The sequence below is a fragment of the Cupriavidus sp. OV096 genome (genome assembly GCF_900115455.1).
Classification (GTDB): domain Bacteria; phylum Pseudomonadota; class Gammaproteobacteria; order Burkholderiales; family Burkholderiaceae; genus Cupriavidus.
In genome coordinates this window covers 114554-170508 of the sequence record NZ_FOWM01000007.1, presented here as the reverse complement: position 1 = coordinate 170508, position 55955 = coordinate 114554, and the positions used below count along the sequence as shown (strand labels likewise).

The 55955-nt window shown below is 68.9% G+C and carries 53 protein-coding genes (2 of these 53 running past the window's edge); 22 read left to right on the top strand and 31 right to left on the bottom strand.

Annotated elements, in window-relative coordinates; all coding sequences use genetic code 11:
- On the top strand, positions 1-732 hold the 3' portion of the coding sequence (locus BM115_RS17535; RefSeq protein WP_177219955.1) for a GIY-YIG nuclease family protein. The gene continues 81 nt to the left of window position 1, outside the view; the window shows 732 of its 813 coding nt (coding positions 82-813); its start codon lies off the left edge, out of view; it ends in the stop codon at positions 730-732.
- Positions 729-1547, top strand: coding sequence for an amidohydrolase family protein (locus BM115_RS17530; protein WP_092296861.1), 819 nt, complete (start codon positions 729-731; stop codon positions 1545-1547). Before BM115_RS17535 ends, BM115_RS17530 begins: the two co-directional genes overlap by 4 nt.
- On the opposite strand, the gene BM115_RS17525 is transcribed toward BM115_RS17530, so the two are convergent.
- The 4 genes from BM115_RS17525 to BM115_RS17510 form a co-directional block, all read right to left on the bottom strand.
- The gene (locus BM115_RS17525) at positions 1479-2828 is read right to left on the bottom strand and encodes a sigma-54-dependent transcriptional regulator (protein WP_092296618.1); all 1350 of its coding nucleotides are present in this window, start codon (positions 2826-2828) and stop codon (positions 1479-1481) included. The genes BM115_RS17530 and BM115_RS17525 overlap by 69 nt on opposite strands.
- Positions 2829-3110: 282 nt before the next feature.
- A complete protein-coding gene (locus BM115_RS17520) occupies positions 3111-3476 on the bottom strand; it encodes a 5-carboxymethyl-2-hydroxymuconate Delta-isomerase (protein WP_092296615.1) in 366 nt (121 codons plus the stop codon).
- 75 nt (positions 3477-3551) lie between these two features.
- Positions 3552-4382: an IclR family transcriptional regulator gene (locus tag BM115_RS17515; RefSeq protein ID WP_092296612.1), complete on the bottom strand. Its 831-nt coding sequence runs from the start codon at positions 4380-4382 to the stop codon at positions 3552-3554.
- 9 nt (positions 4383-4391) lie between these two features.
- Positions 4392-5978 (bottom strand): class I adenylate-forming enzyme family protein, encoded by a 1587-nt coding sequence (locus BM115_RS17510; RefSeq protein WP_092296609.1) that lies wholly within the window; start codon positions 5976-5978, stop codon positions 4392-4394.
- Positions 5979-6264: 286 nt separating this feature from the next.
- Between BM115_RS17510 and BM115_RS17505 the strand changes: the two genes are divergently transcribed.
- The 4 genes from BM115_RS17505 to BM115_RS17490 all read left to right on the top strand — a co-directional run bounded on the left by BM115_RS17505 (position 6265) and on the right by BM115_RS17490 (position 10847).
- Positions 6265-6534, top strand: coding sequence for a DUF3649 domain-containing protein (locus BM115_RS17505; protein WP_369823484.1), 270 nt, complete (start codon positions 6265-6267; stop codon positions 6532-6534).
- Complete coding sequence (locus BM115_RS17500; protein WP_092296603.1) at positions 6534-8174, top strand: PepSY-associated TM helix domain-containing protein; 1641 nt, start codon at positions 6534-6536, stop codon at positions 8172-8174. Before BM115_RS17505 ends, BM115_RS17500 begins: the two co-directional genes overlap by 1 nt.
- Entirely contained in the window at positions 8171-8545 is a 375-nt protein-coding gene (locus BM115_RS17495; protein WP_092296600.1) for a DUF3325 domain-containing protein, read from the top strand. Before BM115_RS17500 ends, BM115_RS17495 begins: the two co-directional genes overlap by 4 nt.
- A gap of 121 nt (positions 8546-8666) precedes the next feature.
- Positions 8667-10847, top strand: a complete 2181-nt coding sequence (locus BM115_RS17490) for a TonB-dependent receptor (RefSeq protein WP_255370882.1) — start codon at positions 8667-8669, stop codon at positions 10845-10847.
- Here BM115_RS17490 and BM115_RS17485 read toward each other — a convergent pair.
- The gene (locus tag BM115_RS17485) at positions 10841-11698 is read right to left on the bottom strand and encodes an AraC family transcriptional regulator (protein ID WP_092296597.1); all 858 of its coding nucleotides are present in this window, start codon (positions 11696-11698) and stop codon (positions 10841-10843) included. The two genes, BM115_RS17490 and BM115_RS17485, sit on opposite strands and share 7 nt — an antisense overlap.
- 157 nt (positions 11699-11855) lie before the next feature.
- Between BM115_RS17485 and BM115_RS17480 the strand changes: the two genes are divergently transcribed.
- Entirely contained in the window at positions 11856-12401 is a 546-nt protein-coding gene (locus BM115_RS17480) for a carboxymuconolactone decarboxylase family protein (protein ID WP_092296595.1), read from the top strand.
- Positions 12402-12417: 16 nt separating this feature from the next.
- Here the strand turns inward: BM115_RS17480 and poxB are convergent, their stop codons facing one another.
- The 5 genes from poxB to BM115_RS17455 form a co-directional block, all read right to left on the bottom strand.
- Complete coding sequence (poxB, locus tag BM115_RS17475; RefSeq protein WP_092296592.1) at positions 12418-14145, bottom strand: ubiquinone-dependent pyruvate dehydrogenase; 1728 nt, start codon at positions 14143-14145, stop codon at positions 12418-12420.
- Between the two features lie 194 nt (positions 14146-14339).
- The gene (locus tag BM115_RS17470; RefSeq protein ID WP_092296589.1) at positions 14340-14990 is read right to left on the bottom strand and encodes an HAD domain-containing protein; all 651 of its coding nucleotides are present in this window, start codon (positions 14988-14990) and stop codon (positions 14340-14342) included.
- 346 nt (positions 14991-15336) lie between these two features.
- Positions 15337-15540: a hypothetical protein gene (locus BM115_RS17465; protein ID WP_092296587.1), complete on the bottom strand. Its 204-nt coding sequence runs from the start codon at positions 15538-15540 to the stop codon at positions 15337-15339.
- 151 nt (positions 15541-15691) lie between these two features.
- Positions 15692-17299 carry a methyl-accepting chemotaxis protein gene (locus BM115_RS17460; RefSeq protein ID WP_092296584.1) on the bottom strand — a complete coding sequence of 536 codons (1608 nt, stop codon included), beginning with the start codon at positions 17297-17299 and terminating at the stop codon, positions 15692-15694.
- 195 nt (positions 17300-17494) lie between these two features.
- Positions 17495-18253: a response regulator transcription factor gene (locus tag BM115_RS17455; protein WP_092296581.1), complete on the bottom strand. Its 759-nt coding sequence runs from the start codon at positions 18251-18253 to the stop codon at positions 17495-17497.
- A gap of 314 nt (positions 18254-18567) precedes the next feature.
- Here BM115_RS17455 and cls point away from each other — a divergent pair, with 314 nt between their 5' ends.
- The 3 genes from cls to BM115_RS17440 all read left to right on the top strand — a co-directional run bounded on the left by cls (position 18568) and on the right by BM115_RS17440 (position 21446).
- Entirely contained in the window at positions 18568-20004 is a 1437-nt protein-coding gene (gene cls, locus BM115_RS17450; RefSeq protein ID WP_092296578.1) for a cardiolipin synthase, read from the top strand.
- Positions 20005-20110: 106 nt separating this feature from the next.
- The gene (locus tag BM115_RS17445; protein ID WP_092296575.1) at positions 20111-20764 is read left to right on the top strand and encodes a TetR/AcrR family transcriptional regulator; all 654 of its coding nucleotides are present in this window, start codon (positions 20111-20113) and stop codon (positions 20762-20764) included.
- Between the two features lie 247 nt (positions 20765-21011).
- A complete protein-coding gene (locus BM115_RS17440; RefSeq protein ID WP_092296572.1) occupies positions 21012-21446 on the top strand; it encodes a hypothetical protein in 435 nt (144 codons plus the stop codon).
- A gap of 38 nt (positions 21447-21484) precedes the next feature.
- Here BM115_RS17440 and BM115_RS17435 read toward each other — a convergent pair whose 3' ends face one another.
- The 5 genes from BM115_RS17435 to BM115_RS17415 form a co-directional block, all read right to left on the bottom strand.
- Entirely contained in the window at positions 21485-21904 is a 420-nt protein-coding gene (locus BM115_RS17435) for a hypothetical protein (RefSeq protein WP_092296569.1), read from the bottom strand.
- Positions 21905-22179: 275 nt separating this feature from the next.
- Entirely contained in the window at positions 22180-23010 is an 831-nt protein-coding gene (locus BM115_RS17430) for an endonuclease/exonuclease/phosphatase family protein (RefSeq protein ID WP_092296855.1), read from the bottom strand.
- Positions 23010-25241: a VTT domain-containing protein gene (locus BM115_RS17425; RefSeq protein ID WP_092296566.1), complete on the bottom strand. Its 2232-nt coding sequence runs from the start codon at positions 25239-25241 to the stop codon at positions 23010-23012. The genes BM115_RS17430 and BM115_RS17425 overlap by 1 nt, the downstream gene beginning before the upstream one ends.
- A gap of 143 nt (positions 25242-25384) precedes the next feature.
- Entirely contained in the window at positions 25385-26158 is a 774-nt protein-coding gene (locus BM115_RS17420) for a helix-turn-helix transcriptional regulator (protein ID WP_092296563.1), read from the bottom strand.
- Positions 26142-27050, bottom strand: coding sequence for a DMT family transporter (locus BM115_RS17415; RefSeq protein ID WP_092296560.1), 909 nt, complete (start codon positions 27048-27050; stop codon positions 26142-26144). Before BM115_RS17415 ends, BM115_RS17420 begins: the two co-directional genes overlap by 17 nt.
- Positions 27051-27244: 194 nt before the next feature.
- On the opposite strand from BM115_RS17415, the gene BM115_RS17410 reads away from it, so the two are divergent.
- Together BM115_RS17410 and BM115_RS17405 are read left to right on the top strand one after the other, a co-directional pair.
- Positions 27245-27772 (top strand): cupin domain-containing protein, encoded by a 528-nt coding sequence (locus tag BM115_RS17410; RefSeq protein ID WP_092296852.1) that lies wholly within the window; start codon positions 27245-27247, stop codon positions 27770-27772.
- A gap of 183 nt (positions 27773-27955) precedes the next feature.
- On the top strand, positions 27956-28420 hold the full coding sequence (locus BM115_RS17405) for a hemerythrin domain-containing protein (protein WP_092296557.1): 465 nt from the start codon (positions 27956-27958) through the stop codon (positions 28418-28420).
- Between the two features lie 90 nt (positions 28421-28510).
- Here the strand turns inward: BM115_RS17405 and BM115_RS17400 are convergent, their stop codons facing one another.
- Both BM115_RS17400 and BM115_RS17395 read right to left on the bottom strand, forming a co-directional pair.
- Complete coding sequence (locus tag BM115_RS17400) at positions 28511-29047, bottom strand: ferritin-like domain-containing protein (protein ID WP_177219954.1); 537 nt, start codon at positions 29045-29047, stop codon at positions 28511-28513.
- Between the two features lie 158 nt (positions 29048-29205).
- Positions 29206-30105 carry a LysR family transcriptional regulator gene (locus BM115_RS17395; protein ID WP_092296552.1) on the bottom strand — a complete coding sequence of 300 codons (900 nt, stop codon included), beginning with the start codon at positions 30103-30105 and terminating at the stop codon, positions 29206-29208.
- Between the two features lie 146 nt (positions 30106-30251).
- Between BM115_RS17395 and BM115_RS17390 the strand changes: the two genes are divergently transcribed.
- On the top strand, positions 30252-31709 hold the full coding sequence (locus tag BM115_RS17390) for an amidase (protein ID WP_092296549.1): 1458 nt from the start codon (positions 30252-30254) through the stop codon (positions 31707-31709).
- A gap of 7 nt (positions 31710-31716) precedes the next feature.
- Here the strand turns inward: BM115_RS17390 and BM115_RS17385 are convergent, their stop codons facing one another.
- Both BM115_RS17385 and BM115_RS17380 read right to left on the bottom strand, forming a co-directional pair.
- Positions 31717-32115, bottom strand: coding sequence for a mechanosensitive ion channel protein MscS (locus tag BM115_RS17385; RefSeq protein ID WP_092296849.1), 399 nt, complete (start codon positions 32113-32115; stop codon positions 31717-31719).
- A 138-nt stretch (positions 32116-32253) separates the two neighbouring features.
- Entirely contained in the window at positions 32254-32754 is a 501-nt protein-coding gene (locus BM115_RS17380; RefSeq protein WP_092296546.1) for a Dps family protein, read from the bottom strand.
- A gap of 193 nt (positions 32755-32947) precedes the next feature.
- Here BM115_RS17380 and BM115_RS17375 point away from each other — a divergent pair, with 193 nt between their 5' ends.
- The 3 genes from BM115_RS17375 (at position 32948) to BM115_RS17365 (ending at position 35782) form a co-directional block, all read left to right on the top strand.
- Complete coding sequence (locus BM115_RS17375; protein WP_369823483.1) at positions 32948-33397, top strand: response regulator transcription factor; 450 nt, start codon at positions 32948-32950, stop codon at positions 33395-33397.
- Between the two features lie 188 nt (positions 33398-33585).
- Positions 33586-35139, top strand: a complete 1554-nt coding sequence (locus tag BM115_RS17370; protein WP_092296540.1) for a sensor histidine kinase — start codon at positions 33586-33588, stop codon at positions 35137-35139.
- Positions 35129-35782 carry a response regulator transcription factor gene (locus tag BM115_RS17365; RefSeq protein WP_092296537.1) on the top strand — a complete coding sequence of 218 codons (654 nt, stop codon included), beginning with the start codon at positions 35129-35131 and terminating at the stop codon, positions 35780-35782. The genes BM115_RS17370 and BM115_RS17365 overlap by 11 nt, the downstream gene beginning before the upstream one ends.
- Before the next feature lie 16 nt (positions 35783-35798).
- On the opposite strand, the gene BM115_RS27320 is transcribed toward BM115_RS17365, so the two are convergent.
- From BM115_RS27320 to BM115_RS17305, 12 genes are all read right to left on the bottom strand, one after another.
- Entirely contained in the window at positions 35799-35951 is a 153-nt protein-coding gene (locus BM115_RS27320; protein ID WP_177219953.1) for a hypothetical protein, read from the bottom strand.
- A 108-nt stretch (positions 35952-36059) separates the two neighbouring features.
- Positions 36060-36359, bottom strand: a complete 300-nt coding sequence (locus tag BM115_RS17355) for a hypothetical protein (RefSeq protein WP_092296531.1) — start codon at positions 36357-36359, stop codon at positions 36060-36062.
- A gap of 159 nt (positions 36360-36518) precedes the next feature.
- A complete protein-coding gene (locus BM115_RS17350) occupies positions 36519-36944 on the bottom strand; it encodes a DUF3331 domain-containing protein (protein WP_092296528.1) in 426 nt (141 codons plus the stop codon).
- A 31-nt stretch (positions 36945-36975) separates the two neighbouring features.
- Positions 36976-37923 carry a helix-turn-helix transcriptional regulator gene (locus tag BM115_RS17345; protein WP_092296846.1) on the bottom strand — a complete coding sequence of 316 codons (948 nt, stop codon included), beginning with the start codon at positions 37921-37923 and terminating at the stop codon, positions 36976-36978.
- A gap of 257 nt (positions 37924-38180) precedes the next feature.
- Positions 38181-39503, bottom strand: coding sequence for an oxalate/formate MFS antiporter (gene oxlT, locus BM115_RS17340; protein ID WP_092296525.1), 1323 nt, complete (start codon positions 39501-39503; stop codon positions 38181-38183).
- A 565-nt stretch (positions 39504-40068) separates the two neighbouring features.
- Positions 40069-40638, bottom strand: a complete 570-nt coding sequence (locus BM115_RS17335; RefSeq protein ID WP_092296522.1) for a YcbK family protein — start codon at positions 40636-40638, stop codon at positions 40069-40071.
- Positions 40639-40678: 40 nt separating this feature from the next.
- Complete coding sequence (locus tag BM115_RS17330; RefSeq protein ID WP_255370881.1) at positions 40679-42301, bottom strand: L,D-transpeptidase family protein; 1623 nt, start codon at positions 42299-42301, stop codon at positions 40679-40681.
- A 2-nt stretch (positions 42302-42303) separates the two neighbouring features.
- On the bottom strand, positions 42304-43749 hold the full coding sequence (locus BM115_RS17325) for an ABC transporter ATP-binding protein (protein WP_092296519.1): 1446 nt from the start codon (positions 43747-43749) through the stop codon (positions 42304-42306).
- Positions 43746-44543, bottom strand: a complete 798-nt coding sequence (locus tag BM115_RS17320) for an ABC transporter permease (RefSeq protein WP_092296516.1) — start codon at positions 44541-44543, stop codon at positions 43746-43748. The genes BM115_RS17325 and BM115_RS17320 overlap by 4 nt, the downstream gene beginning before the upstream one ends.
- Positions 44540-45571, bottom strand: a complete 1032-nt coding sequence (locus BM115_RS17315) for an ABC transporter permease (protein WP_255370880.1) — start codon at positions 45569-45571, stop codon at positions 44540-44542. The genes BM115_RS17320 and BM115_RS17315 overlap by 4 nt, the downstream gene beginning before the upstream one ends.
- The gene (locus BM115_RS17310) at positions 45559-47025 is read right to left on the bottom strand and encodes an ABC transporter substrate-binding protein (protein ID WP_255370879.1); all 1467 of its coding nucleotides are present in this window, start codon (positions 47023-47025) and stop codon (positions 45559-45561) included. The genes BM115_RS17315 and BM115_RS17310 overlap by 13 nt, the downstream gene beginning before the upstream one ends.
- Before the next feature lie 88 nt (positions 47026-47113).
- Positions 47114-49231, bottom strand: coding sequence for a TonB-dependent siderophore receptor (locus tag BM115_RS17305; RefSeq protein WP_092296510.1), 2118 nt, complete (start codon positions 49229-49231; stop codon positions 47114-47116).
- 214 nt (positions 49232-49445) lie between these two features.
- Between BM115_RS17305 and BM115_RS17300 the strand changes: the two genes are divergently transcribed.
- The 6 genes from BM115_RS17300 to BM115_RS17275 all read left to right on the top strand — a co-directional run.
- Positions 49446-49976: a DUF4381 domain-containing protein gene (locus BM115_RS17300; RefSeq protein ID WP_092296507.1), complete on the top strand. Its 531-nt coding sequence runs from the start codon at positions 49446-49448 to the stop codon at positions 49974-49976.
- Positions 49973-50986, top strand: coding sequence for a vWA domain-containing protein (locus tag BM115_RS17295; RefSeq protein WP_092296504.1), 1014 nt, complete (start codon positions 49973-49975; stop codon positions 50984-50986). The genes BM115_RS17300 and BM115_RS17295 overlap by 4 nt, the downstream gene beginning before the upstream one ends.
- Entirely contained in the window at positions 50983-52575 is a 1593-nt protein-coding gene (locus tag BM115_RS17290; RefSeq protein ID WP_092296502.1) for a vWA domain-containing protein, read from the top strand. The genes BM115_RS17295 and BM115_RS17290 overlap by 4 nt, the downstream gene beginning before the upstream one ends.
- Positions 52572-53663, top strand: a complete 1092-nt coding sequence (locus BM115_RS17285) for a BatD family protein (protein WP_255370878.1) — start codon at positions 52572-52574, stop codon at positions 53661-53663. The genes BM115_RS17290 and BM115_RS17285 overlap by 4 nt, the downstream gene beginning before the upstream one ends.
- A 208-nt stretch (positions 53664-53871) precedes the next feature.
- Positions 53872-55050, top strand: a complete 1179-nt coding sequence (locus BM115_RS17280) for a formylglycine-generating enzyme family protein (RefSeq protein WP_255370886.1) — start codon at positions 53872-53874, stop codon at positions 55048-55050.
- Positions 55047-55955 carry the beginning of an arylsulfatase gene (locus BM115_RS17275; protein WP_092296493.1) on the top strand. The gene runs 927 nt beyond the window's last position, so 909 of the gene's 1836 nt are visible here — the first part of the coding sequence; it begins with the start codon at positions 55047-55049; the stop codon falls past the right edge of the window. The genes BM115_RS17280 and BM115_RS17275 overlap by 4 nt, the downstream gene beginning before the upstream one ends.

Sequence of the window (55955 nt, the reverse complement as noted above, 5' to 3'; positions counted from 1 at the left end):
CGCCGCTATCCGCCCGGCACGCCCCCGCAGGCGCTGGTCAACGACCTGCGGCTGATCATCGCCCGCGCGCGGCGCGTGAGTACCCAGCCACGGCTGGGCACTGCCCGCTTCGAGAGCACCGACGCGTGCTGCCGGGCCTGCCTGCTGGCGCGGCAGCAGCCGCGCGGGGGGATGGAACTGGTGGGGTTGCAGCTGGCGGCGCCACGGCCGGGCGGGCACCTGTACGAGGGCTTCGCGCCGGAGCTGGAGGAGGAAGTCACGCGAGAGGTCAACGTGACGCTGGCGTGGCGGAGGTTCGAATCGCTCAAGCTGGCGGTTGATGACCGGACCGTATCGGGGCCGGGCGTCTACATCCTCGTCCGTGGCACGACGCCGATCTATGTCGGCCTGTCGAAGACGCTGGGTAGCCGCATGAAGCAGCACCGGTGGTGCGCGGGTGTGCACGGCGCGCTGCGCGGGCTCGGCGTCTGGGTAGCCAGCGTCAGGAAGGAGAAGGACCTGTCTGCCGTCGAGCACGCCGTCATCCGCGCCTTGCGTGGCAGCATTCACAACAGCGCGCTGGTCGGCGATGTTCTGCTCGCAGGGCCTTCCGGCATCACGATTGTGAACATCCTGCCGCCGAGCCTGCTGCGACGGGCGACCCACATCAACGCCTTCCGCACGGGCGACGACAAGCGCACGCTGGCGATGAAGTCCGGCGAGAAGCTCGAACTCGAATGGCGGCTGCCATGATCGTCGACTTCCACGTCCACGCCGGCCAGGGCGACGGCATGACCGGCCCGTGGGACACCACCGCGCCGCTGGCCGCCTACGCGCGCCGCGCCAGCGAGGCCGGCATCGTGCGTTCGGTGCTGCTCCCCGTGTTCCAGTCGGACTACGCGCAAGGCAACCGTGACGTCGCTGCGCTGGTGCGGTCCGACCCGCGCCGCTGGATCGGCTTCGCCATGGTCCACGCCGAGCGCGACCGCGACCGGCTGCACGCGATGATCGAGGAAGCCGTGCTGCGGCTGGGGCTGCGCGGCATCAAGGTACATCGTCACGATGCGCGGATTCACCGGCAGGTCTGCGACGCTGCGCGCCGCTGGCGGCTGCCGGTGCTGTACGACGCCGGCGGCGACACCGGCGCGCTCTCGCTGCTGGCGCAGACCCATCCTGACGTGGCGTTCGTGTTCGCCCACCTCGGCAGCTTCGCGGACGACTGGGCCGCCCAGCGGCAGGTCATCGACCTGATCGTGCGGCATCCGAACCTGTTTGCAGATACGGCCGGCGTGCGCCGCTTCGACCTGCTCGAGGAAGCCTTCGCCCGCGCCGGCCCGGACAAGCTGCTGTTCGGCTCGGACGGCCCGTGGCTGCATCCGGGGCTGGAGCTGGCCAAGATCCGCGCGCTGCGCCCATCGCCGGAAGCCTTCGCGCGCATGGCCGGCGGCAACGCGCTGCGGATGATTGGCGGCGCCCGCGTGGCAACCTCAGGGCCGACCTCACGGGCAGCCCTCCGTGGGCCGCCCCTGCCGGCGCAATTGCAGCGCACGCGGCGTGACGCGCAATAGCTCGGCGGCGCGGCTGGTGGACCCGGCGCGCCGTTCCGCCACCTTCACGGCGATGGCTTCCGCGATCTGGCCGATGTTCTTCAGCCCCAGCCCGGCATCGAGCGCCCCCTCGACGGCGCGGGCCAGCACGCCCTCCCAGCCATCCATCAGGCCGGTGGCGGCCATCACATCGGCCAGCGGCAGGTCCAGGCAGCCCGTGCTGAGCACGTGGAAGCCTTGCTGGCGGTCCGCCATGCGCAGCACCACGTGGCGCAGTTCGCGCACATTGCCGGGATAGTCGCGTGCCATCAGCTGCTGCATGACCTCGGGCATCACGCGCGGCGGCGTGCCGGCGTGCTCGGCCAGGAAGTGTTCGACCAGCAGCGGGATGTCGTCGCGCCGCGCCGCCAGCGGCGGGGCGTGGATGGTCCATTGGGTGATGCGGAAGTACAGGTCGCTGCGGAAGCGGCCTGCTGTCACCTCCGCGTCGAGGCTGCGGTTGGTCGCGCAGGTCAGCCGGAAGTCCGAGCGCCGCCAGTTGTCGTCGCCCACGCGCTTGTAGGCGCGCTCCTGCACCACGCGCAGCAGGCGGGCTTGCAGCAGCAGGTCCAGTTCGCCGATTTCGTCGAGGAACAGTGTGCCGCCATCGGCCAGCGCCACGGCGCCGTCACGCGCGGCCACGGCGTGGGTGAAGGCGCCGCGCGCATGGCCGAACAGCTCGCTGCCGGATAGCTCGGGGCTCAGCGTGGTGCAGTCCACCACGATGAAGGGGCCGCTGCGCCGCACCGGATCGAGATCATGGATCAGCCGCGCCAGCAGCTCCTTGCCGCAGCCACTGTCGCCGGTCAGCAGGCAGGCGCCGCTGCCGAAGCGGCCGACCTGCGCCACTGCGCGCAGCGTTTCACGCCAGGGCGCCGAGTGGCCCACCGCGCGCTTGCGCAGCCAGTCGGAGGTGAGGATCGATTCCAGCTCGTGCAGGCGCTTCAGGCGGAGCGCCAGTTCGGTCAGCATGCCCGGCTCGTCGTCAGCCGCTACCACGTCGCAGATGCCGCCGGGCCACCATGGCTCCTGCCGGCATTGCGCGCGCGTGGCGGCGGTGCAGGCGGCGATGAAGGCGTCCGGGCGGGGCACGCTGCGCAGCCAGTGCTCGGCGGCGGCGGCCACGCGTGTGTCCCGGGCCAGGACGACGACCACCAGCATGCCGTCGCCCGCGCCGGACAGGTCGATTTCCTCGGGAAGGCCGTGCTCGCACAGGCGTTGACGGAGCCGCAGCGCCTCTTCCTGATAGAGCACGACACGCATAGACACCTCGCAGGGGAGCGAAGACGATGGGAGATCAAAAACGGGGAGGGTGGGCGCCGGGTCCGGGGGGCAGGCCGGCAGGCATCCCAGAACATACTAGGCGACGGTCACGGCCGCCCCATGTCAAAAATGCTCAGCACAGGGTTGCCGGATGTTAAAGGCACAACGGGGGTGTATCGCGGGTGAAACGAGTCTTGCCGCCGGATGGCGGCCGGGGGCGAACGCGGCGGCGTCAGATATTGCGATGCATATGGCTGACAGTGCAGACGCCGCCGCGCTGGCTTACTCGCCGATGATCTGCTTGGTGAACACGGCGCGCTCCATCTCCTGCACGTTCACGCTGACCTGCACGCTCTGGCCGGCGCCGGGGCGCACCGCGTCGGTGAGGACATCGCACACGGCCTGCGCCACCTGCTTGCGCACGGCCTGCTCGCGCCCGTCCAGAATCCAGACGGTGGCGTGCACGAAGGCGCGGTCACGGTTTTCCGTGCCCTGGCGGTAGGTGGTCAGCGTCACGCAGCGGGACTTGATGTCCGGCTCGCGGAACTGACCGGTGGCCAGCAGCGCGGCGTTGGCTTCGTCCAGCAGCTCGTCCTGCGAGCAGGTCAGGCGGGTGTTTTCGGTGAGTTCGATGATCAGTTGCGGCATGGCGGGAGCGTCGAAGGATCGGAGGGAAAGCCAGCATCGTACGGCAAACCGGCGCCCTCCGGGAAACCCCCCGGCTCAGGCCGCCACGCCGAACGCGGCCTCGATGCGGCGGATGTGGTCGCGCAGCAGCGGGCGCACCTTTTCCAGCAGATGCGCCGGCGGCACGATGGCGTTCGGGCCGCTGCAGCTGAGGGTCATCGGCGGCAGGGACTGGCCGGGCCGGAAAGCGACGGCGATCGAGTTGATGTCGGGCAGCCATTCGCCGAACGAGGTGGTGCAGCCCAGCCGGCGGGCTTCGTCGCGGCTGGCGGAGAGCACGCCCTCGGCATGGGCCGCGCTGACGCGGTCATCGGCGCGGAAGGCGGTCAGCGCCTGGCGCTGCTCGGCCGGCGGCAGGGCCACAAGGTAGGCCCGCCCGGCCGCCGTATTGAGCCCGGAAACGCGGCTGCCCACGGCCACGCGCAGCGTGAGGTAGCTCTCCGACTGGCAGTTCTCGTAGATCAGCATGCGGCCCCGGTCGCGCACGATCAACGAGGCCACGCCCTGCGAGAGATCCGCCAGTTCCTGCATGTACGGCCGCGCAACCGCCAGCACGTCCGCGCCGGGCTGGCCGGACGGCACCAGCGCCAGCGCGGAACTGCCCAGCCGGTAGCGCATCGGCTCGGTCAGCGCCTGGAGGTAGCCGAGTTCGGTCAGCGTGTGCGTGAGCCGGGAAATGGTCGACTTCGGCAGCCCGCAGCGCTGGGCCAGTTCGGCATTGCCGAGTTCGCTGTCGAAGGCGCGGAAGCACGCCAGCACGTCGAGCCCGCGCGCCAGCGCGGTCACGAAATGGCGGTCTTCCTTGCGGTTGTCCACCTTGGGCGTGGCGGGCGGGAGGTCGGGGAGGGAATCGGCCTGGCTATCCATGTGCGTGGCTCAAAGGTTGCCGGAGGCAAGCTGCTCGCGCAGCTTCGCCTTGAGGATCTTGCCGGACGGCGCCGCGGGTAGCTGCGCCACCACGCGGATTTCGGCCGGCATCTTGTAGGGCGACAGGCGGTCGCGCAGGAAGGTGCGCAGCGCGGGCTCGTCCAGCGTCATGCCGCCGCGCACCTCGACGAAGGCGATCACTTCCTCGTTGCCCTCGGTGGCCCGGCCCACTACGGCCGATTGCAGCACGGCGGGGAACGCATTGAGCGACTGCTCGACTTCCTCCGGATACACGTTGAAGCCCGAGTGGATGATGATCTCCTTCGAGCGGCCGACGATGGACACCGCGCCGTCCGGATCGATGCGCGCGAGGTCGCCCGTATGGAGCCAGCCGTCGGCATCGATGGTCTGCGCCGTGAGGTCCGGGCGCCGGTAGTAGCCCTTCATCACGTTGGGGCCGCGCACCAGCAACTCGCCGCTGCCGTCCGGCAGGGGGGAGCCGAGGCGGATTTCCACGTCCGGCACCACCGGGCCGACCGAGCAGTCGGCGCGCGGGGCATCCACGCGGGTCTGGCACACGGTGGGCGAGGTCTCCGTCATGCCGTAGCCGTTGTTCAGCACGATGCCGAAGGCGTCTTCGAACGATGCCTTGAGCGACGCCGTGAGCGGCGCGCCGCCCGACTGCGCCATGCGCAGCGACGGCGTGCGCAGCGACTGGCCCTGCGCGCGGCTCCATTCGATCACCTTGGCGTACATCGCCGGCACGCCGTGCAGCACGGTGAGCTGTTCCTCGACCAGCGTGCGCGCCAGCTTCTCCGGGCGGAAACGCGGTTCGTAGTAGACCGTGGCGCCGTTGGACACCGGGCCCACCAGCAGCACGGACAGCCCATAGACGTGCGAGATCGGCAGCACGCCGTAGACGCGGTCGCCGGCCTGTACGCGGGCCTGCAGGCGGTTGGAATGGCCGATGAACATCAGGTTGGCGTGCGTCAGCATCACCGCCTTCGAGGCGCCCGTGGTGCCGGTTGTATAGATCAGCGCGGCCACCTGCTCGCGGGCCTCGGCGGCTACCGGCTCCGCCACGGCCGTCTCGTCGATGGCGCTGACAAGCAGCTTGCCGACGTGCGGCCACACGGCAGCATCGGCCCACTGCGCGCCGCGCGCCAGCCCGTGCTCGCGGGCTTCGGGGAAATCGTTGTCCAGATAGAAGGTCACGCGCGCGCCGGCGTGCTCGACGATATTGGCAATCTCGCGCGCCGACAGCCGGGCATTGACCGGCACCGACCAGGCGTCGATGGCGCTCAGCGCCAGCAGCAGCACGGCGCAGCCGACGCTGTTCTCGGTCACCAGCACCACGCGGTCGCCGCCGCGCACGCCGAGCGCGGTCAGCGTCTGGGCGGTCTCGCGCACGGCCAGGTCCAGTTCGCCATAGCGCAGCGCGCGGTGGGCATCCATCACGGCCACGCGGTCAGGATGGCTGGCCACCCACGGGCCCATGGTCTGGTGCAGGCGCTGGAAGGCGGGGCGGAAGGAGTCGGATTGGGCGGGGGTGGACGCGTGACCAGAACGGTCCGCGGGGAAAGCGGTACTGCGCATGCATGTCTCCGGGCAAGGCTTCCGGCGTGAAGTCGCCGGTATTGATGCGTGGCATCGTCCCATCGATCCCCGGAAGCTGTCAACCGCAGCGTGGAATGATGGTTCTGCAATGCAGAATTACTGAGATTTCCGTCTATGGGCTTTTCGCGACATGTCTTCAATGTCTACCCCGCCATAACCCGCCGAAATGCGAGGTCTGAAAGACAATGCATATGAGAACGCTTATCATTGCGGCTTTCACGGAATTCGCAGCAACATGAAGCAGGGCATTTCGACCGGTTATCGCGTGGCGGTCGCGTCGCGGGCGATCGCCGGCATCCTGGGCGGCTACGGGCTCGCAGCACTCGCCACGGGCTGCGTCTCGCTCGCGCTGGCACGCTGGACCGATATGGCGCGCGCCGAAGCGGTAGTCACCGCCTCCCTGCTGTCGTTCCTCTGGTACGCGCTGGCCGTGATCTGGGTGTTCGCCGTCGAGTCGGCATGGCGCGCGTGGATCGGACTGGCCGTGCCCTGCGCGGTCCTGGGACTGGGCTGGCTGGCCCTGCGGAGCGCGTAATGGCCGAATTGCGAAAGGGTCAGGGGCTGCGCCAGTCGATGGCGTGGCTGCATACGTGGGCGGGCCTGCTGGTGTGCTGGGTGCTGTTCCTCGTCTTCTGTAGCGGCACCGCCAGCTATGTGAAGGACGAGATCACGCTCTGGATGAAGCCCGAACTGCACGCGCGGCTGGGTGGCGACACAGACGCCGACGCGACCCGCCGGGCTGCCGACGGCGCCATCGCCTTCCTCCGCGAACAGGCACCCAATGCCGAGCGCTGGTTCATCAATCTCCCCGACGACCGCCGTCCCACCACCTCGGTGTTCTGGCTGCGCCAGCCGCGCCCCGAGGATGCCGGCAAGGGCAACCGCGCCCGGCTGGAGACGCGCACGCTCGACGCCGTGACCGGCACGCCCGTGCCCGGCGCCCGCGAGACGCGCGGCGGCGAGTTCCTTTACCGCCTGCATTTCGATCTCCACTACATGTCGGCGATCTGGGCGCGCTGGGTCATCGGCTTCTGCACGATGTTCATGCTGGTGGCCATCCTGAGCGGCGTGATCACCCATCGGCGCATCTTCGCGGACTTCTTCACGTTCCGCGCCCGCAAGGGCCAGCGCTCGTGGCTCGATGCGCACAACGCCACCGCCGTGCTGGCGCTGCCGTTTCACCTGATGATTACCTACACGGGCCTCGTGACGCTGCTGTTCCTGTACATGCCGTGGGGCGTGCAGGCGGTCTATAAGGGCGATACGAAGCGGTTCGACACCGAGCTGGGCCTCCGCGCCCCGCGCGTGCAGGCGTCTGGCGTGCAGGTGCCGCTGGCCCCGGTGGGCCCGATGCTGGCGCAGGCGACCGCCCGGTGGGACGGCGTGGCCCCGGCCCGGATCACGGTGGAGCGCCCCAACGACGCCAACGCCCTCGTCACGATGACGCGCGATGCCGGGCGCAGCCTGTCGTCGGTGCAGCCGACCGTCCTGTTCGCCGGCACCACCGGCGCGCTCAAGGAAACCTTCGGCGACGATCCGGCCAATGCCAGCGCCACGCGTGGCGTGATGGTGGGGCTGCACATCGCGCACTTCGCGCCGCCGCTGCTGCGCGGGCTTTTCTTTGCCTCCGGGCTGGCCGGCTGCCTGATGGTGGCGACCGGCGCGCTGCTCTGGGCCGTGAGGACGCGCAAGAGCCACGCCCACACGATTGCTGCCACGGGCCGCACGCCGTTTGGGCTGCGGCTGGTGGAAGCGCTCAACCTTGGCGTGATTGCCGGCCTGCCGATCGCATTCGCCAGCTACTTCTGGGCCAACCGGCTCGTGCCGGTGGGTATCGCGCAGCGGCCCGACATGGAAATCCGCATGTTCTTCGCGGCCTGGGCCATCGCGGCGCTGGTCGCCCAGATCCGCCCGACGCGCGGCATGTGGCGCGTGCTGCTGGGCATCGGCGCCGTGCTGTTCGCGGGCCTGCCGCTGCTGAACGCGCTGACCGGCACCGCCCATCTGGGCGTGACGCTGCTGCATGGGCCGGCGGTGCTGGCGGGCTTCGACCTGACGGTGCTGGCGATTGGCCTCGGGCTGGGCGCGGCGGCGTGGTGGCTCGGGCGGACTCGTCCGGCGGCACGCGGCGCAGACGCGTCGGCGCGCACCGGTGCCATGGGGGAGGCGTCATGAGCGCACCCGCCATGTGGCCGGCCTGCGTGGCCGGCATCGGATTCGCCGTGGGCGGCTTCACCTGGCTGGCCCAGACCATCGACCGGCATCACGCCGACATCTTCGGCCGGGGCGCCGCGCCCCCGCCGGCCCGCGTGCGCCGCCTGCGCTGGCAGGGCTGGATCGCGCTGGCACTGGCCCTGGCGGCGTGCGTGGCCGCCCAGGGCTGGGCCTTCGGCGTGATCTATTGGGCCGGCCTGCTCACCGTCAGCGCCCTGACAGTGGTGGGCGCCTTCTCTTATGCACCGCAGGTCACGCCGCGCATCGCGCGCGGGGCGATCGGCATCGGTGTGGCGGCTGCGCTGAGCGCGATCCTGATCGTGCAGGCGTAGCGGCACAAACGAGCGTCGCCGTCAGAGCGACGCCACCATCCAGACGGATACGGGAAAAAACCCGCCCGCCGCGATCAGCGGCGCGGACGGGCATGAAATCGTTTTACTTGGGAGTGTCACCTTGTCTTATTCCGTACCGCGTGCCGGACGTGCATCCCGCACGCCGCTGCGCCATCTCGTGGCCGCGCTGGCCGCTGCCGGCGTGCTGCCGACCATCGCCTTCGCCCAGGAAGCGGCCCAGCCCGCCGCCAGCGCGGAGAGCGCCACGCTGCCCGCCGTCACCGTCCATGCCGACGCCTCGGCAGACCAGCTGCCCGCGCCCTATGCCGGCGGGCAGGTCGCACGCGGCGGCCGCCTTGGCGTGCTGGGCAACCAGGACTTCATGGATGTGCCGTTCAGCGTGACGTCGTACACGTCCCAGCAGATCCAGAACCAGCAGGCGCGCAGCATTGCCGGTGTGCTGGCCGATGATCCGGCGATCCGCACCGCCTACGGCTTCGGCAACTTCGCCGATACCTTCGTGGTGCGCGGCTTCCCGCTGACCACCGACGACATCCAGTACAACGGCCTGTTCGGCATCGCCCCGCGCCAGCTGGTGGCCATCGAAGGGCTGGAGCGCGTGGAAGTGTTCCGCGGCGCCAGCGCCTTCCTGAACGGCGTGTCGCCGAGTGGCTCCGGCACGGGCGGCATGATCAACCTCGTGCCCAAGTACGCCACGGCGGCGGACATCACCCAGGCGACCATCGACTATACGAGCGACTCGCAGGTGGGCGGCCATGTGGATGTGGGCCGCCGTTTCGGCAAGAACAAGGAATTCGGCGTGCGCGTCAACGCCATGGCGCGTGGCGGCGATACCCCGGTGGACAACGAGAGCCGGCAGCAGCGCCTGTTCACGCTGGGCCTGGACTACCAGGGCGACGCGTTCCGCGTGAATGCGGACTTCGGCTACCAGAAGCAGCGGATCAACCAGGGCCGCAGCACGGTCCAGCTGTCGGGTACGGCTTTGCCGGCGGTGCCGTCCGCCTCGACGAACTTCGCCCAGCCATGGACGTATTCCGAGCTGGAAGACACCTACGGCACGATCCGCGCCGAGTACGACGTCACCAGGAACTGGACCACCTACGCCGCCTTCGGCGCGCACCACAGCAACGAGTTCGGCAACTACAGCGGCGCGAACGTCGGGAATAACGGCTTTGGCACGGCCACGCGGCTGACCGTTCCGTTCAAGCAGGATACCTACACCGGTGAAGTGGGCGTGCGTGGCCGCTTCGAAACCGGCCCGGTCAAGCACACGGTGAACCTGAGCTGGTCCGGCCTGGAGCAGGAGAAGAGCAGCGCGTTCCAGTCCTCGCCCGCGTTCCCAACCAATCTCTACAACGCGCCGACCGTGCCGTACCCGGCCGCCCCGACCACCGGCAATATGGCCGATCCGAACGTGACGGGCCGGGTCAACATCAACGGGGTGTCGTTCTCGGACACGCTGTCGTTCCTGAACGACCGCGTGCTGCTGACCGGCGGCGTGCGCCAGCAGGTGATGAACATCCGTGGCTACGCAACGGCCACGGGCGTGCAGACGGCGAACTACAGCGAGTCCGCCACGTCGCCGATGTTCGGCCTGGTGGTCAAGCCGCTCCAGAACGTCTCGCTGTACTACAACTACATCGAGGGTCTGGCGCAGGGCGGCACCGCGCCGTCCAACACCATCAACGCCGGGCAGGTGTTCGCGCCGGCCAAGTCGAAGCAGCATGAAGTGGGCGCGAAGTACGACGCGGGCAGCTTCGGCACCACGCTGGCGTTCTTCCAGATCGAGCAGCCGACGGGCGTCACGCAGGGCAATGTGTTCGCCGTGCGGGACCAGCGCAATCGCGGCGTGGAGTTCAGCGTGTTCGGCGAGCCGCTGCGCGGCGTGCGCCTGCTGGGCGGCGTGTCCTATATCGACTCGAAGGTGTCGAACACGGGCAACGCCAACACCGAGGGCAAGCCGGGTGTGGGCGTGCCGATCTACACGCTGACGATGAGCGGCGAGTACGACCTGCCGTTCCTCCCGGGCGCGACGGTGTCCGGCCGCTATATCCAGACCGGCCGCCAGTCCGCCAACACGACCAACACCATCAGCCTGCCGTCGTGGAACCGATTCGATCTCGGGGCGCGCTACGCGTTCAAGGCGTCGCAGCTGCGCTATACGGTGCGGGCGGGCGTCGAGAACATCGCGGACAAGGACTACTGGGCGTCGTCGAGCGGCGGCATCCTCGTGATCGGCCAGCCGCGTACCTTCAAGCTGTCGATGACCGTGGACTACTGAGTCCGCAACCAGTCGCGCGGGGACTGGCCGACCTTGGCCAGGAACGCACGCGACAAGGCCGACGGGTTGGCGTAGCCCAGCTCGTCGGCCATCAGTTTCAGCGGCACGCCGTCACGCAGGCGCGCCTGCGCAAGGCTGATGCGCCAGTCGGCCAGATAGTCGGCTGGCGTCTGCCCCACGACCTCCCGAAACGTCGCCGCGAACGCGCTGCGCGACATCCCGGCGCAACCCGCCATCGACTCCACGCTCCATGCCTCGCCCGGTGCCTCGTGCACGGCGACCAGCGCCCGCGCCAGGCGCGCATCGGACAGGCCAGTGATCAGGCCCGGCTGGATGCCGGCTTGCTCGGGATGGTCGAGCAGCCAGCGCAGCAGCTGGATCAGCACCACTTCGAACAGCCGGTCGGCCAACAGGCGCTGGCCACAGCGCACGCGCTCCGTCTCGGCGAACAGCAGCGCGAGCGCGGGATCGAGCCCATCTACCTGTGCCAACGGCAGCACGATCAGGGGCGGCAGGGCGCGTGCCAGCGGATTCATGGCCCCGCCATCGAAATCGAGCGTGGCGCAGGTGAACTGGGAACCCTCCACCGGCGGATTGTGGAAGGTGTGGACGGCGTAGCGCGGATAGAACAGCAGCGACGGTTCCTCGATCACCAGCCGGGTGGGCAGGGCGCTCGCGCCATGCGTGACCTCGGTGCGCCCTTCGCGCAGCACGTGCAGGAAGCCCCGGCCGGCTTCATCGAAGCGCGTGACGCCGCAGAGCGGCCCGGTGTGGAACAGGTGCGCGCGGACGCGGAAGCGTTCGAGCAGCGCGGACAGGCGATCAGGCGGGGATTCCGGCAGCGAGGACATGGGTCTGGACGATCTGGACGAATAGGATGATTTCGTGGACGAATTGTATCCCTTCGTACGATGCCTGCGGCCATAGTAGAGACACCCCGGACGCCAGGCGATTCAGCCGGCACCCCGGGAGCCTCTCTCACTGTCGCTCTATATATAGGAGTTCATCATGACCGCACGTGTTTCCCTGCCCAACGCCAGCAACGCCCCCGCCGGCAGCGCCGCCGCCCTGGCCCAGATCCAGGCCGCCTTCGGCACGACCCCGCAGATGTTCCGCGCCGTGGCCAATTCGCCGGCCGCGCTGCAATCGATGTGGGGCGCGTTTGGCGCGCTCGGTGGCGGTGTGATTCCGGCGCAACTCGGCGAGAAGATCGCCGTGGCCGTTGCCGACCGTAACCGCTGCGAATACTGCCTGGCCGCCCATACGGCGCTGGGCCGCAAGGCCGGCGCCACCGCTGAGGAGATGGCTGCCGCCCAGGCTGGGCGTGCCGAGGATGCCCGGACGGCCGCCGCGCTGGCCTTCGCGCTGAAGCTGGTGAACGACCGTGGCCAGGTGTCGGACGCCGACGTGGCCCAACTGCGCGAAGTCGGCTTCGGCGACGAAGAAATCGTGGAAATCGTCGCCCACGTGGCCCTGAACCTGTTCACCAACTACATCAACGTGGCGCTGAACGTGCCGGTGGATTTCCCCGGCGTGAAGCTCAACCCACGTTGAGCCGGTTAGCCGCCGTCTAGCGCAGCAGGTTCGACCGCGCCAGCTCGATGACCTCGTCGGCGCGGCCGTTCATCACGGCCTTCATCGCCCACAGGCTGAAGCCCTTGACCTGCTCCGCCTTCAGGGACGGCGGCATCGCCAGTTCCTGCGTGTTGGTCACCACGTCGAGCAGGGCGGGCCCGTCATGCGCCAGCATGGTGGCGATGGCCTCCGGCAGCAGCAGCGGGTCTTCCACGCGCTGGGCATGCACGCCGATGGCGCGCGCCATGGCCGCGAAATCGGGATTCTGCAGCGACGTGCCCGACTCCAGGTAGCCAGACGCCTTCATCTCCAGCGCGACAAAACCGAGCACGCTGTTGTTGAAGATCACCACTTTGACGGGCAGGCCCTGCTGGGAAAGCGTCAGGAAATCGCCCATCAGCATTGCAAAACCGCCGTCGCCGGACAGGCTGATGACCTGCCGCCCCGGATAGGCGGACTGGGCGCCAATCGCCTGCGGCAGCGCGTTCGCCATCGACCCATGCGCGAGCGAGCCGATCAGCCGGCGCTGGCCGTTCATGCGCAGGTAGCGCGCGGCCCAGATCGTCGGCGTGCCGACGTCGAAGGTGAAGACGGCGTCCTCGGCGGCCTGCTCGCTCAGCAGGCGGGCCAGGTACTGCGGATGGATGGGCTTGCGGCCACTGTCGCCCGTGGCGAGGTCGTCCAGTTGACGGCGTGCGTCGCGATAGTGGCGCAGGCTCGCCGCCAGATGGGCTTCGTCGGCCTTGGGGGCCAGGCGGGGCAGCAGGGCGTCCAGCGTGGCGCCGACATCGCCGACCAGCCCCATGTCCAGCCGCGTGCGGCGCCCGAGGTTTTCCGGACGGATATCGATCTGCACGACCTGCGCGCCCTCGGGGTAGAACTGGCGATAGGGGAAATCGGTGCCGAGCATCAGCAGCGTGTCGCATTCCTGCATGGCGTGGTAGCCGGAGCTGAAGCCGATCAGCCCGGTCATGCCCACGTCGTACGGATTCTCGTATTCGATGTACTCCTTGCCGCCCAGGGCGTGCACCACGGGTGCCTTCAGCGTGGCCGCCAGTTGCACCACCTGGTCGTGCGCGCCGGCGCAGCCGCGCCCGCACAGCAGCGTTGTGCGCTGGCTGCCGCGCAGCAGGCTGGCCAGGGCGTCGAGCGAGTCGGCGTCCGGCGTGACCACCGGGGGCCGCAAGGCAATGGCGGCGGGCGCGGACTCGGCGAACGTGCCCTCGCGCAGCGCCACATCGCCCGGAATCACGATCACGGCCACGCCCCGGCGGCCCACTGCCGCGCGGATCGCGGATTCGAGTACGCCGGGCAACTGCTCGATGCTGGTGACGAGTTCGCAGTAGTGGCTGCACTCCCGGAACAACTGCTCGGGGTGCGTCTCCTGGAAGTAGCCACGGCCAATTTCGGCGCTCGGGATATGGGCGGCGATGGCCAGCACCGGCACGCCGGAGCGGTGGCAATCGAACAAGCCATTGATCAGGTGCAGGTTGCCGGGGCCGCAGCTCCCGGCGCAGACGGCCAGCTTGCCGGTCAGGTGCGCCTCGGCGCCCGCTGCGAATGCGGCGGTCTCCTCGTGGCGGGTATGAATCCAGTCGATGTCGCCGCGCTGGCGCAGCGATTCAGTGATGCCGTTGAGGCTGTCGCCGACGACGCCGTAGATGCGTTCGACGCCCACTGCGTGCAGGACGCGGGTGATGAGGTCGGCTGCGTGGTTGGCCATGGTGCTCTCCTTGTACGATCGGTGCCTGCGAGCGAGGCGGAATCCCAAGGTACAAGGGTAGGCGGTGATGGCCGGGGAGGATAGCGCGCGGGGCCGGTCCTGTCCGATCCGCACGGCGCGTCGGCATGTCGAATGCGCGCGGACCATGAAAAAGGCCGCCATGGCGGCGGCCTTGCGGGGGCGCGGCGCGTCGCTTAGGCGTGCAGCGCGGCCGGTTGCAGCGATTTGCCGGTCAGGCTGGCTACGGCGACGGCCATGGCCTGCTCGCGGGCCTCGGCGGCGGCCGGCGCGGGCATGAAGCGCTCGGGGGCTTCGCGCGCCAGTTGCTGGAGGTGGCGCAGCTTGGCCTGGAGGCCGGGTTCCACGCGCGAATCGGGCGTCACCGTCGACGGGCAGGCCACGCCGAGGATGTCCAGTGCCTGGCGGAAGTTCTCTACCGTCAGGCCCTCGACCGGATTCACCTGCACGAGGTGGCGGCGCTGCGCATCCGTCATCGAGGCCGGTGCGGCCGTCGACAGGATCACCCAGCTACCCGGCGCGGCACGCTGTGCGAACCACGCGTCGATCTCGGCGCCATGGCCGCCCGCCACGCGCGGGGTCATGCCTTCCACCTGGAGGTCGAGTTGTTGCAGGATCGCGGCCGGTGTGCCACGGCGCCAGGCGTCGGACACCACCACGCGGGCGCCGGCAATGCCGAACAGCCGGCGCAGGAAGCCCAGTGCGATCGGATCGAAGAAACGGACATCCCTCAGGGTGCCGCTCATTGGCGTACCGCCCAGGCGGGCAGCGGAGCGGTCCGAGTAGAGGACGCCGGGTACGTCCAGCATGATGAGGCGTTCAGACATGATTTCCCTGTGGTAGTCGGTACTGTTTGGTCGAGACAAGCGTACTCGGCAATTCGGCTTCTGCGGCGACACAAAACGTGCGTAAGTGCAACAGTTCTGTAACTTCTACACCGGAGGCGTAAATGCCCGTTACCCCTTGTTCTCAAATGTTTCCGGCCGACACACCTGCCTGAATCCGGGGTCGATTCCGGCGCGGATGTGGGGCCAATGGAGAAGAAAACGAATGCACCAGCGCATCGGTTGACACGTCGCGATTAGGGGAATTACTAGGATTTACCCGAGGCGGGATTGGAGGCCGAGAAGGGGCGGGCAGGGACGGTGGGGCGATGGGGGGCGGTGAGGCGGCTTACCGCTTGCGCAGTAAACGCATTTCGAAATGCTCGAATGATTGCTGGCACGCCGCGCTGCAAAACAGCACAGTCGGGCCCACGGGTTGCTCGCAGCCATGACAGGCGCCGCACGGCTTGAGCCGTGGCGCCCAGTCGCGGCCCGCCGCGTCGAGATCATCATGAAAGGACGAATCGTCCTGCACTGCCTTGCGTAGCGCCATGCCTGGTCCTTGCTGTGCGTCTCGATTGAGAGGCAAGCGATCATGCTAGCCGGGCCGTGACCCGGGGAGAATCAGCATTCGCTTATTTACGACAGCAAAGACCGGAAACTTTAACAATGGCGTGACATTGCTGCGGTGCAGCGTGGCAGGGCTACTGGAACTGGAAGCGCGACACGTCAGATTCCAGCGCGGCGGCTTCCTCGTCGAGCCGGTTGGCGTGCTGTGCCACGGTGTCCACCAGCGCGCCGTTCTGCGCCCCGGTCTGCCCGAGTTCCGCGAGGGCATCGCCCACGGTGCGGATGCCGGCGGCCTGTTCCTCGGCCAGCGCGCGCAGATGGCCCGCGAGGCTGTGGCTGCGATCGACCGCCGACTCGATCCCTTCCATCGCCGCCACCACGGTGCCGCTGAGGCTGGCGCCGCGTTCGATCTCGCGCGTGGCGTCGCCGACGATGCCGCCGATCTCGCGGGCGGCGTTGGCGCTGCGCTGGGCCAGCGCGCGCACTTCCTGCGCGACCACCGCGAAGCTGCGCCCCGCCGCGCCGGCGCGCGCGGCTTCCACGGCGGCGTTGAGCGCGAGGATATTGGTCTGGAACGCAATGCCCTCGATCACCGTGACCACCTCGGCGATATTGCGCGAATGGCCCAGCACGTTGGCCATGGTCCCGTTCATGTCGCGTACCACCGCCATGCCGGCGCCCGATGCAGTGCGCGCCTGGTTGGCCATCGTGCTCGATTCATTGGCCTGCTCATGCACCTGTTCGACGAGCGCGGTCAGGCGAGTCATGCTGGCCGCCGCGTGGCGCAGTGCCTCGGCCTGCTGCGCAGTGCGTGCCGCGAGTTGCTGGTTGCCGTCGGCAATATCGCCGCTGGTGTCCGTGATCTCGTGCGCTGACTCCTGAATGCGGGCCAGCACGCCGGCCAGTTCGTCGCGCATGCCAGCCAGGAAATAGAGCAGGCTGGTCTGATCGTCCCTGCGCAGGTTGATATGCGCGGTCAGGTCGCCGCTGGCGATGCGGTTGGCCGCCGCCGCGGCGTCGCGCGGTTCGCCGCCGAGTTCGCGCGTCAGGCTGCGCGCTGCAAACCACGCCAGCGCGCCGGCCGCCACGAAGCTGGCCACGAGCAGCGCGGCCATCAGCGTTTGTGCGCCGATCTGGCTCGCGGCAACGCCCGCCACGGTGTCGGCGGCCTGCCGCTCCAGGCCGGCGCGCGTGGCTTCCATCAGCGCGCCGAGCTTTTGCAGTTGCTCGCCCAGGAAATGGCCGTCGACGGAAACGGCGCTGTCGAACTGCAGCGCGTCCAGCGGCTGCTTGTTGATCAGCGCCACGTAGCCTTGCATCAGTTCGCCCGCCGCTGCGCGCTCCTTCTGCAGCGCCTGTGCCTGGCGCGGCGCGGCCTGGCGCACGCCGTCCACGGCGGCGTCGAGCTGGCGCATGGCCTGCCGGATGTCCGCGCCGGCAGCGTCGCGCTCGGTGGTGCTCGTGGCCAGCGTCAGCGCCAGTTGCGCGCGGCCCAGCATAGCCAGTGCGGCCTGCGCGCGTTCCGCCGAAATGGCGCCGCGCATGTCGCGTTGATACAGGATGTCGGTGTCCTGCTTGAGGGTAACCAGATTGAGGATGCCGATCAGGCCGACCACGGCGCCGAAGACATAGACCAGAATGAATGCGGCGGACAGCCGCGCCGCCAGCGGCAGTCGCACCAGCCGTTGCCACACGGCTTCGCCGCGTGCGCGCGGCAGACTCAGTTGGATGGCTTGCAACACGAAACAGACTCCTGCCGGGATTGCCCCGGCCATGCCATGACCCGATGCCCGCCGCGTGGCTGCCTGCCGTGCCGCCCGGTGTGGACGACCGGGGCATATTCCCGTTGCGGTGCGCCGCCATGCTCGGCGAACGGTGTGACGCAGGCGTGACACCGTCGCACAACGGGGAGATCGGCGCAGGCCGCAGAGGGCGGGTTACGGCTGGAGCAACGGCTGGCCGGGTGGGCCCGTCAGGTCGGCGCGGACGGTCTGGTCGAGGATGTCGAGCCGGTAGCCCTGCGCGTACACGACATTGACGGTGACGCCGTTGGCCGGGCAGAGATCGAGCGTGCGGCGCATGCGCGAGACCAGCCCCGCCAGCGCGCGCGAGAGCGGCGGCAGGTCATGACCCCAGATCATATGTTCGATCCGCTTGCTGGCCAGGATGCGGCCCGCGTTGGCGAACAGCAGCGTGGCGAGGTCGAACTCCTTCGGCGTCATGGCGATGCGGCGCCCATTCAGCATGGCGAAGCGGCCGGGGCTGTTCAGCTCGTAGGGGCCGGCGCGCATCGGCAGGTTGTTGCGGAAGCGCGCGCCGCACATGCGTCGGCGCAGAGCGGAGATGCGCGCCAGCAGCACGCGGTTGCTCAGGGCCTCGAGCACGTAGTCGTCGGCGCCGGCGTCGAGCGCCTCCACGAGGTCGTTGTCGTTGTTATGCTGCCCGCCGATCATGATGATCGGCATGTCGCGGGCGCGGACGGCGCGCACGGCACGGATCACGTCGATGGCGGAAATGTCTTGCAGGTCGCGGTCGACCAGCAGCATGTCGTAGCTGTCATGGCTGAGGCCGTGGATCAGGTCCCGGCCGGCAAGGAAGAGGGTGCACTGGAAACCCGCGAGGGAGAGCAGGTCCTGGATGGGGTGGAGGCGGGCCGCGCGGCTGGCCAGTAAGGCAATGTTGGTCGAAACACTCATGCTACAACTACCAGAAAACTGAAACGGATTGACGGAGAGGAACCGTCAGAGCGTAGCGGCGGCATGCCCGGCCGGACAATCGCCATTCCCTTAAATGTGGGATCGCCGCGAACCGGGTCAGGCTTATCCACAGAACGTGTGGATAACTGGCGGGTGGGCGGAGGCGCACCGGCGCCGGCACGCCATTGCATCGGCGCGCCTAAAAATGAGGCAGCCCGACCGGCATATGGCGATCGGGGGGATGCCCTCATGTGACGGGTATGCCAGAATACGGCTCATCCATGTACGGGCCCGCAGCGCCGAACCATCCGCCTATGTTGATGAGTCCTAGCGTGATCGCCGCAGTGATGGTCGCCTTCCATATCGTTGGCGTGATGGCCGCACTGCATGCCGTGATGACGGTCCGCACCGCGCCCGGCGCCATTGCGTGGGCGGGGTCGCTGGTGATGATGCCGTACTTCGCGCTGATTCCGTACCTGATCTTCGGCCGCAGCACCTTCGCCGGCTACGTCAATGCCCGCCGTTTCAATAATGACCGCCTGCGCGAGATCCGCCGTGGCATGACCGCGTCCGAGCGCGAGGCCATGTCAGCCTGCGTGGTGACGGCGCCGGCGCAGGCCTGCATGCGCGCGCTGCCCGGTCTGACCGGCATGCCGTGCCTGGCCAACAACGACGTGCGCCTGCTGATCAACGGCCAGCAGACCTTCGAAGCCATCTTCGCTGCCATCGACGCCGCCACGCAGGTCGTGCTGGTGCAGTTCTTCATCGTCCATGACGACGAACTGGGCCGCGAACTCCAGCGCCGCCTGTGCGAGCGCGCCCGCGCCGGCGTGAAGGTCTATTTCCTGTTCGACAGCATCGGCTGTCATGGACTCGGACGCGGCTATGTGCGCACGCTCCAGCAGGCAGGGGTGGAGGCGCGGCCCTTCGCCACGCATCCCGGCTTCGTCAATCGTTTCCAGCTGAATTTTCGCAATCACCGCAAGCTGGTGGTCGTGGACGGCGCGCGCGCCTTCCTGGGCGGGCACAACGTCGGCAACGAATACCTGGGCGCGCGGGCGCCGCTCTCGCCGTGGCGCGATACGCATATCGAAATTCGCGGCGCGGCGGTGCTGGAGCTGCAGATGGCGTTCGCCGAGGACTGGTACTGGGCCGCGAAGGAGGTGCCGTACCTGATGCTGCCGCCGCATGGCGATGTGGGCGAGATGATCTGCCAGGTCGTGCCGTCCGGCCCGGCTGACGCGCAGGAGACCTGCTCGCTGTTCTTCGTCGAGGCGATCCAGTCGGCGCAGAAGCGGGTCTGGATCACCTCGCCGTACTTCGTGCCGGACGAGGCGGTGTTCGCCATGCTGCGCCTTGCCGTGCTGCGCGGGGTGGACGTGCGCATCCTGATTCCGTCGCGCCCGGACCACCTCGTGGTGTACGCGGCGTCCACCATCTACGCCTACCAGGCGGTGTGCGCAGGCGTGAAGGTCTACCGCTACCAGCCCGGCTTCCTGCATCAGAAGGTGATCCTGATCGACGATGAGGCCGCCGCCGTGGGCACCGCCAATCTCGACAATCGCTCGTTCCGGCTCAATTTCGAGATGATGGTGATGACCGCGCATCCGGCCTTCGCGCGGGACGTCACGCGCATGCTCGAGGCCGACTTCGCCGAGGCGCGCGAGATCAGTCGCGACGAATTTTTGGCCTCGCCCGCGCTGCTCCGGGTGGCGATGCACGTGGCCAAGCTGTTCGCCCCCATCCTCTGAGCAAATCCGCTGCCGCCGTTGTCCACATTGGCGGCTGGCGCTCCTTGTGTACACTGTCTACTATACAAAGCAGAATGAGTGGACGATGTCCACATGGGAGTTTGATATGAGCCGAGTCGCCGCCACGCCGCCCACGCGGAGCACTTATCGACATGGCGATCTACGGCGCGCCTTGCTCGAAGCCGGGATCGATCTCGCACGCACTGGCGGCCCGGAGGCCGTGGTGCTGCGTGAAGCCACGCGCCGCGCGGGCGTGGTGCCGAATGCCGCGTACCGTCACTTCGCGAGCCGGCAGGACCTGTTGGAGGCGGTGCGCGCCGCGGCCTTGTCCGGCCTGGCCATGGCCATGGAGACCGAACTGGCAGCGCTGCCCGCCAATGCCTCCGCCACCGAGCGCGCGCGCGGGAGCCTGCGCGCGGTGGGTGCGGGCTACCTCCGTTATGCGCTGGCCGAGACAGGCCTGTTCCGCACCGCCTTCTCGGTGCCGGACGATGTAGAGGACGACCCGGACCCCGCCAAGGCCGGCAACAGCGGCCTCAACCCGTTCCAGTTGCTGGGCGCCGCGCTCGATCATTGGGTCGATGCGGGCCTGCTGCCAGCGGCGCGCCGCCCCGGCGCAGAGTATGTCGCCTGGTCCGCCGTCCACGGGTTAGCCATTTTGTTGATCGACGGCCCCCTGCGCAGCCGCGCGCAGGAACAGGCCGGCATCATCGGTGCGCGGCTGTTGGACATGGTGGAGAACGGCCTGACGGTGGCCTGAGACCAAAAAAATGCCACGTGGCGGGGACCACGTGGCATCCAAGTAAAAGAATGCCAGCGAGGGGTCAACTCTGGCACTCCATCGGGTGCCTGCATTGCACAGGCGGGGCCAAGTGTAAGAAGACGATTCTGATTCGTGAATAGGAATAGTCCGAAAATGGATTTCCGCCCCGCAAATACTGTCTAACGGCCATGGGGCGACGGTCGAAGCCGCCCTCGGCTTTGATGCAGGTCAATGGGAGTGCACGATGAATGGGGCGCGCGGTTGGATGATGGCGGGCATTGCGGGCGCCACATGGATGCTGGGCGGCTGCGTGGCATATCCCGGCTATGACACGTACTACGGCAGCTATCCGTCCGGCTATGCCTCGTCAGGCTATGACTCGTCGGGGTATTACGGCGGCTACTACAGCGGCTATCCCGCCTATGCCTACGGCTATCCGTATGCCGGGTATCCCTATTACTACCGACCCTGGTATGGCGGCTTCTACGGCAGTGTCTGGTATGGCAGCGGCTATCGCGGCTACTACGGGCGTGGATATCGTGGCTATTACGGGGGCTACCACGGCTACCACGGGGGACACGGCGGGTACCACGGCGCCTATGGCGGCTACCGTGGCGGCGGTTATGGCTATGGCGGTGGGGGCGGGGGAAGAGGCGGCGGCGGGCGCGGTCGACGCTGAGTGCCAGCGCGCCCGCGCGATGCCGGCAGGAGCAATGCCTACGGCAACTGCCGAAGCTGTCCGATCACGGACATCAACCGCCCGTGTGCCACGATGACCGACGACTCGTCCTGCAGCGCCTCCTGATAGCGCTTGCGAAACGCCTCGTCCCCGCGCTCGCTGAACAGCTTCTGCGCGGCGGCGGCCACGGCCCGGCAGGTATCGTCATGATGTTCGTCGCCCTCGAGTTCTTCGTCGATCTCGATGATGAGGCGCGACAGCGGGTCCAGCCAGCGAAAGAAAGATTCTTCGGTGACCAGCTGCACGAACTGCCCGGCTGGAATCGGACCGTGCAGACGCTCGTATTGACCACGGTCGTAGCCGATGACTTCCTTGTGTACCTGGAGCAATGCCGCGCGCAGGGCGCGCAGGCCTAAGCGGCGGGTTTCCTGGGTGGCAAGGAACTGTTCGCTGGGCATGCCTTTTCTCCACTTTCCTGTTCCAGGGCAGGGCGTGTCGACATGACCCGTCGGCGGGGTCCTCCCGGGAACCGCCATCGCCTGCCCGATCGTTTTCGGTATGCATCGCCATGCGGCATGACATGGAGTATGCGTGAGTCAGTATAGGAAGCGCACGTGGCGCAGACCAGCGCGCAAGCCTAGCGAGATACCCGTATTGCGGCCCTGCGGCAAACCGTGGCGGCCATGTGGGTGAGTCTGAAACAAGATGTCGATGGTGCGATGCAAGGCACCGCTCAGGCACCCGGACCTTGCAACGATGCCCCCGCCGTGGCGATGATTTCCTCTGGGGAAGGATGTGCGCGCGCAGTCAACCGCATGCGTGCGAGCAGCGGAAGATGATCGGACGCCAGCCGCGTCAGCGCGCTGCGATGGCCCGCCACCGACACCAGGTGCGCGCGTGGCGAAGTCCAGATCCGGTCCAGCGCGAGGAAGGGCCAGCGCGACGGAAATGTCGAGACATGGGGTGTGCGTTCGAAGTACGCATGCAGCCAGCGCAGCGGGCGCCCCCACAGGAACCACTCGTTCACATCGCCGAGCAGGATGGTGGGCTGCTCGGGCGCCTCCGCCAGCGCGGTGAGCAGCCGGCGCACCTGCCAGCGCCGCTCGCCGGGCATCAGTCCGAGGTGCGTGGCAATCACGCGCAGCGCGAAGGTGTCGTGCTCCACGGCGTTGCATTCGAGCATGGCGTCGATGGCGCCGCGCGGCTCATGCCCCTTCACGCTGAGGTCGATATGGCGGATGCGCAGCGGCCGGTAACGCGTGAGCAGGCCGTTGCCGTAGTCGCCGTCCTCGCGGACCAGCGTGGGGCCGGGAATGGCGTGCAAGCCGCTGTGCGCGGCGAGGAAGCGCAGCATGTCGAAGCCGGTATGGCGCGACTCCACTTCCTGCAGGGCGATCAGGTCCGCGCGCAGTTCCGTCACCACATCCGCGATGCGCTTCGGCACGAAATGCCCATCGGTGCCCACCCCGCCGTGGATGTTGTAGCTGGCCACGGCGATGTCCGCGTGCAGGGACCCGGAGGCGTCCGACGCGGGATTCGATGCGGGAGGCAACGGCGCGTTCATCAGGCCCCCTCGCGCGAAGGCGCGCTGGTGCACGGTGGCGGGTGCCGCGCCGCCGCTGTCGCGGCCGTCGCTGCCGCATGGAGTTCGGCGTTCGCCGCACGCTCCCGGCGCTTGCGCCGCCGGCGCAGCAACACTGCCACGGTGATCGGAATCAGCAGCACCAGCGCCAGCAGGGCGAAGGTGCCCGCGCCGGGGTCTTTCGCCACGGCGGCAATCCGGTCCACCAGCGAGGCCGTGACAACAATGCCCGGCGTCATGCCGATGGCAGTGCCCAGCAGGCAGTCCCGCAGCCGGATGCGCGACGCGCCCACCACCAGGTTGACCAGCGTGAACGGCGCCACGGGCACGAGGCGCAGCACCACCATCGCCAGCACGCCATGCTGGCGCACCTTCTGGCTCACGCGGTTCAGCCGGCGTCCGCCAAGGCGCCGCACCGCGTGGCGGCCCAGCAGCCGGCCCGCCGTATAGCCGCCGGCCGCGCTCAGCACCGAGCCGCACAGCGCCAGCAGCGCGCCGTACCACGGCCCGAACACGACCAGCGTGACCACGATCAACAGCGTCACCGGAAACATCACCAGCCCGCCCGCCACGAAGGCGGCCATCATCGCGCCCGGCGCAAACGGCATGTCGCGCACGCGCTCGATCATCGTCAGCAGGTAGCGGAAATCGGCCCACTCGCGCAGCGGCGTATAGCGCCACGCGAAGGCCATGCCGCCCAGCACGAGTACCAGCAGCACGAACACCGCCACCCGGTTGGCCGCGTGGGGGCGGGCCTCCTGGCTGACGAACTCGGCCATGATCTGCTCGCTGTCGATGGGCTCGATGGGGTCCAGCAGCCGTGCATCGGGCAGCGCGGCATCCACTTCTTCCGGCACGGTCGGCGAGAACCGCTCCAGCGTGCGCCCGTCGCTGCGGTGCAGGGTTTCGATGGCGGCGTGCAGGCCGCCGGCATCCGCCAGCGCGGTGTCGAGTTCCTCCGGCGTGACGGCGAGGTGCTCGCTCAGCAGCCGCCCGCGCATGGCCCGGATGCCGGCGGCGATCTTTGGATGGCCGTTGGCCTCCACCACGAGGTTGCATTCGGTATCGAGCCCGAACGAGCGATTGCTGAGATTGGCCGACCCGATGGTCAGCAATTGGTCGTCTACCACCATGACCTTGCTGTGGACGTTGACGCAGGCGTCGCCAAGGTCCGGCACATGCGGGCAGTACAGGTGGAACCGTGCGTGCTGGTCGGCGCCGCGCAGCCGCCGGCAGAGCCGCGCGCGCAGCACCCCCATGCTCGCTTCTTCCAGCCAGCCGCTCTCGGTGCGCCGCGAGACCAGCGCAATCTCCGGCCCCTCGGGCTCGCGCAGGCGCTTGGTGAACGCGTCGGCGATCAGGCCGGAGCTGAAATACTGGTTCTCAAGGTAGATGCCCTCGCGCGCCGCGCCGATGGCATCCAGATACAACTCGCGGATCTCGGACACGCCGGGATCGTCCTCGCACGCCGGCGCGGTCCGGCTGATGCCGACGTCCACATTGGTGAGGTCCGGCTCGACGCTCTCCGGCCACGCATCCCCCAGCGGCTGGTCCGGCACGCGCGGCTGGCGGCCCGTGGCGCGCAGCCAGCGCGCCGCCGCGAGGTCGCCCAGCGCGGCGGCGGCGTCGCCATCGACCACGCACTGCACGTCATGGAAGGGCGGATAGGGCTTGCCATCCAGATCCACGCGGCGCGGGTCGTCGGCCAGATGATGATGGGTGTCCCAACGCCGGATGGTCAGGTCCAGGCCGCCCACAAAGGCCACCTGATGATCGACCACCACGACCTTCTGATGATGCGAGGCCCCGGGCGGATGGTTGCCATCGAGCCGGAAAGACAGCCGCCGATGGGTCTGCCAGTGCATCTTGGCGTCGGGCAGCCACTCGCGCTCCAGCGCGAACACCATCGCGAAATCCCAACTTAGCACGTAGATCCGCAGCCCACGCCGGCGTTTGCACAGCGTGTTCAGGAACTCGCGCAGCGTGGGCGGCAGGCCATCGGGCGGGTCATCGCCGCCCGGGTTCATCACCATCCGGCTGTCGATGTCCCAGCCGAGGATGAACACGCTGTGCGTGGCCTTGGCCAGCGCCTCACGGAGTGCGGAGAAATACGCATCGGCGTCGACCAGCATCGAAAACCGCTGGCACGGCTCCACCCGCCAGCAGTTGTGGCCGGGACGCAGGAGCGGGGAATTAGGAAGGGCGTCGGACATTACCCCGCCACAGGCGCAAGTTTTGTACCGGATGGGGATCTGGGGCTGAGGCTAGGGTCTGGCGATAGCGGAGCACCGCCGCCGGTGTGCGCTTTACTCGGCTTTGTAATTTTGACAATCGACGGAGAGGGATGGCGAGCGCGTCAGCCGCGCCGCGCCGCCTCACGCCAAGCCCCCGGCGGCAGGCCGAAGCGGCGGGCGAACGCGCGGGTAAAAGTCGTCTGGTCGGGATAGCCGACGCCGAAGGCGATGTCGGTCAGCGGCATCGTGCCGGCCATCAGCCATTGCACGGCCTGATCGAGGCGCAGGCGGGTCTGGTAGCCGTGCGGCGTGTCGCCGAAGGCTTCGCAGAAGAGGGTATGGAAGTGGCGGGCGCCCCAGCCGAAGCGGCTGGCGAGTTCGTCGGCGCGGGGTGGTTCGGCGAGGCTGGCGCGCAGGCAGGCGTCGATCGCCATGACCGGGAAGCGGGCGGCGTCGTGCCGGGTGAGGTCCTGCCCGAGCGAGGTGGCCAGATTGCCGGCGAGGATGGCCGCGCGCTGCCAGTCGTGCTGCGGCGGGGCGCCGGGGTGGGTTTTCGGGATGGTGACGAGCGTGCGCACTTGCGCGGCGAGCGTGCCCTCCAGCGCGAAGGTGCGCGGGCGGGCCATCAGCCGGGCCGGCAGGGCCACGGAACTGGCCGGGAAGTCGGCCACAAGCTGCAGGTTCTCGGTCAGGCCCACGCAGACATGGTGTTCGCCACCGGGCACGACCAGGCCGTGTTCGGCATCCACACGATAGGCGTGACCGTCGATTTCCAGTTCGATGGCGCCGTCCACGCCGAACAGCAACTGGTGGTAGTCGTGCGCATGGCCGAGCGGCTGCGGCTGGAATCGCCGCGGCTCGACCAGCGGGGCGGCGTGGTCAGCGCGCTTCGGCACGTTGCGTCCGTCCCTGGGTCTGGCACAGCCACACGCCGGCGCCGGCCACGGCCATGCCGAGCCACTGGAGCGGCACCAGATGGTCGCCAAACAGCAGCGCGGCCTGCACGGCGGCCAGCGGCGGGGCGAGGAACATCAGCGCGGCGGCGTTGGCGGCGCGCCCGCGGCGCACCAGCCCCAGCAGCAGCCACGTACCGAGCCCCGACAGCACCAGCGCGGCATAGGCCAGCGACGCCCACAGCGTGACGCCCGGCTCCCAGTGCAGCGCGCCCGGGCCGCCGTTGACCGTGACCAGCGCGCCGGCCACCAAGATCGCGCCGGCATTCTGCCAGGCCGAGCTGGCGCGAATGTCGGCCTTGGCGATGGAGGTCTTCTGCAAGAGCGTACCCATGGTGATGGAAACAATGGCCAGCAGGCCGATCAGCACAATCCACGGCGACACCGCGTGCGGCGCGCCGGCCCGCATCGCCGGCAGGACGACCAGCCCCACGCCGGCCGCGCCGAGCGCGAGCCCGCGCCAGGTGCGCATCGAAGGTAGCTCTTTTAATAGTGGGATGGCAAGCAGCGCGGTCAGCAGCGGCTGCAGGGCGCCGAGCAGCGCCATCACGGACGGCGACAGCCCGTGCGCCACGGCGCCGTAGCCGGCACACAGGTAGATGCCCTGCATCAGCGCGCCAGCCAGCAGGTGGCGGGGCACCTCGCGCGCCGCCGGCCACGCCGCCCCGGCCAGCACCGCCGCCAGCGTGAACATCAGCCCGGCCAGCGCAAAGCGGGCGAGCAGGAACAGGCTGGTGTCGGCCACGGGCACGACCGCCTTGCCGACGATAAAGCCGGTGGACCAGATCAGGACGAAGGCCAGGCCAGGCAGCCAGGCGGGCAGGGGGCGCGACATGGAAGCGGTACTCGATCAGATTCCGGGCGGCCGGTCAGTGGCCGCATTGGGGGAGATTGTCCGGCAGGGTAGCGGGGCGGGAGGGGGCTGTCTTGGCGATTCCTGCAATCGATCTTCAGACAAATCCGATGGACCTCATGGACAATATGCGCCTTGTCCACGTCTTCCGGCCCCGATCGGGCCGCGTTCCCGCCATGCCAACGACCGCGCCGCATCACCGCCTGATCCAGGATCTCGGCCTCGTGCCCCATCCGGAGGGGGGATTCTACCGGGAGACCTACCGCGACGCCACGCGGGTCCGCCGGGCCGACGGCGTGGAGCGCGCCGCCTCCACGGCCATCTATTACCTGCTGTGCGATGACGCGTATTCGGCGTGGCACCGCATCTGCGCGGACGAAGGCTGGCATTTCTACGCCGGCGGGCCGCTCGACGTGCATGTGATCGATGCCGCAGGCCGGTTGCACACCCACCACCTCGGCAACCCGCTGCACGACGCGGGCACCGCGTTCCAGGCGGTGGTGCCGGCCGGCTGCTGGTTCGCGGCCGAGCGGGTGGCGGGTTACGCCGGCGGCTATTCGCTGGTGGGCTGCACGGTGGCGCCCGGCTTCGAGTTCAGCGAGTTCGAACTGGCCGATGCGGCCGCCCTGGCCACGCTGGCCGCCGCCCATCCGCATCACGCCGAGGTGATCGCCCGGCTGGCGCCCCGGCTTCCGCAGGGCTGACCGGCCGCGCTCCCTACGTTCGCCGGCAAGTTTTACGCGTAGCGGGCGGGCCTGGCCGCTGCCGCACGCCGATTTGGCGGCGTCGGGCGGCCGGGAACGGCTTTTGCAGAACCGGTCCACGGACCCGTTTTCGCAATGTCCGCATCCCCACCCCGCAAAAACCCCACAGAACGAGGAGTCATCATGGATAAGTCCAAGATCCCGGTCGGCCAGCGTCCGGCCCTGAGCCTGTTGCTGGACGACCATCGCGCCGTCAAGAAGCTGTTCAAGCAGTTCGAGGAAGCCAAACAGGACAGCGCCAAGCAGTCGATTGCGGCGGAAACCTGCCACGCGCTGAGCATCCACGCCCAGATCGAGGAGGAGATCTTCTATCCCGCCCTGCGCGGCGTTTCGGACAAGATCGACGACATGCTGGACGAAGCCAAGGTCGAGCACATGGTGGCCAAGCAGTTGATCGCGAAGATCGAATCGGGCGATAAGGCCATGCTCGACGCCAACTACAAGGTGTTGACCGAGTACGTCGGGCACCACGTGGAGGAAGAGGAAAGCGAGCTGTTCAAGGCGGTGATCCAGGCCAAGGTCGACCTCAAGGCGGTGGCGGCGCAGCTCGAGGAGCGCAAGCACGAACTGGAAGGCGTGACGGCCTGACCGTTGGCGCGGACGAAAAAAGGCCCATCCGAGGTGGATGGGCCTTTCTTTATCGCTGCGATGCGTGGCGTTTAGATCGCTTTATCGCCCTTAACCTTGATTGGCGAGCAGATCGGCCAGTTCATCGGCGTGTTCTTCCTCGACGGCCAGGATCTCTTCCATCATGCGACGCGTGGTCGGATCCTTGTCGCCCAGGTACTGGACGATCTCGCGATAGCTGTCGATCGCAATCCGCTCGGCCACGAGGTTCTCGCGGATCATGCTGGCGAGGTCGTCGCCCTCGGAGTACTCCGAATGGCTGCGCGTCAGCAGGCCGTCCGGCGACAGGTTGGGTTCGCCGCCCAGTTGGACGATGCGCTCGGAAATCTGGTCCGCGTGGCCTTGCTCCTCGTTGGAATGCTGGAGGAATTCGTCAGCAACGCTCTTCGAGTTCGGGCCCTTGGCCATGAAATAGTGGCGGCGATAGCGCAGCACGCAGACGATTTCCGTGGCGAGTGCGGTATTGAGCAACTCGATCACGGTGCTGCGGTCGCCGTCGTAGCCCTCGGTGACGGCGCCGTCTTCGATCTTCTTGCGGGCACGTTCGCGGAGAGTCTTGATGTCGGTGAGGAAGGGTTGGGATTGCATTGTGATGGACTCCTTTGCCAACCGTGAGCGGGGACTTGTGTGGGCACTTTATGTGGGGATTTGGTGCGTATCTATCTTAGAGTTCCGCGCACGCCGCGCGGCGTCAGCCCGTGCCCCATTCTGCTATCGGGTTCGGTCCTACAACCCGCTCGCCGGGGCTAGGCCGGCAGCAGCCGCGCGCGCAGGAAATCCACAAAAGCAGTGACTTTGGGCGATGCCACGCGGCGGCGCGGGAACACCGCGTGGAAGTCCTGCGCCGGCCCGGTCCACGCCGGCAGCACGCGGCGCAGCCGGCGCGCGGTCACGTCCGGGGCGAGGCTGCGGTCCATCGCCAGCGAGAGTCCTTCGCCGGCACACAGCGCGTCGTGCAGCAGCGCGGGGTCGCTCGCCACGATCACCGGATCGATCGGAAAATCCCGCGCACGGCCGGCGGCCTGCCGCAGGGGCCACGCATAGCCGCGCTCGCGCCGCGCCTGATGAAGCGCCAGCGTGGCGTGGTCGAGCAGGGCGGCGGGATGGTCTGGCACACCGTGCCGCTTCAGGTAGGCGGGGCTGGCATAGACGCCGGTCGGGAAACTGCCGAGCCGGCGTGCGATGAGGTCGGAATCGGGCAGCACGCCGAGGCGCAGCGCCACGTCGATCTCTTCGGCAACGAGGTCGAGCGGCACGTGCGAGGCAAGGATCTCCAGACGCACTTCGGGATAGGCCGCACGGAAGGCGGCCAGCAGTGGGGCGATCCACGTCGTGCCGAACGAGTACGGCAGCGTCACACGGAGCCAGCCGCGCGGGCCGTGCTGCAACTGCTCGACGGCGGCCTGGGCGTCGTCGAGGTGGCGGGCCAGGAGCTGGCTGTGCTCGAAGTAGGCCGCGCCGGCGTCCGTCAACGCCAGCCGGCGTGTGGTGCGGAGGAGCAGTTGCGTGCCGAGCTGGGCCTCCAGCGCCATCACGCGCCGGCTGACCGTGGTCTTGGGCATCTGCAACGCGCGCGCCGCCGCCGTGAAACTGCCCGATTGCACCACGCGCACGAAGATCAGCGTGTCGTTAAGGTCTGCCGCCATCGTTCTGGTCCCTGCTAAGGCCCGCTTTTAGGAGAAATGCGATTGTCCCATCAATGGGCCAATGCTGCCCGGATCCGGGGACTAATCACGACGCCACTCGCTCCGTAAGATCGCCCCATCGAATCCAACAAGGCAGGAAGGCGATCATGAAATTGAGCGAGTACGTGACCTATGACGCGGTCGGGCTGGGCCAACTGGTGGCGCGCGGTGAGGTGAGTGCGGGGGAACTGGCGGAAGTGGCCCGCCGTGCGATTGCCGCCGTGAATCCGAGGATTGGCGCGGTGGTGGAGGACTGGCCGGCCGATGCAGCCGGGTCTTCGGCGGCACCCGGCAGTGGGCCGCTGGCCGGCGTGCCGTTCCTCGTCAAAGATCTCGCGCTGTCGATGGCGGGCAAGCGGCTGGAGCTGGGCTCGCGGCTGGCGGCGGGCCTCGTGGCGCCATCGGACTCGTTCCTGATGCAGCGGCTGCGCGCCGCCGGGCTGGTAACAATTGGCCGAACGGCTACGCCGGAGATGGCGTTCAGCACCGCGACCGAGTCCCTTCAGCAGGGCGCCACGCGCAACCCCTGGCAGCCGGCGTTGAGCGCGGGCGGTTCCAGCGGCGGGGCCGGTGCCGCCGTGGCGGCCGGGATAGTGCCGCTGGCGCATGCGACTGATGCCGCTGGGTCGATCCGCGTGCCGGCGGCGTTCAACGGCCTGTTCGGGCTCAAATCCACGCGTGGCCGGGTCTCGAACGGTCCCGGTCTGGACGAAGTCTTCGCCGGGCTCGGCGTGCAGGGCGGGCTGAGCCGCACGGTGCGCGACAGCGCCGCGCTGCTCGACGCCATGCACGGCACCGCCGCCGGCGAGCCGTATCACACGCCCGCGCCGTCCCGACCCTTTCTCGACGAAGTGGGGCGGGAACCGGGCCGGCTGCGCATCGGCGTGATGGTGCCGCCGTTCAGCGGGGCTGGCGTGGCCCCGGTCATGGCGCAGGCGGTGGCGGGCGTGGCCGCGCAGTTGGCAGGGCTGGGCCACCATGTCGATGACGTCACGCTGCCGCTGGGCGCATCGTGGGAGGCGGTCGTCCTGGCGAATGCGCGCATCTGGTGTGCCACGCTGGTCGGCTGGATCGATGGCGTGGCAGCGGCCACCGGGCGCCCCATCGACGCCACCACGCTGGAGCCGCAAACACTGGCGGCGTACCGCTACGGCCAGCGCGTCACCGGCCCCGCCTTCGCGGCAGCGCTCGACGTGCGCAACGCGGTGACGCGGGCCACGGCGACCTGGTTCGATGACATCGACGTCCTGCTGACGCCAACGATGCCGGCCCTGCCTGAGCCGGTGGGCACCTATGCCGCCGGCGCGGCAACCATGGATGGACTGGACTGGACCGACCGCGTGTTCCGGCACTCGCCCTACACGCCGGCGTTCAACGTGGCGGGGCTGCCGGCGATGTCCGTGCCGCTATGCGTGGACGCGGCGAGCGGGCTGCCGATCGGCATGCAGTTCGGGGCGGCGTTCGCGGAGGAGGGGATGCTGTTCCGGCTGGCGGGGCAACTGGAACGGGAGATGGGCTGGGCGGGGCGCCGGCCAGCCGTCTGGGCTGGCGCGGCGCAGGCTTGATCGGCGATCAATACCCGTAACGGTTGTAACCGGGGTTGTAACCCTGGTTGTAGCCCTGGTCATAGCCCTGCTGGTACTCGACCTGCCCGTAACCCGCCGGTGCGGCCGGCGCGCACGGCACGTAGGCGCGCTGGTAGTTGCTGTAGCAGTAGCCCGGTGGCACCTGCGGGGCGGCGTAGGCCACCGGCTGCGGCGGCGCGTAGACCGGCGCCGGTGCAGCCACCACGGGCTGGCTGAAGACCGCCGCGCCGATGGCCAGCGCCGCGATGGCGCCCACCGCCAGCGCAGCCGCGGCGCCGTCCGACCCGCCGCCACCGTGATGGCGGCCGCGGGCCGACGCCGGCCCGGCGGCCAGCATGGCGGCGCAGAGAACGGCAATACCGGTGTAACGAATCGATTGGCGCATGTCGGGCTCCTTGTCGGCCGATGATCGGCCTTGCTCGATGGAAGCCATCATGCCCTGCGACGCATTACAGTGGGTTACGCGATGGTGAGCAGATGTTACGGCTGCAACATATGGCGCCGTGCCCGGAAGCGACCCCGCTTACTCGCTGGCTTCGGCCAGGAACCAGGCGCGGCGCTGGGCCTCGTCGATCCAGTTCTCGAGCAGGCTCGCCGTGGCCACGTCGCCGTGGTCGTCGCAGACGGCGTGGGCGTCGAGCATGATCGCGGCCAGTTGCAGATTGTCGGCGCGCAGTTCCGCCAGCATGTCGCGCGGGGCCACGCGGTCGGCATCGTTGTCACGCAGGCGCTGCTGGCGGGTGACATCGCCGATGGAGCGCAGCGTGGTGGCGCCGAGCTTGCGCACCCGCTCGGCAATGTCGTCGGTGATGGCGAAGATCTGCGCCGACTGCTCGTCGAGCATCAGGTGATAGTCGCGGAAGTGCGGGCCGGACATGTGCCAGTGAAAGTTCTTGGTCTTCAGGTAGAGCGCGAAGACATCGGCAAGCAGCGGGTTGAGGTGCGCCGCGATGGCGGCGACGCCCTTGGCGTCCGGGACGGACGTGGCGACGGTGGTGGCGGTGACGAGGGAGGGTGCGGGCATGGTGGCTCCTGGTTGTCAGGGGGTTCGGCCCGCCATGATCGGGCCACGCCCCGCGCCGGCGTTGCCGCCGGCCCCCGGAATTGTCGATAACGCACGTTGGCGCGCCGGGCCGGGGGCGGCCGGGCAGGCTGCCCGCCGAGCCGGACCAGACTATACATACATATAGTTCCGCCGCAGGGATGGGCCTCGTATCATGCCAGCACGCATCCCGGCAAGTCGGTCCGGGCCCGCTGCGTGTTTCAGTCCGGTCGAGGTAGTCGCTTTGCACAACAAACAATTATTGGCCATCGTTGACGACGACGACTCCGTGCGAGTCGCCACGTCGCGCCTGGTTCGCTCCCTGGGCTGGGAAGTCATCCTTTTCGACACCGCCACGGCGTTCCTGAACTCCGGCTGTGCCGCCGAGGTGGATTGCGTGATCTCCGATGTCCAGATGCCCGGCATCACTGGCATCGAGATGCATCGCCGGCTGACAGAAGCCGGCGTGCACGTGCCCGTGATCTTCATTACCGCGTTTTCCGTGGAAGCCACGCGCAGGCAGGCGATGAAGAACGGTGCACTTTCCTTCCTCAATAAGCCGGTGGACGGCGCCGCACTGCAGGCGTGCCTGGATCGGATCGGCAAGGCGGCGCCGAGCGCATAAGTGCCGTGCCCTGCGGTGCGTCACTTTTGCCACCCGCTATGTATAATTCCTGCGCACACATCCCGCGGGATCGATGGCACGTCCGTGCCCGATCGCACCACGACTGTGCAAGCGACCGCCCCGCAAGACTGCCGACGGCCAGCGGTAGTTGAAACCGCCGAAGTCCCCCCCGAGGAGCCACCCCGAGCATGTCCGAGCCAACCGCCGTGCACAGGCCGAAATCCGAGAATCCGCGCGCGCTGCTGACCCTGGCGGCCCTGCTGACGCTGGGGATTTTCCTGATCGATGTCCTGACGCCGCTGACGATTGCCGTCGCCGTGCTCTACGTGGTGGTCGTGCTGCTGGTGGCTGCCACCGGCTCGCAGCAGGCCACGCTGTATTCGGCCATCGGCTGCGCCGCGCTCACCATCTTCGCCTTCCTGTTCCAGCGCACGGTCACCGAGGACGCCGGCCCGCTGGCGCGCTGCGTGTTCAGCCTGCTGGCGCTGGCCAGCACCTCGCTGCTGGCCATGCGCAACCTCGCCAAGACCGCCCAGCTCCACGAGGAAATGCAGATCCGCGCCACGGCCGAGGCTGCGCTCGCACGCAGTGAAGCCTTCCTGGCCGAAGCGCAGCAACTGAGCCAGACCGGCAGCATCGCCATGCGCGTGCCCGGCGACACGATGACGTGGTCCGACGAGGCCTACCGGATCCTGGGCTACGACCGCACGGTGACGCCGGGTCCGGACCTGGTCCTGGCGCGCGCCTATCCTGAAGACCTGCCGCTGGTGATATCCGTGCGCGACCAGATGCGGCAGGGCGTGCACCTGATCGACGTGCGGCATCGGCTGCGCATGCCGGATGGCACGGTCAAGCACGTGCACCTGGTGTCGCGCCTGCGCGAGTCGGCGTCGGACTATACCGAGTACGTAGGCGCGCTGATGGACATCACCGCCGCCGTCCAGACTCAGCAGGCCTTGCAGCGCACCTCCACCGAACTCGCGCACGTGATGCGCATGACCACGCTGGGCGAGCTGGCGGCGTCCATCGCCCATGAGGTGACGCAGCCGATCGCGGCCATCGTCACCTGTGGGGACTCCGCGCTACGCTGGCTGAACCGGCCGCAGCCGGACGTCGCCGAGGCCACCCAGTCCATCGACCAGATGATCCGCGACGCGCGGCGCTCCAGCGACATCATCCGGCAGATCCGCTCGATGGCGCAGAAGCGCGATCCGGTCTACGCCGAGACCGCGCTGGACAGCCTGGTGCGCGAGTCGATCGAACTGATGCGCCGGGAGCTGCAGGATCACCATGTGGAGTCGGCGATCGACCTGGCGCTGCCGGACGCGATGATCTGCGGCGACCGCGTGCAGCTTCAGCAGGTGCTGATCAATTTGCTCCTGAACGCCGTGCAGGCGATGGAGGGCACCGGCCGCCCCCGCAAGCTTTGGGTCAACACCGCGCTGGCCGAGTCGCGCCAGGCGCAAATCACCGTGCGGGACGCCGGCAAGGGCATCGCACCGGAAGAGGCCGGGCGGCTGTTCAGCGCGTTCTTCACCACCAAGGCCGAGGGGATGGGCATGGGCCTGTCGATCTGCCGCTCCATCGTCGAGGCGCACGGCGGCCGCATCTGGGCCGACTCGCCACCCGAGGGCGGCGCGGCCTTCCACATCATGCTGCCGCTGCATCTCGCCGATGCACCGGACGGCGAATGCGCGGCCCTACGGCAGACCGCGGAAGCAGGGAGCGAACATGGGCAATGAGTCGGGCGCGGTCAACGAGGCGGCGAGTGGCGTGGTCTATGTGGTCGATGACGACGAGTCGATGCGGATTGCCGTGGCGATGCTGCTGCGCTCCGTCGGGCATCAGGTGCAGACGTTCGCCTCCGCGCAGGAATTCCTGGCGTGCGAGCGGACCGACGCGCCGAGCTGCCTGATCCTCGATGTCCGGCTCAAGGGCCAGAGCGGCCTCGCCGTGCAGGAGCAGATCGGCGCGGACCAGGTCAGCATTCCCATTGTCTTCATGACCGCCCATGGCGACATTGCCATGTCGGTCAAGGCGATGAAGGCGGGTGCGACGGACTTCCTCGCCAAGCCGTTCCGGGACCAGGACATGCTGGACGCCGTGAACAGCGCCCTGGCGCGCGACGCCCAGCGGCGCGTGGCCGATCAGTCGAGCGCGGACTTGCGCCAGCGCTTTGCCACGCTGACCCAGCGTGAGCGGGAAGTGATGGCACAGGTGGTGCGCGGGCTGATGAACAAGCAGATCGCGTCGAACCTGGGCCTGAGCGAGATCACGGTAAAGATCCACCGTGGCCAGGCCATGAAGAAGATGGGCTCGCGTTCGCTGGCCGACTTCGTGCTGAAGGCCGAAGCGCTCGGCATGACGCCGGCGGCTTCGCAGTAAGCCATCAGCGATCGCGTCAGACCGGCGCCCACGTCGAGATCAGGGCCGCCATGCCGCAGCAGGCGGTGCAGACACCAAGCCAGTAGCAGATCATCTTGCGTTCGCGTCGCGTGACGGCGACGGGGTAAGACACGTGCTGGGCGGACATGGTCGGGGTGTGGATGTGCATGATGGGCTCCGGGTGGGCAGGCCGGAGCATCGGCGTGCCGGATGCCTGTCGCGATGGCCCGCTGTCGGGGCATCGCAAGAGGCGGTCGCTGGGTGCGTGGGCCTGGACTCAGGCGTCCGACTTCTCGGGCGATGCCGAGACGCCGGTCAGGTCGCGCCCGGCCAGTTGCAGCGTGGCGGAGGCATTCGCGGGCTGGTCGAAGCGTGCGCCCTGGGTGTACGGGTCGCGCGGGGAATCGACACGGGCACCATCGGTGTAGGGGTCACGCGGCGAGCTGACGCGGGCACCATCGGTGTACGGGTCACGCGGCGAGCTGACGCTGGCGTGGGCCACGGAGGCGAGGCCGCCGAGGCTGCCCAGCACGAGCAGGGCGGTTGCGGAAACGATGCGTTGGGTGCGTGTGGTCATGGGAATCTCTCCATCAGTGAGGGTGCAGCTTTGGGTTTCCTGGCGGCTGCCGCGCATTGCTGGCTGCCTGGAATCAAGCTTAGAGACTCACGCCCCGAAAATCATTTGTACATCCGTCGCCGCCGATAGCGCATTCGTTGCGGGACCTCATCCTTAGGTTTAACTCGCCGCAACCCCGGCCACGACGGCCTGCGTGAGCAGGACGTCGGCGAGGATCATCGCGTCGGCATTGCGCGCACGCGGACGCTGCGGGCGGGGCTTGTAGATGGCATCGCCGGGCTCGATCTGGCGTCCACTCATCGCGCAGAAGCCCGCCACGCGCGCGAAGGCCGTGCCCCATTGCTGCTCGCCGTAGCGGCAGTGGGTGGCATCGTTCCACGACAGCACAGCGGTGTGCGAATCGGGCATGTCGATGATGCGGATCAGCACGCCGGCCAGATCCTGGCGACCGCAGCGCTGGTAGGACACGGGGCTGCCGGCCGGTTGGTCGGACTGCGCAAACAGCAGCCCGAGTGCCTGCTGCCAGGGGTCGGGGCGGTTGCGCGTGGGCGCAACCTGGTCTGTCACGAGGTTGTCTGCAAGCATGATGGGGCTCCGGGTTGAGGGCGACGGCTGCTCAGGCAGCCTTGCGCTCCAGGCTGCGTTTTACGCGCCAGTTGTAGGGGGTCTCGCCCACAAAGCGCTTGAACACGGTGGTGAAGTGAGATTGCGAGCGGAAGCCGCAATGCATGGCGACGTCGAGAATCGACTGGCCGCTGGCGCTCAGCAGCGACTGCGCATGTTCCACGCGCCGCCGCAGCAGGTATTCGTGCGGCCGCAGGCCGGTGGCGCGGCGGAACTGCGCCGCGAAGTGCATGCGGGTAAGGCCGGTGCTCTGCGCGATATCGGCCAGACCAATCGCTTCGGACAAATGCGCGTCGATGTAGTCCGTGGCACGGCGCAGGCGCCACGGCGGCAGCGGCGCCAGGCTGCCGCCCGGGGCCTCCGTCGCACCGGCCTGGAAATGCCGCGCCACGAGGCGCGAGACGATGGCCAGGCTCACGCTCTCGACGAAGATGCGGCTCGCGCCGGCGTCTTGCACCTGGGTCATCGCCAGGGCCTGGCCGAGCCGTTCGAGCGCCGGATCCTGCAGCAGCTTGGGCGAGTCGAGCACGATGTCGCCGGCATGGGGGCGATCGAACAGGTCGGCGTGGCATTCGGCCAGCACCGCCTGCGTGGCGTAGAGGTGGAGCACGTCGGCGGGCGCCTGGAAGGTGGCGCGCACCGGTACGCCCGGCGCGGTCACCTGCACGGCCCCGGCGGTGACCCGCCCATCCACCAGCGGCCGGCCCGCATGCACGAACGCCAGCGTGGTGCAGCGCAGGTTCATGGCGATGCAGTGGTGGGCGTCGGCGCCGGGATGGGAAACCTGGAACGGTTCGCTGGGCTCGAGCGTCCAGCGCGAGACCGGGATCTGGGCGCCCGTGTCGTGGGAAGGTGCGCGCCACTGCTGCTCGGCGCCGATGAGTCCTGGTGGCGCGGGTAGGCGGGCGGTACTGACCGGGAAGAGCGAAGCGTGATGCATGACGGCCCCTTTGAACTGAACGTTGAAGCGGTTCTGGGCCGCTAGACCCAGCATGGCTTCAAGGTATATCAGGCAAAGAAGGCCGAATAGCCCTACAAACGGTTGCGCACGGTGTCAAATGGTTTGCGCAACTCATACCTTGGTTTAGTCGGCGGGGGGCCGGCCACCAAGGGAAATGGGCTTCCGAAGAAGCAAAACGGGCTTCCGAGGAAGCCCGTCGCCCGCTAGATATTACGCGGTCTCATAAGGATATGCGTTCAGGCGCTGACGGGCGCGCCGCCCGCCGCCGATTCCTTGGCGAACAGGCGCTTGGACGTCGCCACATGACCGGCCAGCACCGGCCGCAGCACCACGATGGCCAGGAAGGCCGCCGTCAGGTCCATGCCGGCCACGGTGTAGAGCACCGTGGACCACGTGCCGGTGGCCTCCATCATCAGGTTGCCGATCGGCACGAACAGCGCGCCAATCCCCTTCGCCGTGTAGAGCACGCCGTAGATCTTGCCGATGTGCTTGGTGCCGAAGGCGTCGCCGGCCAGTGCCGAGAACAGCGAGTAGACCTCGCCCCAGGCCAGGAACACCACGGCGGACAGGATCAGGAACGCGTACGGGTTGCTGCCGAAGTACCCCAGCGCGATGATCCCGATGCCCTCCAGCGTGAAGGCGATCACCATCGTCTTCTCCCGGCCGATATGGTCCGAGATCCAGCCGAACATTGGCCGCGAGATGCCGTTCATGATGCGGTCCAGCATCAGCGCCAGCGGCAGGGCCGCCATCACGAAGAAGTGGAGATCGACCTTGAAGTCCTTGACGCCGAGGTCCTTGGCGATGACGCCAAGCTGGGCCACGGCCATCATGCCCCCCGTCACGACCAGGATGAACATGATGAACATCAGCCAGAACAGCCTGGTGCTCATGGCCTCCTTGAGCGTGTAGTCACGCGTGGCCTGGGCCAGTTTGTTCGACGCCCGGGTTTCCTGGCTACGCGGCGAACGCAGGAACCACGCGGCAACAAACGCGATGGAGCCTTGCAGCACGCCGAAGAAGAAGAACGTGTCCTGGAAGCCGGACGTCTCGATCATCGCCGCGATCGGCAGGATCGTGGCCGCCGAGCCCGCGCCGTAGCCGCCGGCGGTCAGGCCAACCGCCAGCCCGCGCCGGTCCGGGAACCATTTCAGGGCATTGTTGATACAGGTGGCATAGATCGACCCGACGCCAATCCCGCCCACCGCCGCGCCGAAGTAGAAGCCCGCCAGCGTGGTGGCCTGCGAGTTGATGATCCAGGCCGCGCCGATGAACAGTGCGCCGAACGCCACCATCAGGCGCGGGCCGAACTTGTCGATGAAGTAGCCCTCGATCGGCGCGAGCCAGGTCTGGACCAGCACGAACAACGTGAACGCCACCTGGATCTGCGCGCGCGGCCAGCCGTAGGTCTGCTGGATTTCCGGCACGAACAGCGTCCAGGCGTACTGGATGTTGGCCGTGGCGACCATACAGACGACGCCGAAGGCCAGCTGGATCCAGCGGGTCCGTTCCGATGCCTGCTGGTTCGGGGTGAGTGCGGCGGAGGATGGACTAGTCATGGCGCGCTCCCTGGGTGGTTTGTTGTGGCATGTTTTGTCTCCTGTTTCCTGGATGCGATGTGCGCTCGCGAAAAGGAATAAATCGTATGCCGGCCCATTTATCGATTGGGCGGTCAAATACAAAGTATGTGATATACCAGCGCAGCGCAAGATAAAGACGCAGCAGGGTTTTCACCAAATACAGTGATTATCGGAATCAATGCGGCTGGCTCAGATGAGGGACGAATCAATAATGGCAAAAAAAAATGCCCGCAGGCGTCCCGGCGGGCGGAGGCACGTTGCGTGACACCAGTCCGCAGCATGTAGTCGCAGTTATACGCACAAAATAAAGGGCGCGTACGTGGTTTTCCGCCAAATGACAAAAATGTAATGGAGATAATCCAGGCAGGGCGATGGATTAAATCGCAAATTGACGCGATGCGGAAAAATGAAAATACGTGGGAATAAGCGACGGGACGTCGCGCGGGAATAAATGCGGCCAGTCCGATTGATGGATTATCAGCGGGGATGAATCAGATTAACTCATGAATCCGCGCGGCAACGCGCGGCGGGGGCGAGGGAAACCTCAACCCCAGTGCCGCACCCGCCCGGTATCCACGTGCACGAAGTTGTCGCGCGTGTAGAGGCCCACGCCGCCGCCGCCCAGGGACACCGCCGCGTCGCGCAGGTCCGCCAGCGGCACGCCGGGCAGGCGGATGTCGATGGCCATGCCATCCATGTGCAGGCTGCGCCGGGCCACGCCACCGCCCCGGGTCTTGCGCAGGCGCTCATTGGTGACCGGGCTGCGGTAGCCGGAAATCACCTCGTACGCCTGCTCGGCGCCCAGCACGCCGCGCAGGTCGGAGAGCAGCCCGAACAGCTTCGGGTCGATGTTGCCCACGTCGCCCGAGTAGTGGTCGCGCAGGAAGCGGTTCAGCGCCTGCTGGGCGTCCGGCAGCACCTGATCGCCCATCGCGTAGACCAGCGAGATCTGCTCGCCGGTATGCGTATGCGAGAACGACAGCGCCCGCGCGCCCGGCACGCTGGCCAGCGCCAGACGCGGTACCGACAGCGCTGACAGACCCGCAGCTAGGGCCACACCGCCGGACTGGCGGAGGAAACGGCGACGGGCTGGCGTGTTGTTGGAATGCGTCATGGCGAAGGGGGCGAAGGGGGCGATCCGCAAAACCGGGAGGTCAGGAAGGACGCGCGGCGCTCGCGGCAGCATCGGTCGTGGGGCTTTGCCGCCGCACGGCACGCTGCTGTAGCGCCTGATCGAGCACTTTGTCCTGCCCGTAAATGTCAGCGAGGAAGTATACCCGGCCATCGGCCCGCGCAATCGCCGTGCCGTAGGCCAGCACCACTGGCAACGGCGCCTGCAGTGACACCGTGTTCGAGCTGCCCTTGGTCATGGCCTGACGGATGCGCGCCTCGGTCCAGTCCGGCTTGTCCTGCAGGACGAACTCGGCGAGTTCGACCGGCGCCTCCACCCGGATGCAGCCATGGCTGAAGTCGCGCCGGTCGCGCTGGAATAGCTGCGGCGAGGGCGTGTGATGGAGGTAGATGTTCTGGTTGTTCGGAAACACGAACTTGATGTCGCCCAGCGCGTTCAGCGGCCCAGGCCGCTGGCGGATGCGCATCTTGCCGGCCAGCACCGCGCTCAGGTTGGCCTCGTTCAGCGTCGGCACGGCCGTCGTGCCGGACACGAACTCGAAGCCCTGCCGCGTGAAATAGCCCGGATCGCGCCGGAAGTGCGGCACCAGTTCGGCCCGCGCGATGGAGGGCGGCACGTTCCAGTAGGGGCTGAACTCGATGTAGCGCATGTCCTCCTCGAACAGCGGCGTGCGCGTGTCCAGCGCCTTGCCGACGATGACCTTCATCTCCAGCCGGATGTCGAGCTTGCCGTCGCGATAGTCATAGGCGCGCAGCACGAATTCCGGCACGTTGACCACGATCATGCGCGGGCTGTCGGCCAGCGGGGTCCAGCGCAGCCGCTCCATGGTCAGCGCGATCTGCCTGACGCGTGCCGACGGGGGCGTATTCAGCTGGGCCAGCGTGCCCTTGCCGATCACCCCATCGGCGGTCATCCCATGACGAGACTGGAAGGTCTTCACGGCCTCCACCAGCGCGCCCTTGTAGCCGTCCGGTGCGGGCGTGCCTGCCGGCAGGTCGCCCAGCGCCGCCAGCCGTTGGGCCAGTTGGGGCAGGGCGCTGTAGGGCTGCCCCGGCGTCAGCTTGCCGCCGGGCGGCGCGGGCAGCGGTGCATTCCACAGCGGCTCGGCGGCCAGCGCGCGATAGCGGGCCAGCGCCGTGCGCAGCGTGCCATAGAGCGGGAACGCCGGCGGCGCTTCGCGAATCGCATCGGGCAGCCGGTTGGCGGCCAAGGCGGCGCGCAGGGTGGCGTCCGGGTCGAACGGCTTTTCCTTCGAGACATCGAAGCCCGCATGCACCTTGCGCGGATCGACGCGCCCCCGGTGCAGATCGGACAGATAGTGTTGCATCGACTGGGTCAACGCCCCGTCGATACGCTCCACGGCTTCCGGCGCCAGCGCGGGTCCGGCAGCGGCCTGCGTGACCATGCGGCCCAGCGACTCGGCATCGTAGTCCTGGGCCTCGAGCCCATCGGCGCCCGCATCGCTCAGTGCCGTCACGGCCTGCCGCGCGGCCTGCGTTGGCTTGCCATCGACAAACCAGAGCGGCTCCGCCCACGCACTGGCCGCGCCGCAGAGCAGCCACGCCACGCAGGTCGCGGCAAGGCGGTAGCGGGCACGGGAGGGGGAAGGGGCGGGCGGGATCGGCGGCGTTACGGCAAATGTCATCGTCATTGGCATGGGCGAGTGCATTGCGGGAACGGGGTATCGTACCCGATCGCCATGCGACGGTCGCTCACCCGGACGGCAATCTCCTCGTCGTGCGTGACCAGCATGAGTGCCGCGCCGGTGTCCGCGCAGGCTTCGAGGATCAGCGCCAGGGTGTCCTGCTGCGTTACCGGGTCCAGCCGCGAGGTGGGTTCGTCGGCGAACAGGAAGGCGGGCGTCAGCAGTAGCGCACGCAGCAGCGCAAAGCGCTGGAGTTCGCCGCCAGACACCGCACCCGGCCGGCGCGCGAGCAGGTTCGGCGCCAGTTTCAGCCGCTTGAGCAGCGGCGCGATGCGCGCCCGGTCGATCCGGTGCAGCGCGGCCAGATCCTCCAGCGCGCGGCCAATGCTGGCATGCGGGGCGAACGCGCCGGCCGGGTCCTGATAAAGTTTTTGATAGCGCACTTTTGCGATCCCATCCGGCCGATGTACCGCGCCGCCGTCCGGTGCGACCAGCCCGAGCAGCACGTTGCCGAGGGTCGATTTGCCGCTGCCGCTGGGCCCGGTGACCGCCAGTCGCTCGCCGGCGTGCAGGGTCAGGTCGAGGGAACGGAACAAGGTCCGGTCGCCGAATTGCTTGGTCACGCCGCACGCGCGCAGGATGTCATCGCCACCGGGCGACGGGGCGGTCAGCGGCGGCCAGTTCGCTGGCTCGGCAGCCACCAGCGCGCGCGTATAGGCATGCCCGGGCGCACCGAGGACCGCCGCGGCGTCTCCCCGTTCGACCAGCTTGCCGTCGAGCATGACCGCCACATCGCCGCCCAGCGCACGGGCCACGGCGATGTCGTGCGTGATCGTCAGCAGCGCGCATCCTTCGCCGAGCGCCGCCTGCAGCCGGGCCACCAGTTCATCGCGCCAGACGCGGTCGAGGCCTTTGGTGGGCTCATCGACAATCAGCACCGGCGCGCCGCCCGCCCGAGTGATGGCGAAGGCCACCCGCTGCGCCATGCCGCCGGACAGCGTCGTCGGCCACGCCTGCGCCGCGTGCGCCATGCCCAGCCCGTGCAGGTCGTGCAAGGCCCGGCGCCACGCCTGCGCGTTGCCGATCCCGGCCAGCGCATGTGTCTCCGCCAGTTGCCGGCCCACCCGCATGGTTGGATCGAGCGCGAACCACGGCTCCTGCGGCAACAGCGCCAGTTGTCGGCCCCACATCGCCCGCCGCGTGGCGGGGTCGGCGGCGTCGCAGCGGCGGCCATCGACCGTGAGGGTGCCGCCCGCGCGCAGGCCGCGCGGCAGCGTGCCCATCAGCGCATGCGCCAGCAGGCTCTTGCCGGAGCCGCTTTCGCCGAGCAGCGTCAGGGCGCGTCCGGCCTCCAGCGTGAACGACACCGGCGCAAGCAGCTGGCCGTCGGCGCTGTCCACGGTCAGCGCATCCACGGCCAGCAGGGGATGGGTGTCGATGCGGGTCATGCGTCGGCCTCCGCCGGCGCGCCGGTCGATACCAGCACCAGCCCCAGGATGGCGATCCCGAGCAGCAGGATCGGCCAGGCGATGATCCACGGCGCCTCCGCCGCATAAGGGAGCAACTCGGTCATCATCAGCCCCAGTTCAGCCGCCGGCGGCTGCGCGCCCAGGCCGACGAAGCCCATCGCCGCCAGCGCCAGCACCGCCGCGCCGGCGCCAAAACTCATCAGCGTGGCCAGCAGCGGCGCCAGCTCGGGCAGCAGATGCCGCCGCACGATATAGCCGGGACCGAAGCCGAGCAGCCGCGCCGCTTCCACATGATGGCTGGCCAGTACCACGCGCGCCGTGGCCCGCGTCACGCGGTAGTACTCGACCCACAGCACCAGCGACAGGCCGACATAGAGCGGCCAGTAGTCGCCCGGCGCGAACGCGCTCAGCAACAACACCAGCAGCAGGCCCGGCAGCGCCAGCACCGCGTCCGCCACGGCGCCGGTCAGGCGCTCGGTCCAGCCGCCGCGCCACGCGGCCAGCAGGCCGAGCAGCGTGCCCGGCACGGCGGCAGAGGCCACGCTCAGCAGCGCCAACCCGAGCGAGAGCCGCGCCGCGCTCGCCAGCCGCGCCAGCATGCTGCGGCCCAGATGGTCGGTGCCGAGCGGCTCGGCCAGTTGCGGCACCTGGAGAATGCCGTAGAGGTTCTGCTCGAACGGGGCGCGCGGCGCCAGCCAGGGGCCGACGATGGCGAACAGCGCCAGCATCAGCAGCAGGGCGGCGCCGGCTTTGCGGCGGGGATGCCAGGTCATCGGCCCCTCCCGATGCGCACGCGCGGATCGATCGCCGCGCAGGCCAGATCCACCAGCGTATTGAGCGCCACGAACAGCAGTCCCATGACCAGCGCCGTGCCCTGGATCATCGGCACGTCCCGCCCGAAGATCGCGTGAACCAGCGCATGGCCGATGCCGGGCCATGCGAACAGCGTCTCGATCACCACCACGCCCTCCACCAGAAAGACCAGTTGCACGCCGAGGTAGGCCACCAGCGGCACGGCGGCATTACGCACGCCGTGGCGCAGCAGCGCGGCCCGGTCAGAGAGCCCCTTGGTGCGCGCGAACAGGAAATACGGCGAGGCGGTCACCGTGGCCATCGCATCACGTGCCACGCGCATCGCCGTGGCGGCGAGGCCCAGCCCCAGCGTGAGCGCCGGAGCGATCAGCGAGCCGTGCGCGGCATCGCCGCCGGCTGGAATCAGGCCGAGTTGGACCGCCAGCACGGCCACCAGCACGATGCCGAGCACGAACGGCGGCAGCGCGCGCAGCAGCACGGACAGCCACAGCGTCAGCCGGTCCAGCCGGCCAGCGGGCCGCAGACCCGCCGCGAAGCCGAGCGGCACGGCGATGGCGCACGACACCGCCAGCGCCGCCAGCGCCAGCGACAGCGTATGGCCCAGTTGATGGGCGATTTCGGCGGCCACCGGCGCGCCCGTCACCGCCGAGACGCCCAGGTCCATCCGCAGCAGGTGCCCCCACCACGCCACGAGGCTCTCGAACCACGGCAGGCCGAGTCCCAGCTCCATGCGCACCGCTTCGGCGGCCTGCGCGGTGACCATGTCGTAGCCATAGCGGCCGGCGGCGATCCGGAACGCCATGTCGCCGGGCAACAGCCGCATCATCAGGAAGCTCACCGTGCCGACCAGCGCAGCCACCACGAGCGCCTGCACGCCACGCTGGAGCACGATGCGGCCAAGCTGGCGCGTGGTGTCGCGCCGGAGGGTGGCGGTAGGCACGGCCACCGGGTCGGCGCCGGGCAACGCGGCGCGGGTCAGGTTTTCCATTGCAGTTGCGTCAGCCGGTAGGAACGTTCGAAGGGATCGATGGACACCCCAGCCAGCCGGGGGCTGGCCGCCAGCGTCTGGCGATACCAGACCACGGGGATCAGCGGCATCGCGTCGTGCAGCGTGTCCGCCACCTGCCGACGCAGCGCCTCGGCGCGCGGGCCTTCCGGCGTGGACGGCAACGCGGCCAGCGCGGCCGTCACCGCCGGCGAAGACCAGCGCATCGGCCCCCAGTCCCCGCCCTGGACCGCGAAGTCCTGCGCCACCGCACCGAAGGCGTCCGGCACCACGCCGAAGTTGCGCGCCAGCAGGCCCACTTCGAGCGTGCCGTCGCGATGCCCGAACGGAATGTCGCTCGAATTGCCCACCGCTACGCGCACCGTCACGCCCACCTGCCGCCACTGCTCCTGGATGGCGGCGGCGATGACCGGCAGCTCGGGCCGGTCCGGGAAGGTGCGCAGCGTCAGCGCGAGCCGATCCGGGCCGCGCTGCAGGACGCCGTCGGCATCGGGCCGGAAGCCGGCCTCGGCCAGCAGGCCGCACGCGGCGGCAGGGTCGTAGGCCAGCGCAGGGAGTCGCGGATCGTGCCAGCCGGGCAGCGCGGGCGGGAACAACTGGCCTGCTGCCAGTGAAGGATCACGCAGGATGGCGCTGGCGATGCCGCGCCGGTCCAGCGCCAATGCCAGCGCGCGGCGCACTCGCACATCGGCCAGCAGGGGATGGCTGGCATTGAGCTTCAGCAGCGTGGTGCGGGGAACGGTCACGGCATGCACGGCCACGGCGCGGCCACGCTGGAGCCGTGCGATGCTGCCCGGGTCGAGCCCATAGGCCAGCTGGGCTTGTCCGGCCTCGGCCATCAGCGCGCGCATCTCGGCGCGGCCCACTGACAGATACTCGGCCCGCGTCACGGCTGGCCGGGCGCCGTGCCATCCGTCGAACGCTTCCACGGCGAAGTGCTGCGGCGGCGCGAGTTCGGTCACGCGGTACGGGCCCGATCCGATGATCGCGCGCACCGTGCCGTCGGCGCCGAGCGAGGCCGGCGCCAGCACCTGCGTGCTGCTATGGGAGAGCAACGCCGGCAGGGGGGCGAAGGGGCGCGTGAGCCGGATGCTTACCGCACCGGTTTCGGCATCGATCCCCGCGATCGGCGCCGCAGCCAGCACCCCGGCGGCATGGCGGGCGCGTCCGAGGGCGGCGACCACATCGGCGGCCATCACCGGCGTGCCGTCATGGAAACGCGCGCCCGGCCGCAGCGCGAAGCGCCATTGCAGGCCGTCTGGCGACATCTGCCAGCCGGCCGCCAGCCCCGGTACCGGCACGCCGGCCGGGGCGTAGTCGACCAGCGTCTCGGTGACCTGCATGCGCGAGAACAGGTAGCCGTTGCGCAGCGGATCGAGGCTGGACAGCTCCCACGGCCCGATCACGCGCAAGGTCGGCCGCGGCTGCGCGAACACGGCTTTCCCCGCGCCCACCGTCGACACAATCGGTGCCGCCAACGCAGCCTTCAGCAGCCGCCTGCGCTTCCCAATGTTCCCCATGGCGTCAGTAGCTGAGCCGCAGGCCCAGCCGCACCGTGCGGCCCGCGCCCGGCAGCACCCAGACGCTGCTGTAGGAACTGGCGTACCAGGTCTTGTCGAACAGGTTGTCCACGTTCAGCGTCACGCGCACGGTCTTGCTGTACTGCCAGTAGGCCAACAGGTCTGCCAGCGTGTAGGCGGGCAGCGAGAAGCTGTTCTGCGCATCGCCTGACCGTTTGCCGACGTAGCGCACGCCGCCGCCCACGCCGTAGCGCTGGCCGATGGGCGCAGCGTCCTCGTAGACCGCCATCAGGCTGCCGCTGGTGCGCGGGATGTTGAGCAGCGGCGTGCCGACGGGCAGCGTGCTGTCCTCGGTGATCTCGGCGTCGGTATAGGCCAGGTTGCCGCTCAGGCGCCAGTGCTTGCCGAGCTGCCCGGCCACGTCCAGTTCCACGCCCCGGCTGCGCGCCTCGCCGGCGGCCACCGAATAGGACGGATCGACCGGGTTCGCGGTCAGCACGTTGCGCTTGCGGATCTCGTACACCGCCAGCGTGCCGCCGATGCGGCGGTCGTCGCTGTCCACCTTCACGCCGGCCTCCACGGCGCGGCCGTGCTCGGGCGAGAACGCGTTGCCTGCGGCGTCGCTGCCGGCGTTGGGCCGGAACGAGCGGCTGGCGTTGGCGAACAGCGACACGTTGTGGCTGGCCAGATAGGTCAGCCCCACGCGCGGCGACACCGCCGTCTGGTGCTGGCTCGTCTCCGTGCCGCGCAGCCGGTTGTCGAGCGACTGGTTGAACGTATCGAAACGCACGCCCGCCAGCAGCCGCCAGCGCTCGCCCAGCCGCAACTGGTCCTGCGCATAGAGGCCGAGGCTGGTCTGGCGCTCGTAGGTGTCGGTGTTGGGGGCCAGCGCGGGCGGCGTCTGGCCGTACACGGGCTGATAGATGTCGATGGCGTAGGGCGCGGCGGCGCTGGGGTTGCGCCGCAGCTGCACCTGCGTATTGGCGAAGCGGTAGGTGTCGATGCCGACGATCACCTCGTGCCCGACTGGTCCGGTGGTGAACTTGCCGGTCACATCGGCCTGCAGCGACACATCGTCGGACTGGTAGTCCCGATAGCGCCGCTGCCGCGTCAGCGTACGGTTGTCCGCCTGCAGCGCGCTCGCCTCGGTCGAATAGCCTTCCAGGCTGCCGCCGCGATAGGCCACGGCCAGCCGGCCCTTCCAGTCGGGCGAGAACTGGTGCTCCACACTCAACTGGTGCGACTGGCTGTCCAGCCGCATCGCGCCGTCATTGGGCTCGCCCAGAAAGCGCGAGCGCGGCACCGCGCCGAGCCGTCCCTGCACCGCCACCACGCCACGGTCCAGCGGCGTGGTGAAGCGCTGGAATTCGCCCGCGTACTGGACGATGGTGTCGGCGCCGAGCATCCACGTCAGGGACGGCGCCACCAGATAGCGCTGGCTGTCGATGAAGTCCCGCGTGCTGCCCTGGTGGTCGGCCACGGCCACCAGCCGGCCTGCCAGCGTCTCGGTAATCGGCCCGGTGAGGTCGGCGGCGGCGCGGTAGCCGTCGCGGCTGCCCACCTCGAGATCGTAGGTCTGGCCGGGCTGGAAGCGCGGCTGCTTGGTGACGATGTTGAGGCTGCCGCCGGGCTCGCCGCTGCCATAGAGCGACGAGGTCGGCCCCTTCAGCACCTCCACGCGCTCGATGGTGGCGGCATCGCGCGGGGCGGTGAAGCCCCGGTTTGCCGTGAAGCCGTTGACCAGATAGGCCGCGCCGGTGTTCTCGTTGCCGGAGAAGCCGCGGATCGCGTAGTTGTCCCACAGCCCGCCGAAGCTGTTCTGGCGCGCCACGCCGCTCGCGTAGTCGAAGGTCTGGTCCAGCCGCGTGGCGCCGATATCGTCCAGCAGCGCGCGCGGCAGCACCCGCACGGACTGCGGCACCTCGCGCAGCGGGGTCTCGGTCCGCGTGGCACCGCTGGCCAGCGCCGGCGCGTAGGCGTCGTCCGCCTGGCTGACTACGGATACCTCGGGCAGGAGCGGGGCGTCGTCGGCCTCGGCGGCAGTGGCGGCCATGGCGGTGGTCGTGACAAGCGCGGCGTAGCGCAGCCGGTGGCGGCGAGCGGAAAAATAACGAGTTCGCATCGGAAAAGATGGTCGGCGAGGGAAAAGGGACAACTTCCTTTTTGCAACAGGGTTGCATTATAGGGAAATTTGCGACGGATACGCCACCACTTTTTCCGCAGATCGACATGCGGAACGATTGCAACAAAACTATTGAAAAGGCGACCGAAAAGATTGACTTCGGCCACGCAGGCCGGCGGCGTAGGCTGTGCGGATCTTTATCCCAACCGCCCCCATGCCCGAGCTGGCCGACCTCGTCACGCCTTCGCCGCCCTCGTGGATGCCGCAGACCACTGGCTGGCTCGTAGTGGCGTTGATCCTCCTGGCCGGCCTTGCCTGGCTGGGCTGGCGCGCCGGGCGGCGCTGGTATGCCAATCGGCATCGACGCGCGGCGCTGGTGGAGTTGTCGCGCTGGACGCCCCAACTGGCTGGCGACGATCGCACCCGGGCCCAGGCCCTGCTGGGGCTGGCCGAACTGCTCAAGCGGGTGGCTTTGGCCGAATGGCCGCGCGAGGCCGTCGCGCCCTTGTCCGGCGCCGGCTGGCACCAATTCCTCCACGCCCACGCGGGCACGGCCGCCGACGCGGTGCCCGGGCTCGCCGCGCTGGTCGATGACGCCGAGTACCGGGGCGCCACCGTGCTGGCCGCGTGGCCGCCGCAACAGGCCCATGCCACAGCCGATGCCTGCCGCCGGTGGATCGCCGCCTACCGTCGGGATAGCCGGGATAGCCGGGATAGCCGGGACTCGCCGCCCAACCGCCAATGATCGTCTTCGCCTATCCGTGGCTGTTCGTGCTGTTGCCCCTGCCGCTGCTGGTCTGGTGGCGGCTGCCGCCGTACCGGGAGCGCAGCGCCTCCGTGCGACTGCCGTTCTTCGAGGAAGTGGCCGATGCGGTCGGCCTGAAGCCGGCCACCGGCGCCCACGTGCCGCGCCGCAACCTCGTCCAGCGCGTATTGGCCCCGATTGCCTGGGCGCTGGTGGTCACGGCGCTGGCCCGGCCGCAGTTCCTGGAGCCCCCTCTATATAAGAAGGAGCCCGTGCGCGACCTGCTGGTGGCGCTGGACCTCTCCCAGTCGATGGACACCCGCGACTTCCGCGATACCGCCGGTGCGCTGGACACCCGCGTGCATGCCGTGCGCCAGGTGGTGGGGGATTTCGTCGCCCACCGCCCCGGCGACCGCATCGGCCTCATCGTCTTCGGCGACGCCCCGTACCCGCTCGCCCCCTTCACGCTGGACCACGCGCTGGTGCGCACGCTGATCGCGGACATGGTGCCCGGCATGGCCGGCGCCAGCACGGCGCTGGGCGATGCCATCGGCCTCGGCATCAAGCTGTTCGACAACAGCCACGCCGCGGAGAAGGTGATGATCGTGCTGACCGATGGCAACGACACCGCCAGCCGCATGCCGCCGGCGCAGGCCGCCGAGATTGCGCGCACGCGCGGGGTGGTGGTGCATACGATCGGCATCGGCGACCCGGCGGCCACGGGCGAGGCCAAGGTCGATCTGGATATGCTCAAGCGCATCGCCGGTAGCACGGGCGGGCGCTATTTCTTCGGCGCCGACCAGAACGCGCTGGCGGCGATCTACGCCACGCTGGACCGCGTCACCCCGCATCAGGAAAAGACGCTGAGCTGGCGCCCGCGCCGTGAGTTGTTCATGTGGCCGCTCGGCGTGGCCGTGTTGATCGTGCTGGGCTACCAGCTGGCGATGGCCGCCTACGCGCGCTGGACCTTCCGCGCCGCCCCACGCGCCTCCCGGGAGCCTGCCGCATGAGCGCGCTGTTCGAATCGCTCGCCCAGTTCCACTTCCTGCGCCCGTGGTGGCTGCTGCTGTTGCTGGCCGCCGTGTGGCTGCCGTGGGCGGTGGGGCGGCAGGGGGATGTGCGCCGGCGCTGGCGCGGCACCATCGCCCCGCATCTGCTCGATGCCCTCGTGGTGGGCGAGAAGCGCCGCCGCGCAGTGCGCCCGGTGCATGGGATTGCCGCGCTGCTGGCGCTGGGCGCCATCGCGCTGGCCGGCCCCACCTGGGAGCGCGAGCGCCCGCCGTTCCTGGCTGACAAGGCGCCGCTGGCCATCGCCATCGACCTCGGCACGACCATGGACGCCATCGACGTCAGCCCCACCCGTCTGGAGCGCGCCAAGCTCAAGGTCAAGGCGCTGCTGGCGCACCGCGACGGCGGCCGCACGGCGCTGTACGCCTACGCCGGCTCCACGCATATGGTCCTGCCGCTGACGGACGATGCGGACCTGCTCCAGACCTTCGTTGATGCGCTCCAGACCCGCATCATGCCGGTGCCCGGCAAGGACACCGCGCTGGCCGTGCGCACCGTCGACACGGCGCTGGCCAAGGAGCCGGTGCCCGGCACGATCCTGTTGCTGACCGATGGCGTGGAAGGCGGCGCCGCCAAGGCGATACAGGCGCAGCACGGCAGCCGGCGCACGCAGGTGGTGGTGCTCGCCATCGGCACGGCGGAGGGCGGGCCGCTGCGCGCGGGCGACGGCGCCGCGCCCGGGCTCGATGCCGATGGCCTGCACGCGCTGCGGGACAGCGGTATCCCGGTGGCCACGCTGACCACGGACAGCGACGCCGATGTGGCCTGGGTGCAGCGCCACGTGCAATCGCATGTGGAGCAGACCCACGCCAGTGACACGCAGCGCTGGCGCGACGCCGGCTGGCCCCTGACCATCCCCATCGCGCTGCTGGCCGTGCTGTGGTTCCGGAAGGGCTGGTCCGTGCGATGGGTCGCCGGGCTGGCCGTGGCGATGGCGCTTGGCGCGCCGCCTGCGCCTGCACAGGCTCAGGCTCCAGCCCAGGCCGAAGAGAAATCATGGACCTGGGCCGACCTCTGGCTCACCCCCGACCAGCAAGGCCGGCGCGCGTTCGAACGTGGCGATTACGCTATCGCCGCGCAGCGCTTCACCGATCCGATGTGGCGCGGCGTGGCCTACTACCGCAACGGCCAGTACGCGGAGGCCGCGCGCGCCTTCGGGCAGGTCAACACGACGGATGGCCAGTTCAACCTCGGCAACGCGCTGGCGCGGCAGGAAAAATATAAGGAAGCCTCGGCGCGCTATCGGCTGGTGCTGCAACAGCGTCCCGGCTGGCAGCCGGCGCAGAAAAACCTCGCGCTGATGACGCAGATGCTGGCGCGCAAGCCGCCCCCGCAGAGCGACGAGGAGTCGCCCGACATCCCGCCAGACAAAATCGTCGACGACCCGAGCAAGCCCCCACCGCCGCCCAGCGACCAGACCCAGCAGATGGGCCGCGTGCAGCAGAACGCCGAGATGTGGATGCGGGCGATCCAGACCTCGCCCACGGAGCTGCTGGCGCGCAAGTTCGCGCTGCAGGAGGGCAAGCCATGAGCGGGTGCCGGATGCGTCACGCCGTGGGCGTGGTCCTGCTGTGTGCCGCTACGTTCGCCCACGCGGCCGGGCCCGCTGTGCACGTGAAGGTGGTCGGGCCGCAGCCGGTGGTGGCGGGCCAGTCGGTGCAGGTGGAAGTCACCGTGCTTGCGCCGAATTTCTTCCTGTCCGCGCCGGCCTTCCCGGTGCTGCAGATCCCGGGCGCGGTGGTGACCATGCCCGACGACCGTGGCATCAACTCCACCGAGACCATCGACGGCGCCAGCTTCGCGGGCATCCGCAAGACCTACGTGGTCACGCCGCAGGGCGCCGGGGACTTCGCGTTGCCGCCCATCGAGTTCCGCTTCACCCACGCCGGGAGCGATGGCAAACCGCAGACGGCTACCGTCACGCTGCCGCCGACGACGATCCACGCCAGCGGGCAGGCGGGAAAGAGCGGGCAGGGCACGGCGACGCTTCCGGCTGGCGCGCTCCAGGTGACCCAGCAGTTCGACAAGCCCATCGACGAGAACAGCAAGCTGCGCGCCGGCGACGCACTGGTGCGCACCATCACCATCGTCGCGCCGGGCACCCCAGCGATGATGATCGCCCCGCCGGCCCCGCCCGCCCTTCAGCCGCCGCGCGGCGTGCGCCAGTTCCGTGCCGATCCGGTCCTGCAGGACGACGCCTCCGGTGGGCGCCGCATCGAAACCATTACCTATGTGTTCGAGGACAGCGGCCGCCACACCTTGCCGGCGGTGCCAGTGAGCTGGTACGACGCCGCCACGGGAAGGCGCGCGGCCTCGACGGCCCCGGCGGTGACCGTGAACGTGGCGCGCGCGGCACCCGGGCTGGGGCTGTCGCCGTCGGGCGGGCTGGCATGGCGCCCGCCGGCCTGGCTCGACGAGGTCGACTGGCGCATGACCGGCGCCATCGTCCTCGCGGTGCTGGTGCTGGGCTACGGGATCTGGCGATGGCGTAGGGGGCACGGTGCCGTCAGTGCCGCATGGCGCGCCCGCTGGCATCGCACCACGGAGACGTGCAGCAACCTCTGGCACCGCTCCGGCCTGCCGCCGCTGAATCCCGGCCAAGGTCCCGGCCAGGACTAGTTCTTTTCCGAAATCATTCAGATCGCACAAAAAAAGTTTGCATTCCTTTCGCTGCATGGAGCCTGCAAACTCCTCAGTGTTCACTGAAGTGCACTGGACGAGGGGTGGCATGTCACAGGGGCAGCGAGGGAAAGCTAAGTTGGGTGCGAAGGTGGCCCACGAATCCACATGGCGCGGCCGACTCTGGCTGGTGGCCCTGGCGGGCGCGATGGCGCTGGCTGGCGCGGGTGGCTCGTACTGGTATGCCTCGCGCAGCGGTCCAGGCGCGGGTGCGGGTGCATCGGCCGTCAAGTCGGGCGATGGCATCAGCGGGCCGCTCGGCATGGTCCATGTGCCCGGCGGCGAGTTCCTGATGGGCAGCGACCACAAGATGGCCCAGCCCAATGAACGTCCGGCCCACAAGGTGCGCGTGCCGGGCTTCTGGATGGACCAGCATCACGTCACCAATGCCGAATTCCGCAAGTTCGTCACCGCCACGGGCTACCTGACCACGGCCGAGCGCGCGCCTGACTGGGAGACCATGAAGGTCCAGCTTCCGCCCGGCACGCCGCGTCCGCCCGATAGCGCGATGGTGGCCGGCGCGATGGTCTTCGTCGCCACCAACGGCCCGGTGCCGCTGCGCGAGAACTGGCGCTGGTGGCGCTTCGTGCCCGGTGCGGACTGGCGCCATCCCACCGGCCCCGGCAGCAGCATCGAGGGCAAGGACGATCATCCCGTGGTGCAGGTGTCCTATGAGGACGCCGAGGCCTACGCCAAATGGGCCGGCAAGCGCCTGCCGACCGAGGCCGAATGGGAATTCGCGGCGCGCGGCGGGCTGGAGCAGGCCACCTACGCCTGGGGCGACCAGTTCGCGCCGGATGGCCGCCAGATGGCCAACGTCTGGCAGGGCCAGCAGGTGCAGCCGTTCCCGGTGGTCAGCGCCAAGGCCGGCGGCGCGGCGGGCACCAGCCCCGTGCGCACCTTCCCGGCCAACGGGTACGGGCTCTATGACATGACCGGCAATGCGTGGCAGTGGGTGGCCGACTGGTATCGCGCCGACCAGTTCCGCCGCGAGGCCGCCGAGATGAAGACCGTGGTGCTCAACCCGGCCGGCCCCCGTGACTCCTGGGACCCGAGCGAACCCGGCGTGCCCGTGAAGGCGCCCCGGCGCGTCACGCGCGGCGGCTCCTTCCTCTGCAACGAGGACTTCTGCCTGAGCTACCGCCCCAGCGCGCGGCGCGGCACGGACCCGTACACCAGCATGTCGCACCTCGGCTTCCGGCTCGTGATGGATGACAGCCGATGGACAGCCCTGCGCAAGCAGCCCGCCACGGCGATGCAGCCCCCGCCCCAGGACAGCGCGATGCCCCTGTCCGCCCAACTTTCCTCAACCGGAGTCAATCGATGAACGCGAAAGGACTTCCCTCGCAGCGGGCTACGGCGCGCCGCTGGCAACTCGCGGCCACGGCCGTCGTCGCGGCGCTCGCGATAGCGGGCTGTAAGCGGGCCGATGAGAACAAGCCTGCCGAGACGCAGGCCCCGGCCGCCCCGGCTGCTCAGGCCCCGGCCCCGGCCCCGGCAGCGCCGCCGCCCGTGACATCGACGACACCAGCCCCCACCACCCCCGTCCCGGCCACCGCCCCGGCGCAGGGCGCCTCGCCGGTGGCCGCCGCCCCGGCTGGCGCACGCAGCGGCAAGCCCAACATCGTCGTGATCTTTGGCGACGATGTTGGCCTCGGCAACGTCAGCGCGTTCAGCCACGGCGTGGTCGGCTACAAGACGCCGAACATCGACCGCATCGCCAAGGAAGGGATGATGCTGACCGACTACTACGCCGAGAACAGCTGCACGGCGGGCCGCTCCACCTTCATCACCGGACAGACCGTGTTCCGCACCGGGCTCTCCAAGGTGGGCCTGCCCGGCGCGCCGGTGGGCCTGCAGGACCGCGACATCACCATCGCCCAGGCCCTCAAGCCGCTGGGGTACAACACCGCGCAGTTCGGCAAGAACCACCTGGGCGACCAGGACCGCTTCCTGCCCACCAAGCACGGCTTCGACGAGTTCTTTGGCAACCTGTACCACCTGAACGCCGAGGAGGAACCCGAGCGCCCGTACTGGCCCAAGGACAACCCCGACTTCCTCAAGTACTACAACCCGCGCGGCGTGATCCACAGCACCGCGGACGGCAAGATTGAGGACACCGGGCCGCTGAACCGCAAGCGCATGGAGACCATCGACGACGAAACCACCGGCGCGGCGATCCAGTACATCCAGAAGCAGGCGCAGGGGGACAAGCCGTTCTTCCTGTGGATG

Bases quoted from the DNA above. Each gene is read 5' to 3' on its own strand.
- BM115_RS17530 (WP_092296861.1), top strand. From the start codon at position 729: ATGATCGTCGACTTCCACGTCCACGCCGGCCAGGGCGACGGCATGACC.
- BM115_RS17525 (WP_092296618.1), bottom strand. From the start codon at position 2,828: ATGCGTGTCGTGCTCTATCAGGAAGAGGCGCTGCGGCTCCGTCAACGC.
- BM115_RS17520 (WP_092296615.1), bottom strand. From the start codon at position 3,476: ATGCCGCAACTGATCATCGAACTCACCGAAAACACCCGCCTGACCTGC.
- BM115_RS17515 (WP_092296612.1), bottom strand. From the start codon at position 4,382: ATGGATAGCCAGGCCGATTCCCTCCCCGACCTCCCGCCCGCCACGCCC.
- BM115_RS17510 (WP_092296609.1), bottom strand. From the start codon at position 5,978: ATGCGCAGTACCGCTTTCCCCGCGGACCGTTCTGGTCACGCGTCCACC.
- BM115_RS17500 (WP_092296603.1), top strand. From the start codon at position 6,534: ATGGCCGAATTGCGAAAGGGTCAGGGGCTGCGCCAGTCGATGGCGTGG.
- BM115_RS17495 (WP_092296600.1), top strand. From the start codon at position 8,171: ATGAGCGCACCCGCCATGTGGCCGGCCTGCGTGGCCGGCATCGGATTC.
- BM115_RS17485 (WP_092296597.1), bottom strand. From the start codon at position 11,698: ATGTCCTCGCTGCCGGAATCCCCGCCTGATCGCCTGTCCGCGCTGCTC.
- BM115_RS17480 (WP_092296595.1), top strand. From the start codon at position 11,856: ATGACCGCACGTGTTTCCCTGCCCAACGCCAGCAACGCCCCCGCCGGC.
- poxB (WP_092296592.1), bottom strand. From the start codon at position 14,145: ATGGCCAACCACGCAGCCGACCTCATCACCCGCGTCCTGCACGCAGTG.
- BM115_RS17470 (WP_092296589.1), bottom strand. From the start codon at position 14,990: ATGTCTGAACGCCTCATCATGCTGGACGTACCCGGCGTCCTCTACTCG.
- BM115_RS17465 (WP_092296587.1), bottom strand. From the start codon at position 15,540: ATGGCGCTACGCAAGGCAGTGCAGGACGATTCGTCCTTTCATGATGAT.
- BM115_RS17455 (WP_092296581.1), bottom strand. From the start codon at position 18,253: ATGAGTGTTTCGACCAACATTGCCTTACTGGCCAGCCGCGCGGCCCGC.
- cls (WP_092296578.1), top strand. From the start codon at position 18,568: ATGTTGATGAGTCCTAGCGTGATCGCCGCAGTGATGGTCGCCTTCCAT.
- BM115_RS17445 (WP_092296575.1), top strand. From the start codon at position 20,111: ATGAGCCGAGTCGCCGCCACGCCGCCCACGCGGAGCACTTATCGACAT.
- BM115_RS17440 (WP_092296572.1), top strand. From the start codon at position 21,012: ATGAATGGGGCGCGCGGTTGGATGATGGCGGGCATTGCGGGCGCCACA.
- BM115_RS17435 (WP_092296569.1), bottom strand. From the start codon at position 21,904: ATGCCCAGCGAACAGTTCCTTGCCACCCAGGAAACCCGCCGCTTAGGC.
- BM115_RS17430 (WP_092296855.1), bottom strand. From the start codon at position 23,010: ATGAACGCGCCGTTGCCTCCCGCATCGAATCCCGCGTCGGACGCCTCC.
- BM115_RS17425 (WP_092296566.1), bottom strand. From the start codon at position 25,241: ATGTCCGACGCCCTTCCTAATTCCCCGCTCCTGCGTCCCGGCCACAAC.
- BM115_RS17415 (WP_092296560.1), bottom strand. From the start codon at position 27,050: ATGTCGCGCCCCCTGCCCGCCTGGCTGCCTGGCCTGGCCTTCGTCCTG.
- BM115_RS17410 (WP_092296852.1), top strand. From the start codon at position 27,245: ATGCCAACGACCGCGCCGCATCACCGCCTGATCCAGGATCTCGGCCTC.
- BM115_RS17405 (WP_092296557.1), top strand. From the start codon at position 27,956: ATGGATAAGTCCAAGATCCCGGTCGGCCAGCGTCCGGCCCTGAGCCTG.
- BM115_RS17400 (WP_177219954.1), bottom strand. From the start codon at position 29,047: ATGCAATCCCAACCCTTCCTCACCGACATCAAGACTCTCCGCGAACGT.
- BM115_RS17395 (WP_092296552.1), bottom strand. From the start codon at position 30,105: ATGGCGGCAGACCTTAACGACACGCTGATCTTCGTGCGCGTGGTGCAA.
- BM115_RS17390 (WP_092296549.1), top strand. From the start codon at position 30,252: ATGAAATTGAGCGAGTACGTGACCTATGACGCGGTCGGGCTGGGCCAA.
- BM115_RS17385 (WP_092296849.1), bottom strand. From the start codon at position 32,115: ATGCGCCAATCGATTCGTTACACCGGTATTGCCGTTCTCTGCGCCGCC.
- BM115_RS17380 (WP_092296546.1), bottom strand. From the start codon at position 32,754: ATGCCCGCACCCTCCCTCGTCACCGCCACCACCGTCGCCACGTCCGTC.
- BM115_RS17375 (WP_369823483.1), top strand. From the start codon at position 32,948: ATGCCAGCACGCATCCCGGCAAGTCGGTCCGGGCCCGCTGCGTGTTTC.
- BM115_RS17370 (WP_092296540.1), top strand. From the start codon at position 33,586: ATGTCCGAGCCAACCGCCGTGCACAGGCCGAAATCCGAGAATCCGCGC.
- BM115_RS17365 (WP_092296537.1), top strand. From the start codon at position 35,129: ATGGGCAATGAGTCGGGCGCGGTCAACGAGGCGGCGAGTGGCGTGGTC.
- BM115_RS27320 (WP_177219953.1), bottom strand. From the start codon at position 35,951: ATGCACATCCACACCCCGACCATGTCCGCCCAGCACGTGTCTTACCCC.
- BM115_RS17355 (WP_092296531.1), bottom strand. From the start codon at position 36,359: ATGACCACACGCACCCAACGCATCGTTTCCGCAACCGCCCTGCTCGTG.
- BM115_RS17350 (WP_092296528.1), bottom strand. From the start codon at position 36,944: ATGCTTGCAGACAACCTCGTGACAGACCAGGTTGCGCCCACGCGCAAC.
- BM115_RS17345 (WP_092296846.1), bottom strand. From the start codon at position 37,923: ATGCATCACGCTTCGCTCTTCCCGGTCAGTACCGCCCGCCTACCCGCG.
- oxlT (WP_092296525.1), bottom strand. From the start codon at position 39,503: ATGACTAGTCCATCCTCCGCCGCACTCACCCCGAACCAGCAGGCATCG.
- BM115_RS17335 (WP_092296522.1), bottom strand. From the start codon at position 40,638: ATGACGCATTCCAACAACACGCCAGCCCGTCGCCGTTTCCTCCGCCAG.
- BM115_RS17330 (WP_255370881.1), bottom strand. From the start codon at position 42,301: ATGACATTTGCCGTAACGCCGCCGATCCCGCCCGCCCCTTCCCCCTCC.
- BM115_RS17325 (WP_092296519.1), bottom strand. From the start codon at position 43,749: ATGACCCGCATCGACACCCATCCCCTGCTGGCCGTGGATGCGCTGACC.
- BM115_RS17320 (WP_092296516.1), bottom strand. From the start codon at position 44,543: ATGACCTGGCATCCCCGCCGCAAAGCCGGCGCCGCCCTGCTGCTGATG.
- BM115_RS17315 (WP_255370880.1), bottom strand. From the start codon at position 45,571: ATGGAAAACCTGACCCGCGCCGCGTTGCCCGGCGCCGACCCGGTGGCC.
- BM115_RS17305 (WP_092296510.1), bottom strand. From the start codon at position 49,231: ATGCGAACTCGTTATTTTTCCGCTCGCCGCCACCGGCTGCGCTACGCC.
- BM115_RS17300 (WP_092296507.1), top strand. From the start codon at position 49,446: ATGCCCGAGCTGGCCGACCTCGTCACGCCTTCGCCGCCCTCGTGGATG.
- BM115_RS17295 (WP_092296504.1), top strand. From the start codon at position 49,973: ATGATCGTCTTCGCCTATCCGTGGCTGTTCGTGCTGTTGCCCCTGCCG.
- BM115_RS17290 (WP_092296502.1), top strand. From the start codon at position 50,983: ATGAGCGCGCTGTTCGAATCGCTCGCCCAGTTCCACTTCCTGCGCCCG.
- BM115_RS17285 (WP_255370878.1), top strand. From the start codon at position 52,572: ATGAGCGGGTGCCGGATGCGTCACGCCGTGGGCGTGGTCCTGCTGTGT.
- BM115_RS17280 (WP_255370886.1), top strand. From the start codon at position 53,872: ATGGCGCTGGCTGGCGCGGGTGGCTCGTACTGGTATGCCTCGCGCAGC.